Here is a 56,044-nt window from a genome sequence, read left to right on the forward strand (position 1 = left end):
AACTGCATCGGCGCAAGGTCACCCACACGGATGCCGGCGGCGCCGAGGGCCTTCTCAACCATGGCGGTGCAGTCCTGCGTGATGCCGATCTGGGCGTAGGCCGAGGCCAGGATGGCTGCATTGGTGCCTGCGGCCGCCTTTACGGGGGCCTTGGCGGGCGCCTTCGGTGCCGGCGCGGCGGCCTTGACGGTGATCTTCGGTGCGGCAGCAGCCGGTGCCGGCGCAGCCTTGGGGGCCGCGGCAGCGGCAGGTGCGGCAACCTTCTTCACCGCGGGCTTCACGACGACGGGTGCCGCCGCGGGAGCCGGGGCCGAGGTGACCGCGGGGCGCTCGAAGTCAATCTTGACGCTGGAGGCGGCGGTCAGCGGAACCTGGATCTGGTTGGCGGCCGCGGGGGCGGCAGCGGGAGCCTGTGCCTGCTGGGCCGGAACGTTCGCGGCGTTGGCTGCGACGGTGCCGGTGAAGGCGAGTCCGGATGCGGCAAGGATGACCGCAGCACGGCGGCCAGAATTAAAGCGGAACGACATGAAGAAGCCTCTCCCGATGCCTGCGAGGTGAGCTGTCGGATTCGGATGGGAGCACCCGGCCGCGGTCCTGAGCATGGCCAGGACTGCGCGGCTTCACCCCAAGGCCAGCTTCAAGCGCGGGCCGAAAAGTGGTTTCCCCGTCTCTGCCTGACATGGGTGTTCGATTGGTTCCTCGGGCTGCGGCAGAGTTAGGCAATCAGCGCGGGAGTGCCTCATCGGTGAAGGAGGCACGTTTTCCACCGTACGGGAGGCTTCCCCGCAATGTCACATTAAGGTAACGGCACCGTGTCGTTCATCCGCGGGTGATCCGCGTCAAATAAGGGATTTCAGGGCGCGTAACGTGATGAAGCTCACGCTCCAGCATTGAGTTTTCCGGCGAGTCGTTCCCGCATTTGGATGCTGGCCGAGTTAAGGCCGATCAGTTCCACCTCGCGCCCGTGCCGGCGGTATTTCTCCGTGACCGCATCCAGGACGGCGATGGTGGAGGCATCCCACAGATGCGAGGCGTGCAGGTCGATCACCACGCCGTCGATGTCCGGCTCGGCGTCGCGGGCGTAGTCGAACTGCGTGTAGAGGTCGTTGGAGGAGGCGAAGAAGAGTTCGCCGTCCACTGTGTAGGTGGCCACGGTGCGGCCGTTGAGCTCCATTTCCGTCCGCTCCACAGTGGCAAAGTGGGCCACCCGGCGGGCGAACATCGCCATCGCCGCCAGCACGCCGACGCCGACGCCGATTGCCAGGTTGTGCGTGACCACCACCGTGCCCACGGTGATGAGCATGACGGCGGTCTCCGACTTGGGCATGCGCTTGAGCGTCGCCGGTGCCACCGAATGCCAGTCAAAGGTGATGGCCGAAACGAAGATCATCACCGCCACCAGCGCCGCCATCGGGATGAGCCCCACGATGTCGCCGAGGGCGACCACCAGCACCAGCAGGAAGACGCCGGCGAGGAACGTGGACACCCGGCTGCGGGCTCCGGAACCCTTGACGTTGATCATCGTCTGCCCGATCACGGCGCAGCCGCCCATGCCGCCCAGGAATCCGGTGACGATGTTGGCCACGCCCTGGCCCCAGGATTCGCGGGTCTTGTTGGAGCGGGTGTCGGTGATGTCGTCCACGAGCTTGGCCGTCATCAGCGATTCCAGCAGTCCCACGAGTGCCATGGACAGCGCGTAGGGGGCGATGGTCTGGAAGGTTTCCCATGTGAGCGGCACGTTCGGGATGAACAGCGCGGGCAGGCTTTCCGGCAGCTGGCCCTTGTCCTGGACGGCGGGGACATCGATCCCGGCCGCCACGGCGAGGGCCGTCAGGAGGACGATGGCCACCAAAGGTGACGGCACCGCCGTCGTAATCCTGCGGAAGCCGACGACGATCAGCAGGCCCGCGGCCACCAGCGGATACACGGGCCAGGGAACGCCGATCAGTTCCGGCAGCTGGGCCATGAAAACGAGGATGGCCAGCGCGTTCACGAAGCCCACCATCACCGAACGCGGAATGAAACGCATGAGCCGGGTGACGCCCAGGACGGCCAGCAGGATCTGGAACACCCCGGCCAGGATCACCGCGGCGATCAGGTGGTCCAGCCCGTGGCTGCGCATCAGCGGTGCGATCACCAGGGCGACGGCGCCGGTTGCGGCCGAGATCATGGCGGGCCGGCCGCCGACGAACGAGATGGTGACCGCCATGGTGAAGGATGCGAACAGTCCGATCCGGGGGTCCACCCCGGCGATCACGGAGAACGCGATGGCTTCCGGAATGAGGGCAAGGGCCACCACCAGTCCGGCGAGGGCCTCGGTCTTGAGGCGCCGCGGGGAACGGAGCGTGGCCCGGACGGACTGGAGCTGTTCGGGCAACATGTAACTCTATTTCTTGGTCTGGCGGTAGCGCTCGATCTGCTTCAGCCGCCGCAGGAGGCTGTCGCGCCGCGGGTGGGGGACGGCGTCGGGCGCCTCAGCGGTGAGGTCGATGTGTTTGGTGCCGTACTGCCACAGCAGGAGGTCATCCAGCAGGCGGTCCGGGCCGGGGGAGTAGCGGTGATCCAGGGCCCTGCGGACCTCGGTGATCCGGTTGGCGCTGAGCAGGCCGGCAAGCTGCACGGTCTGCTTGAGTCCGTGGGCCGCCAGGAGTTCGGCCGCCCATCCCCAGTCATCGTCTACTTTACGGTCTACGTGCGGGAGCAGGGTGCGCCACACGTCCCGGATGCGGTTGGGGGTGAGCTGGGCCGCGCCCTCTCCGTCCAGGTCCCAGTAGCTGCGGACCTCCTCGTAGCGTTCGTGCAGGTCAGCGAAGGCGCTCTCCACCGTTTCCAGCATCGCGGCGGTGGCCGTGAACTGGCGGTCGAAGTGCGGTGTCCAGGCCCGCGGGTCCTCGGCCTTGAAGCGGATATCGTGCTCGATCTCACTCCAGGCGTGCGCGAAGACGGTGCGGATCTGGCATTCAAAGAAGTAGCTGCCGTTGGGCGGGAGGTCGGGGTTGAAGACCTGCTGGTAGTTCTTGACCACGTCGTTCTGGAGGGTGCGCAGGATCAGGTGCCGGCTGGAGTAGCCGTACGTTCCGGACTCGATGGAGCCGATGTCCTTTTCGCGGTCCCCGCGGCAGTCGAAGAGGTGCCGCTGGCGTTTGATCAGGTTGGCTACCAGGGCGTTCTCCGCCGGCAGCTTGGTGATGACCCGCACGCCCACCATGTCATTGAGCGTCCGGAACGGGTCCGGGAACTTCAGCAGCCGCGGGCCGCCGGCTTCCAGCGGTTCCTCGGTGCGGGAAATCTTCTCCCGGAAGGAATCGACCGTCTTGGTCCGGCCGGTGACGAACAGAGGGGTGACCTCGGTGTCCTTGAGCATGGTCCGCAGTATCTGCAGGACTTCCCGGGTGACAAGCTTCAGGGCAGGCCGGACACGCTCATACAGTTCCACGTTTTCCTGCACGGAGTCGCGCTGCGTGACGTCCAGGCGATCCCAGTTGCTTGCCATGGTTCCAAACTATCAAGGCCGCGCGACAGCAGCTCCGGTGACACCCCTGCCTCGGCAGCCCCTTCTGCCCCACGGAAGCGGCATCCATGTAGGCTCGGCACATGGCTGTTGTGTGCAGTCGTGAGCTGCAATCCGGATCCCGGGTGCGCTGGCGGCGGCAAGGAGGGGCCGGCGCCCCGTTCGAAGGATCCTAGGAGGATGCAGTGAAGCGGCAGAAGTACCACTACGGTGACCACCCCAGCCAGTGGGGCGAGCTCTTCCTGCCGGAAACACCTGCCGCACGCAACGGCAGGATGCCTGCCCCGCGCGGCATTGTTGTGGTGATCCACGGTGGCTACTGGCGCTCGCAGTACGGCGCCGAGCTGGGCGAGCCGCTGGCGAAGGACCTCGCGGCGCACGGCATCGTGGCCTGGAACCTGGAGTACCGGCGCGCCGGCAACGGTGGCGGCTGGCCGCGGACGTTCGAGGATGTCCTCGCCGGGATCGACAAGCTCCGTGAAGTGGCCGGCGAACATGACCTCGACCTGAACCGTGTGGTGGCGCTGGGGCACTCGGCCGGCGGCCACCTGGCCGTCTGGGCGGCCGGGCGGGACCGGCTTGCAGGACTCGGCGCGGCCGACGCCGACCGGCAGGTCGCCAGGAACCTCAACGGCGAGGCCGTTCACCTGACGGGCGTGGTCAGCCAGTCGGGGCTGCTCAACCTCGCGCAGGCGGAGTGGCTGGACCTCAGCAACGGCGCGGTCAGCAACTTCCTGGGCGGCTCCGCCGAGAGGTACCCCAAGCGCCATAAATACGCCGACCCGATGAGCGCCGTGCCGCTCACCATCCCGGTCTACGCGGTCCACGGCCTCGACGACGACACCGTGCCGGTGAGCCAGTCCGAGGCCTACGCCACCGCCGCCCGGGCGGCCGGCGCCCCGGTGCAGGTGGTCAAGGTCCCCGGCGACCACTTCGCGCTGATTGACCCGAAGGCGCCGTCGTACCGGAAGTGCCGCGAGCTGGTCCAGGAGCTGCTCCTGCTGTAGGCGGGGACCAGGCAGGGAACTTTCGGAGCGTCCGTTCGTTGTAGCTACGGGCTTAGCGGTATATATGCACTCCGGCGGTAAGTATGCTTATCATCAACCGCACATGCCGCAGACGCCACAACGGAGGAACCCCGCCTTGCCTGATCGCACGCCAAAGTGGACTCCGGTTGCCCCCGGCGCCGGCATAGAGGACGCTTGTACGTGGGGGCTGCGGTACTTTTGCTTGTTACGATCCCGGGTTTCACTAGGAGATACACGTGGGTGAACCCATAATGCGGTGGACAGCTTGATCCGGCTTCGAAAGCTGGCGCGCGCCGCGTCCGTCCTGACCACTCCCCTCGCGCCGGAGGATATCCTCGCGCTCTTTGACCCCGTGTTCTCTGCCCGGCAGCTGCGCGGCGTGGTCACCAAGGTTGTCCCCCAAACAGCTGATTCGGCCACCATCCATTTCCGGCCCGGCCGCGGCTGGAAGGCTCACAAAGCCGGCCAGTGGGCGCGGATCGGCGTGGAGCTCGACGGCGTCCGGCACTGGCGCTCCTACTCGCTCAGCGCCCCGGCGGGCGAGGACCCGGCCATCACCGTGAGCGACATGGGTGCCGTGTCCGGCGCCCTGGTCCGCAACACCCGGCCCGGCGACGTCCTGTTCCTTGCCCCGCCGCAGGGAGATTTTGTCCTCCCCGAACATCCGCGGCCGCTCCTGATGCTCACCGCCGGCAGCGGCATCTCCCCGGTGATGTCCATGGTCCGCACGCTCGTGCCGCACCGGCCCGACGCCGACGTGGTGCTGATCCATTCCTCCCGGACCCCGGAAGACAGTATTTTCCGCGAGGAACTCTCCGAGCTCGCTGACCAGTTTCCCAACTTCCGCGTCACGCACTGGTACACGGGCGAACGCGGCCGGATGGACTTCGGCCGGGCCGCCGGACTCGACGCACTGTGCCCCGACTGGCGCCGCCGGGCCGCCTACGCCTGCGGTCCGGAAGGTTTCCTCGACGACGCCGAAGCGCTGTGGGCAGCGGAGGCGGCCGCCCACCCCGGGACTGCCGGGTCCTCCGGCAAAGAGGCGGCCACAGGGCCCTTCGCCGCGGACCCCGTCAACCTCATCATCGAACGCTTCAACACCAGCCTGCTCGGGGGCGAGGGGCACGACGGCGGCCTGGTCACCTTTGAGGCCTCCGACCGTGAGGTGGAGGCCGACGGCGACACGCCCCTTCTCGACGTCGGCGAGGATGCCGGCGTCCTCATGCCCAGCGGCTGCCGCATGGGCATCTGCCACAGCTGCCTGCTGCCCCTGCGTGCAGGGCAGGTCCGGGACCTGCGCACCGGTGAAGTTCACGGTGAACCGGGCCAACTGATCCAGACGTGTGTTTCGGCAGCCGCCGGGCCCGTTAACCTCGACATCTGAGGAGCAACACCAGCATGACAGCTATATCCGATCGCACAGCCGCGAGCACCACGTCCGCCGAGAAGCCGGCGACCAAACCGCGGCCGGGGGCGCTGGCCGCCTCCGGCCGGCCGGCCGTGCGCCCGCCTGCCGCGGCGCACCTTTCCGACGAGCAGGTGGCAGAGCTCGGCCGCGAACTGGACGCCATCAGGGATGACATCCTCGCCAAGCGCGGCTCCTCCGACGCCGCGTATATCCGCCGGATGATCAAGATCCAGCGCGGCCTGGAGATCGGCGGCCGGGCAGCGCTGCTGGCCAGCAAGGACAAAAAGGCCTGGGTCCTTGGCACCAGCCTGCTCAGCCTCGCCAAGATCCTGGAAAACATGGAGATCGGCCACAACATCCTCCACGGCCAGTGGGACTGGATGCGGGATCCGGACATCCACTCCACCACGTGGGAGTGGGATTTCGTGACCCCGGCACGCTCCTGGCAGCACACCCACAACGACCTCCACCACCGCTGGACCAACGTGGTGGGCAAGGACAACGACGTCGGATACAACCTGCTGCGCATGGACGAGGACCAGCCGTGGACGCCGCGGGCGCTGGGGAACCCCCTCTACAACGCCATCCTGGCCCCGATCTTCGAATGGGGCATCGCCGTCTACGACCTCGAGCTCGTCGAATACAAGGAGGGCAAGAAGAGCAAGGAGGCCATGGCCCGGGACCTCAAGGCGCTCGGCGTCAAAGCCCTCAAGCAGTTCACCAAGGACTACGCCGCCACGCCGGCCGTGGCCATGCTGACCGGCTCCGGCAAACAGGCCCTGCTCGGAACGCTCACGGCCAACGCCGTGCGCAATGTCTGGGCCCACGCGGTCATCTTCTGCGGCCACTTCCCCGAAGGGACGGACACCTTCACGGAGGAAATGGTCGAGGGCGAGACCCGCGGCGACTGGTACGTCCGGCAGATGATCGGCTCGGCCAACATCTCCGGATCCAAGTTCATGCACATCATGACCGGTAACCTGTCCCACCAGATCGAGCACCACCTGTTCCCGGACCTGCCCTCCAACCGGTACGGGGAAGTGGCGCCGAAGGTGCAGGAAATCTGCCGCCGCTACGGCCTGCCGTACACCACCGGGCCACTGCTGAAGCAGGTTGGATCCTCCTGGGGAAAGGTCTTCAAGCTCGCGCTGCCGGGAAAGAAGGCATAGCGGCGTCCGGCAACTTCGTTGCCGCCCACCCGAGCGCCGGGCGGCGTTCTCTGGCAGAGTATGACCATGCTCACTGTTATCGGCGAGGGCCTCGTTGACGTGGTCCAGCGCAGCTCCGGAATCGAAGCCCATGTGGGCGGCAGCCCGCTCAACGTCGCGGTCGGGCTTGCCCGCCTGGGGCATCCGGTGCAGTTCATCGGGCGCTACGGCCGAGACGCCTACGGGGACTCGGTTGCCGCCCACCTGAGGTCCAGTTCGGTCATGCTGCCGCTGGCTCCGGATGGGCTCCCCACCAGCGTTGCCACCGCCCTGGTGGACGACGACGGCGCCGCCACCTACACGTTCGACCTCGCCTGGGAGCTTCCCGGCCTGGGCGAACGGCTGCCGTTCATGCTGCAGGGAAGCAGGCTGCTGCACACCGGCTCCATAGCCACCATGCTGGCGCCGGGTGCCACGGAGGTGCTGGCCGCCGTCGAACACGCCCACCCGGCGTCGACCATCAGTTTTGACCCCAACTGCCGTCCCAGCATCATCACGGATGTGGATTACGCCCGCCGGCAGGCGGAAAAGTTCGTGACCCTCTCGGACATCGTCAAGGCGTCCGACGAGGACCTCGCCTGGCTCTACCCCGGGGTGGACCCGCTGGAGTCCGCACGCCGCTGGCTGGCGCTGGGCGGCACGGAGGGGCCGGCCATGGTGGTGGTGACGCGCGGCGCGGCCGGGCCGTGGGGGATTACTGCCGCAGGAGAGGCCGAGTTTGCGGCGCCCCGCGTGGAAGTGGCGGACACCGTGGGCGCCGGCGATTCCTTTATGGCCGCACTGCTTTCAGGCGTGGTGGACCGCGGCCTGGATGGGGCCCAGAACCGCGCGGACCTGCGGGCGCTGCCGGCCGAGGGACTCGCCGCCCTCCTGGCCCACGCTTCGCGCGCCGCAGCCGTGACGGTGTCCCGTCCCGGCGCCAATCCGCCCACCCGGGCGGAGCTCAACCACATCGAAGCAGCAGCAGAGGAAGCCGAAGTTCCCACCACCTGAAGTTCCCACCACCTGAGGAGCAGCCATGACATCGCCGCGCCCGTTTTCCAACCTGCCGGACGTCCCCGCGTTCGGGCTCACCAGCCGGTCCTTCCAGGACGGCGAGACCCTGCCGCCGCCGCAGCGGAGCGGCAGGATGCACGCGGGCGGCGCCGACGAGTCACCGCAGCTGAGCTGGAGCGGGGCGCCGGACGGGACCAGGAGCTACGCCGTCACGGTGTTTGATCCCGACGCGCCCGGCGCCGGCGGGTTCTGGCACTGGGCCGTCCTCAACATCCCCTCCGACGTCACCTCGCTTGCGGAAGGTGCCGGAGCCGAGGGCGGCCCGCAGCTCCCGGCCGGGGCCGTGCAGCTGAAGAACGACGGCGGCTTCCGCGGCTATCTGGGGGCGGCCCCGCCGCCCGGGCACGGACGGCACCGGTATGTGGTCACCGTCTACGCGCTGGACGTCGAGGAGCTGCCGGGCGGGGCAAGCGCCAAGCCCGCGGGCCTGGGTTCCGAACTTGCCCGGCACCTGCTGGGCACTGCCACGCTGACCGGCGTTTACCAGCGCTAGCGGCGCCCGCCTCCGGAATAGCACTATTGACAGGACAAAGTCCTGCTCTTATTCTCACTTTATGGAGCGCTCCAAGTGCGCTCGGTCACACCTGAACGGGATCGAAGGAGATCACCAGTGAAGAAGTTTTTTTGGCGCCGCGCTGCGGTCGCCGCAGTTGCGGTCCCGATGCTGGCCCTGACGGCATGCTCCAGCCAGGGTGGAAGGACACCGGAAGCCAACAACGGAGGCGGCGGCCAGGCGGCATCAACGCCGCGCATGAAGATCGCCCTGATCACGCATGCTCCGGCGGGTGACACCTTCTGGGACACGGTCCGGAAGGGCGCCGAGGAGGCCGCCGCCAAGGACAACGTGGAGCTGCTCTACACGAACGATCCCGAGGCCGGCCGGCAGGCGCAGCTGATCCAGCAGGCGGTGGACCAAAAAGTCGACGGGATCGCAGTCACCCTGGCCACGCCCGGTGCGTTGAAGGATTCCCTCAAGAAGGCCTCTGACGCCGGAATCCCCATCGTGAGCCTGAACGCGGGCGAGTCCGTCTCCAAGGAACTCGGGGCCTTCACGCACTTCGGCTCCAACGAGGAGCTCGCAGGCCAGGCGGTGGGTGAAAAGCTGGCTGCAGAAGACTTCAGGCACCCCGTCTGCGTGATCCAGGCCCAGGGACACGTGGGGCTGGAAGCGCGCTGCGCGGGAGTGAAGTCCAAGGTTCCGGGAACGGAGATCCTGTACGTGAACGGCGCCGACATGACCTCCGTTGAGTCCACGGCCACGGCCAAGCTGCAGGCAGCCAAGGACGCTGACGTCATCATCGGGCTGGGGGCACCCATCACCCTGACCCTGCTGAAGTCCGTGGCCACCGCGGGCAGTTCGGCGAAGGTGGCCTCCTTTGACCTGAACAAGGACCTGGCCCAGAAGATCGCCGACGGCACCGTGCTGTTCACGGTGGACCAGCAGCCCTGGCTTCAGGGCTACGGTTCCGTCGATGCCCTGTGGCAGGTCAAGCGGGGTGGCTTCAAGCTTGGCGGCGGGCAGCCCGTGCTGACCGGCCCCACCATCGTTGACAAGTCCAATGCAGCCGACGTCGTGAAGTTCTCCGACCAGGGCATCCGGTAGGCCGGGCCGCCAAAGTTCAGTCGCTCGCGACCAGGTGCCATGGGGAAGCGGCGAGGTCTGCCACCGGCACGGTTACGGAGCCAGGGCCTCCGGGCGCACCCTCGAAGCGGGTCCCGGGGGCAAACCGCGCACTGTTGGAGGCGACGATCTTGCCGGTTTCCGTGACCAGCGCGACGTGTTCCTCGCGCCGCCCAAGGTTGAGCAGGAAGGTGCGCTCGATGGACTCCATCGAGAGGTCTGCGCCCGCCACCGCCACGGTCCGCTGCTCGTACAGCACGGGCCGTGACGCGGTGACGATCTTCATGTCAGCGCCGCCGAAGTCGATGTACGGGCCGATGAGTTCGGGCCGGCCGGACGTAAGCGGCCGCTCGTACCAGGTCATTTCTGTGTAGTCGTAGTAGTTGATGGAGGCCGGGTTGAGATTGTGGGGGATAAACACCAGCTTTCCCCCAACGAGGCTCCACCACTGGTGCCAGGCGTCGGCGTCGCTGAACAGGCCCCGGGCAACGGAGACGCCGGCGCTGTCCACCAGGCCGCCGTGCTGGAGGACGATGTCCTCAACGACGGGCCTCAGAGCTTCGAGTTTGCTTTTCGAGGTGCCCGGCTCACCCAGGATTTTCGTGGTGGCTTCGGCCAGCCGGTCAAGGTCGGCGAAGACACGCTCGAGGCTCTGCCCGAGGGCATGGGCCGTTGACTGCAGGACCTCCCCGACGGCCTTCACCGCTGGTCCGCCAGGTCCGAGGTGAGGATGGCCAGGCGCTGGTTGATGATGAGGGCACCTTCCCGTTCGAAGTGGGCGATGGCGTTGTTCTCCGCCGCCGCGGGGTCTCCCTGCTGGATGGCTTCGAGGAGTGCCTCGTGCTCCGCTACGGCTGTCGACTGCGCGTCAAGCCACGCCTGCCCCCAGGTCAGCGGGGACAGCTCGGCGTGGATCTGGATCAAAAGGGCGGTAAGGCGGCGGGACTGCGCTGCCACGCCCAGCCCAATGTGCAGGCGGGCATCCGCCTGCCGGAGCATGTGCGGCTCCGAGCTTGAGGCGAAGCGCTGGGCGAGTTTCCGCAGGCGCCGCACGTCCTGCTCATCGGAGCGCCTGGATGCGAGCCGGGCCGCCGAGCCCGCAGTCGCCGCGGCGAGGTCGATGAGGTCACGCAGGTCATCGCTCTTGTGCCGGCGCAGCTGCTGGGCGATCTCCGCTTCCCGCACCGGGAGTACTCCAGCGACGTAGCTTCCGCCGCCGCGGCCGCGGCGGGTGCCAAGGAGGCCCTTGCTTCGCAGCACGGCAAGGGACTGCCGCAGGGTCAGTGGTGAGACGCCCATGTGCTCGGCCATGACTGATTCCGGGGGAAGCCGCTCGCCGGGGTTGAGCAGTCCCATGCCGATGGCGCTTTCGAGCTGCAGGGTCACCTGTTCGGCGCGGCCGGAGATGTCCTGGTTCTGGGTCCGGACCTGGGCCGCCATTTCCAGGGCGCGGAGGGACACGGATCCGCCATCATCCCTCACTTCTTTCGCCATGGGGCCGGGCCGCTCCTCGTCGCGCGATCTCAACAGATAACAATAAGTTTTAGACTATCGACTTCTGCCGGTCCCCTCGACCGTCCTGCCCGAAAGCGGCAGCAGGCGTGCCGCCCGGGCGGGAACTCACGGATGAGAAGACAAAGCAGGAAGCCTGCCAGCTCGCGGCTGGCAGGCTTCCTGCTTCGGTGTCTGTTCCCGGGCTAGGGGCTGACGAGTGAGGCGGCCAGGGCTGCGTCTGCGTCCTTGAGGACTTTGGCGGCTACTTCGAGGCCTTCGATGCGGCCGAGTTCGACGTCCTCGTGCTCGATGTTGACGAGCATGTCGGGGTCCACCTCGTGGAGGGCCCGCAGGAACTCGGTCCAGTAGGCGGTGTCGTGGCCTTTGCCGAGGGCGACGAAGTCCCACGCGGCGGGCTTGGGCCATTCGTTGGCCCATTCGTCGCCGCCGAGGTTGGTGCGGTTCTCCTCGGGGGAGAGCCGGCGGAAGCGGTTGTCGAGGACGCCGTAGATTGCGGCGGTGTCCTTGTTGACGCGCACGTCCTTGGCGGCGGCGTGGAAGACCAGGGGTCCGAGTTCGCGGACGACGGCGACCGGGTCCATCTGCTGCCAGAACAGGTGGGACGCGTCCAGCTCAACGCCGACGTGGGTGGCGCCGGTCAGTTCGACGAGCTTGTACACGTCGGCGGGGTTGAAGACGAGGTTCTGCGGGTGCAGTTCCAGGGCGACCTTGACGCCGTGGTCGGCGGCGAGCCGGTCGGTTTCCTTCCAGAACTTCGCGGCGACGCCCCACTGGTAGTCCAGGACGTCCAGGGCCGCGGAGTTCCAGGCGTTGACGATCCAGTTCGGCACGGTGGCGCCGGGTTCCCCGCCGGGCAGCCCGGACATGGTGACCACCCGGTTTTGGCCGAGGCGGTGGGCGAGGCGGATGGAACGGCGGACGTCCTCGGCGTGCTTGTCGCCGATGAGAGGGTTTGGGTGCAGCGGGTTGCCGTTGCAGTTCAGCCCGGCGATGGAGACGCCGGTGCCCTCGAAGATGGCCAGGTAGTCGTCCCGGGCGGCGTCGCTTTCCAGGATCTGGTCGAAGGTGGGGACGTGCACCGCGGGCAGGAACCCGCCGGAGTTGATTTCGATGCCGGTCAGGCCCAGGCCGGCGACAACCTTCAGCGCTTCGGAGAGCGGGCGGTCGTGCAGGATCGCGTTGTAGACGCCGAGCTTCATAGCGAGATCTTCTTTCCGTTGTTCAGGGCCGATTCGGTGACCGCGGCGAGCAGTTCCATGTTGCGGACGCCCTCGTCGAAGGTGGCGCAGCGCGGCAGGGATTCCTCTTCGCTGAGCCCGGCGACCTCCTCGAGGAACGCGCGCGACTGGTAGGCGAAGGCGTCGTTCTGGCCGAAGCCGACCTCGGGGGCGTCCATGGCAAGGCCGCCGGCGATGTAGGGGTGGCCGGGGCCCAGGCTGACCTGGCGGTAGCCGCTCTCGTGGCCGGAGCCGTCATTGAGGAACAGCTGGATCTCGCCGGGACGGCGCTGGTCGAACTTGGCGGCGCCGTTCTCGCAGAAGACCTCGAAGTTGAGGCCGTTGGCGTGTCCGGCGGCGACGCGGGAGACCTCGAGGCTACCTGTGCCGTTTTCGAATTCGGCGGAGAAGGCTGCGTAGTCGTCGTTCTCCACGGCCTCAAAGGTGTCGCTGACGGCGGCGTGGTCGTGTCCGATGACGGCGCCCAGCGGCAGGGGCCGCTTGTCGATGGCCGTGCTGAGGCGGCCGCCGCTGACGGACTTGATGTCACCGCACAGGAACTCGGAGACGTAGGCGAGGTGGCTTCCGACGTCGGCCAGCGCGCCCGATCCGGGGCCGCCCTTGTAGCGCCAGCTCATGGGGGCCTCCGGGCTGAAGCCGTAATCCGTCCAGTAGCGGCCGCTGAAGTGCAGCACCCTGCCCAGGGTCCCGTTTCGGATGAGGTCGCGGATGTAGGCGATGCCGGGGGTGCGGCGGAAGGTGAATCCGATGCGCGCGATCGAGGAGGCGCTCCGGGCGGCGTCGGCCATGGCACGGGCGTCCTCGAGGGTGTCGCTCAGCGGCTTCTCGCACAGAACGTGCTTGCCGGCGGCGAGGAGGCCTTCCACCACTTCCCGGTGCAGCGAGTTGGCGATGACGACGCTGACCACATCGATGTCGTCAGCCTCGGCGATGGCCTGCCATGACGTGTCGTTGCGCTCGTAGCCGAAGCGACGGGCGGCGAGGAAGCCGAATTCCGGGTTGACGTCGCCGATGGAGACCAGTCGGACCGGCGGAAGGACGGGGTTGTACAGGGCGGTTGCGGTGCGGTAGGCGGCGGCGTGGGCCTTGCCGGCCATGCCCGCCCCGATGACGGCGACGCCGATGTCTTTGGGCATTGCTTTTCTCCTTTGAAACGGGCTCTGCGGGACCCTGCCGGTGTGATTTAGGGCAAGAATGGAGCGCTCCATAAACACGATAGAGGCGGGACTTTGTCCTGTCAATACTTCAAAACGCAGCGCATGGGCGACAATGGCAGGGTGACCCAGGAGACCGGCAAACGCCCGAACATCTATGACGTTGCCTCCGCGGCCGGGGTATCCAAATCCCTGGTCTCGTTGGTCCTGCGCGGCGCCCCTGGAGTTTCCGCCGCCCGCCGGACGGCCGTCGAGGAGGCGATCAAACAGCTGAACTACCGCCCCAGCCGGGCAGCAGCGACCCTGGCCGGCAACCGGTCCCGGACCATCGGCGTCGTTCTGGATGACTACCGGAACCCATGGTTCGTTGGCCTGCTGGGCGGGCTGCACGACGAGCTCGCGCCGCTCGGTTTCCGGGTGGCAGTGGCCGACCCGTCCTTCAACGCCCATCTGGACCGGACGCCGGTGGACGGCCTGATGTCACTGCGGGTGGACGGGATTGTGATTGCGACCGAACCCACCGAAGAGATGTTCGCCGCCGTCGATGTTCCTGCCGTGGTGGCGGGCAACCGCGACGTCGTGGTTCCGGGGGCGGACATTGTTGCCAATGACGATGAGGCCGGCGGCCGTCTGGCAGCCGCGCATCTGATCGGCCTGGGGCACACGGACATCGGGCATGTGACCGGCGGGGGCGGTGCTGCCCGGCTGCGGGCCCAGGGATTTGACGCCGAAATGCGCGAACGCGGGCTGCGGCCGTACACGGTACAGGGCCACGGCCAGACGATGGAGCCCGACGGCTACGAGGGCGGGCTGAAGCTACTGGACCAAAACCCGGCACTCACCGCGATTTTTGCTGCCAACGATGTGATGGCGATGGGGGTTGCCGCCGCTGCGCGGGACCGTGGCCGGCGCATCCCGGAGGATCTGTCCCTGATCGGCTACGACAATTCGCCCCTCGCCTCGGCGAATCTGCTCCGCCTGACCACCATCGACGGCCGCAACACCGAAGTGGGGGTGGGGGCCGCGAGGGCCCTGCTGGAGCGGATGGAGGATCCGGACGCTGCGGTCCGGACGAAGCTGGTGGACCCGGAGCTGGTGACCAGGGGGTCGACGGCGCCTCCAGCCTGAGCCGCGCAAACGGCGCCCCCGCCCACAAAGGCGAGGGGCGCCGTCGTCGTTGTGCTACAAGCTAGAGCGCGCCCTGCGCGCTGGTGCCCGCCGGGATCGCGGTCAGCCGGGTCACTTCCACCGGCTCCTTCAGGAGTCCCTCCAGTGAGGCATTCAGCCGCTTGACGGCGTCGCCGGCGCCGTGGGCGTCGAGGAGCTCGGTGCTTTCCCACTTTTCGATCATGACGATATGGCCGTTCGGGGCCTCGTGGATGGCGTACAGGATGCAGCCGGGCTCCTCGTGCACCTCCGCGATGGCTGGCAACAGAGCAGCCACGACGTCGTCGAAGGCGCCTTCCTTGGGTGTGAATATGGCGGTGACAACTACGGTCATGCTTGTACTTTTCCTTCCTCGGCCATTCCCAGTGACGGCACTTCAGGAGTCTATAAGGCGCGGGGCATCATTCCGCGAGGTGCTCGAGCAGCGCGTCGAGGATCTGCAGCTGGCCCTTCACCAGCTTGATCCGGGCCTCGGATTCACTGATCCACTCGGCACGGTCGATCTCGGGGAAATGCTGGACGCTTCCGGACCCTTTCGGCCACTCCAGGGGAAAGGTGTTGCTCAGGATCTTCTCCGGCTTGAAGGCGGACTCGGCCGCGAATGCCGTGATGAGCTTGCCCGAGGGCTGCCGGAAGGTTCCGAGCGGCACGTAGTCGGCAGCGGGTGCCGGAACCCCCATTTCCTCGGCGAACTCACGCTGGGCGGCGGCCAGCGGGTCCTCTTCTTCGAGATATTCGCCCTTGGGAATCGACCAGGCACGCTCATCCTTGCGCTCCCAGAAGGGCCCGCCCATGTGGGCGATCCACACTTCCAATTCCGAATTGCCGTTCCGCCGGTACAGCAGAAGGCCCGCGCTCCTGACCGTCATGTTGCCTCCTGCCCCTAAGGCTACTCCCGGGCACCTTGTCCCGCTTTCGCCGCGGGGGGACACTGGAAAAACGATGTGAAAGGAGTCTGCCGTGCGCAAGAGAACAGCATGGATTATCGGCGCGGCCGTCGCTGCGGCGGCCCTGGGAGGCGCCTCGGTGGCAGCGGCGTCGTCCATCAACCCGTTCGACGACGACACAACAGGCAACGGCGGCACTCAGCAGCCGCTGAGCCAGACCGACCGCGACAAGGCAGTCGACGCCGCGTTGGCGAAGGTCGGTTCCGGACAGGTGACCGAAGTGGAGCGGGGCGATGATCCCGGCTCCTCCTACGAAGTGGAGATCCGCAAGAGCGACGGGTCCGAAGTCGAAGTGAATATCAGTCCGGACTTCCAGGTGCTGAGCCAGAGCCCGGACGACAGCGACTGAGAGCAGTTCCTGGCCGAGGGGTTCACCTCGCGAGCCATTCGCCTGACTTCATGACGGCGGCCACTTCAAGGCCGCCGGTGAGCACCACCAGGTCCGCCTTCCGTCCGGTTTCCAGCCGGCCGACGTCGGACAGCCCCAGCATGTCCGCGGGGTTCTGGCTTGCGGCGCGGACCGCGTCGGCCAGCGGAATGCCTGCCTCCCGGACGGCGTGCCGCACCGCCGCATCCAGCGTGAGGACGCTGCCGGCGATGGTGCCGTCGCTGACCAGGCGGGCCTCGCCGCCGGATACCTTCACGTCCAGCCCGCCCAGCTGGTACCTGCCCTCCCGGGCGCAGGCCGCCGCCATGGCGTCGGTGACAAAGACCGCCCGCGCCGGGCTGGCGGCGATGAAGCGGACCAGCGACGGGTGGAGGTGGACGCCGTCGGCGATCACCTCGGCAAACACGGCGGGGTCCTCCAGCAGCGCCAGGGCCGGACCGGGCTCGCGGTGGTGCAGCGGCCGCATCGCGTTGAACACGTGCGTTCCGGCGGTGGCTCCCGCCGCGATTGCCTGCCGGGCCAGGTCGTAGCCGGCACCCGTGTGGCCGATGGCCGCGACAGCGCCGTAGCCGGTGACCTGCCGGACGGCGGCCAGACCGCCTTCCAGTTCAGGCGCGATGGTCACCATCCGGACGGTGCCCCGCCCGGCCAGCATCAGCCGGTCGACGGCGGCCGGTTCCGGTGCGAGCAGAAGCTCCTCCGCGTGGGCGCCCCGGTGGTCGGGACTGAGCCACGGCCCCTCCAGATGGATCCCGGCCAGGACGCCCTGCTCCACGAGGGACGCCAGCGCGGCTACCGCCTTCTCAAGCTCCGGCAGATGCGCGGTGACCAGGCTTGCCATCAGCGTGGTGGTGCCGTGCGAGCGGTGCACCGCGGCGATCCGGACCGCTGCGGCAGCGGGATCAGCGTCGTTGAAGCTGAAACCGCCGCCGCCGTGGATGTGGGCGTCCACAAAGCCGGGCGCGAGGGTGGCGTCCGGAAAGTCCGCGTCAGGTTCGCGGGCGGGCAGCCCGGGGCCGACGGCGGTGATCCGGACGCCGTCGGTTTCCACCCAGCCGGGCTCCAGCACGGTGTCCGGCAGGATGACCCGGGAAGCAGAAATCAGCGTCGGACTCACCAGGTTTCCGTGATCTTGTGCAGGCCGCGGGGAGCGTCAGGGTCCCGGTGGCGCGCCGCCGCCATCGCATGTGCCAGCCGCTGCAGGGGCATGATCTCCAGGACCGGCGAGAGCTGCTCGTGGACAGCCGGCAGCGGCACCACGTGGTTTCCGGGCCGGGCCGCGCCGGCGTCGCCCACCAGGCAGACGTCGGCGCCGCGTTCGGCCAGGCGGTCCAGCACCGGGTGCAGGGCCCGGCCGCCGGCGCCCGGCGAGGCGACGGCGATGACGGGCCGGTCGGCGTCGATCATTGCGAACGGCCCGTGCAGCAAGTCCGCGCCGGAGAAGGCGTGCGCCGCCAGGTAGGACGTTTCCATCAGTTTCAGTGCCGCCTCCCGTGCGGTGGGGTAGGAGAAGCCGCGCCCGGTGGTGATGATGTGGTTCACGAAGCGGTAGCGGCCTGCCACCTCCAGTATCTCGGGCCGGGCCAGGACATCGGCGGCGAGACGCGGCAGGTCCGCCGCTTCCGCGCCGTTCCCCCCGGCCCACGCGTCGAGGAGCAGCCACAGCGCCAGCAGCTGGGACGTGTAGCTCTTGGTGGCGGCCACGGCGCGTTCCGGCCCGGCCAGAATGTCCAGGTGGTGCCGGGCGGCGGTCGCCAGCGGCGAGGAGGGCGCGTTCGTGACGGCCACGGTGAGGGCACCGGCGCGGGCGGCTGCGGCGGTGGAGTCCACCAGGTCCGGGGAACCGCCGGACTGGCTCACCGCCAGCCACAGTACCCCGTCCATCTTCGGCTTAGCGCCGTACACGGTAAGGCTCGACGGCGACGCCAGCCCGGCGGGCAGCCCCAGCACCGTTTCGATGAGGTACTTCGCGTACAGGGCGGCGTGGTCGCTGGTGCCGCGGGCGGCCAGGAGGACGTACCGGATATCCGCTTCCCGAAGGACCCCGGCCAGGCGGGCGATGTCGGGACGGCCGTGCTCAAGCAGCCGGGCCAGCGCGTCCGGCTGTTCCAGGATTTCGGCGGCCATCAGGGCGCCGGGGACGGGGGTGATGTGCGGGGGTGTGGCGGTGATGGTGTCAATGGCGGTGTGCGGGGCGGTCATGGGTCTCCTTGGGGGATCAGAGGGGCATGGGGTGATGGGGCAGGGATAGGGATCAGGCGCGGGCCTGTACCGGTGGCTGCAGTGGTGTTACGGCGAGATGGCAGGCCAGCTCCACGGCGCCCCAGGCCGGGGCGCGGTCCAGCACGCGGACGTCGGTGAGGCCGCTGACTGCCAGCAGTTCACGCACCTTGGCGGCCAGTGCCGGCTGGTTCACCAGCATGCCGCCGGCCAGCAGGACCGGGGCCCCATCCGCAAGGGTGCCAAGCCTGCGGTTCACCGTCAGGGCCAGTCCGGCGAGGTGCCGTGCGGCGTCCTCGGCGATGGCTGCGCTCGCAGCGTCCGAGGCGGCCAGCGCGAACACGGTTCCGGCCAGCCCGGCCCAGTACCGGCGTTCCGGCCTGCGGTAGAACAGGTCCAGCAGGTCTGCGGGCTCCGCAGCTCCGGTTTCCGCCAGCAGCCGGGCGGTCAGGGGTCCGGCGGGGAGGCCGTGGTCGGGTTCCCCGAGCGCGTTGCGGACCGCGCTGCGGGTGACGGCATAGCCGCTGCCTTCGTCGCCCAGCAGGTAACCCCAGCCGCCGGCCCGTGCTTCCCTGCCGTCAGGGGCCTTCGCCCAGGCGGCGGAGCCGGTGCCGGAGATGAGGACGGTGCCTGCCGTGAGGCCGCCGGCCGCGAGGATGATGCGGGTGTCGTGGTCCACGTGGATCCGGGCTCCGGGGAACCGGCGGGAGAGCAGGCCGGTGAGCCGTTCGCGGGCCGCCGGCGTGTCCGCTCCCGCTGCGCCGGCAAACACAGTGTGGATGCCGTGCCCGGCAGGATCGGCGATGCCAAGCCGGGCTGCCAGGTCATCCAGTGCCGCGGCGGCCTCGCGTTCCCCGACGGAGGCGATGTTGGCGCTGCCCACCGAGCATTCGGCGAGGTAGCGGGAAACTGATGTCCCGCCGTCGTCCGTTCCAGCGTCCGCCAAAATGGCGTGGGTTTTGGAGCCGCCGATATCCAGGCCAAGGAGACGGTCGTGCCGCATCACTTGGCCGCCGGGGTGCTGCTGCCGGAGCTGCTGCCGGTGGCTTCCGGCCAGCGGGCGCCGTTTTCCCAGTAGTGGCGGATTTCCTCGAGGTTCCGGCCCTTGGTCTCGGGGGCCAGGCGGTGGACGAAGACGAAGCCGGCGATGGCCAGCGCCCCGAACACCGCGAAGGTGCCGGCACCGCCGAGCCGCTGCAGCATGGTCAGGAAGAAGGCCGCGACGATCACGTTGGCCACAAGGTCCGAGGTCAGCATGGCGCTGGCGCCCAGGGAACGCAGCCGGGCAGGGAAGGACTCGCCGGCGTAGACCCACACGAGGGCGCCGAACCCGAAGGTGAAGCCGACGGTAAACAGCAGGACCCCGAGGAAGCCCACTACGGTCAGGACTCCGCCGAAGTCGCGTCCGGCCATGAAGACGCCCACCAGGATGGCGTTGGCCACGATCATCATGCCGATGCCGCCGAGCAGGATGGGGCGCCGGCCCACCCGGTCAACCAGGGACAGCGATACGAACACGGCCACCAGGGAGGCCGCCTGGACGAGTGCGGGCAGCAGCAGGAGGGCGGCGTTGCCGGTGAAGCCCATGGCCTCGAAGATCCGGGGGCTGTAGTAGACCACGGCGTTGATGCCGGTGATCTGGATGAAGAAGCCAAGCCCGACGACGAACACGGTGGCCTTCAGGTAGGGGGAGCGGAGCATCTCGCGGAGGCCCCCGCCGCGCTCTTCGCTGATGGCGCGGCGCATGTCTGCGAGTTCGGCGTCGACGTCGGCATTCGGCTCGATCGAGCTGAGGGTGCGGCGGGCCTCTTCGGTGCGGCCGCGCATCATGTACCAGCGGGCGGTGTCCGGGAGGCGGAGGGTGACGGCGAGGACCGCGATGGCCGGAACCGCGGCAAGGCCCAGCATCAGCCGCCAGTTCTCGCTGGCGGACAGGACGTAGGCGGCCAGATAGCCGATGATGATGCCGATGACGGTGGCCACCTGGTACGCCACGAGCAGGGCGCCTCGCACCTTGGGCGGCGCAGACTCGGCCACGAAGACGGGTACCACCACCACGGAAATGCCGATGGTCAGGCCCAGGAGGAGCCGGGCCACGAGCAGCATGGGAACGTCGGCGGCGGCGGCGCTGAGCACCGCGAAGGCTGCGTAGGCTGCGGCCACGCCCACCATGCAGGCCTTGCGGCCCACCTTGTTGGCGAGCCAGCCGCCGAGCATGGCGCCTAGGACTTCACCGACGACGACGGCGGTGGTCACCAGCTCCTGTTGGCTGGTGGAGAGCTGGAACTCCTTGGTGATGAACAGCAGGGCGCCGGCGATATTGGACAGATCGTAGCCGTAGATTATGCCGATGGTGGCGGCGGTGCCGCCGACCAAAAGGCCGAGGCGGGGCGTCTGGCGCAGGTCTTGCAGGAACGACATCTTTGGGTCCTTGGAAGTGTGGGGGATGGGGTCCGCGGAATTGGTGTAAACCAATTTCCATTATTTTGGCCTAGACCAATTTTCGTGTCAATAGATACCATCGGATTCATGGATACCTCTGCCGCGGCTGCCCTCCCCAAGTACTACGTACTCAAGGAGCAGATCCTCGCCCTCATCGAGGACGCGGCGCCCGGAACTTTGATCCCCACCGAGCGTGCGCTCGCCGAGCAGTACGGGACGTCCCGCACCACCGTGCGGCAGGCCATCGGCGAGCTGGTGGCCGAGGGCCGCCTGGACCGGACGCAGGGGCGAGGGACGTATGTGGCGCCGCCGAAGGTGACGCACGTCCGCCAGCTGACGTCCTTTTCGGACGATGCCGCGAGCCAGGGGCTCACGGCTGCGGCGAGGATCGTGGACGTGAGCGTGCTTCCGGCGGACCCGGCCACGGCACGGCGCCTGGCGGTGGAACCGGGGGCGGATATCCACCGGGTGGAACGGATCAGGCTGGTGGACGGCGAGCCGCTCGCGCATGAGATCGCTTTCCTTGCCGGCCCGCTGCCGGACCTCGAACGGACCGTCGCGGAGCGCGGCTCCTTGTACACGGCCCTGCGTGAGGACTACGGCATCCGGATCGCCGAGGTGGAGGACACCGTGGAGACCAAGCTGGCCGGCCCGGCCGAGGTGCAGCTCCTCGACGTCGAGATGGGCGCCCCCATGCTGCTGGTGCACCGGCTCGGCTTCACGCCTGAGGGACGGCCCGTGGAGTGGACCGAGTCGGTCTTCAGGGGGGATCGGTTCCGCTTCGTCGCGCGCATGCACGTCTGAGCAGGCGTTTCTTCGGCGGGACATGCGCTTTGTTACGCCCAAATGCGGAAGATGAAGCACTGTTGCCTTGCACGACGGCGGGTGTCGCCGGCCATTGTGAAGCAAGTTACCGGGTGGTTGTGTAAGTCCATAATCACGACGGGGCGGCGTCACGCCCTCCCTGAATCGAGGGGGACATGATCACAGCTTTGGTTCACAGAATCCGGACGCAGTGCAGCGCGGAACTCAACGCCTTCAGCGGCCAAATGCAGGCGCTGGCGCGGCAGGACATCGGGGCCGGAGGCCTGGATGCGGCGGCCACCACCATGGCCCGCCGGCCGTGCCTGGCTTCCCCTGGAGTATCGGTGGACATTATCGGCTTCACCAGCCCCCGTTCCTCCAGCGGACAACCTTCGGTGCGGGTAGCCGTGTCCATGAGCATGCAGCCCGGCCAGATCGCCTCGGCGGTCCACTGGGAGGAGGCCCACGCCTGGGCCGGAGCCGTGGCCAGCGGCGGGTGGGCGGCGGCCGAATATGTCGGAAGCCAGGAGAGTCCGGGCGGAAGGGTCTTTCACTACTTTTTGAAAAGCGAGGACGACCCGGTCTCCATACCTGAGTACTCGGCAGAGTATTCAATTCCGACCTATTCGGCGGCAGCACAGTAGCAAGACAAGAGGATCCGGCGGGAAACGTTCCCGCCGGATCCTCTTGTGCGTGTCTTACCGATTACTCCTTGCCCACTTTACTCCTTGCCAAGTCCGGCAGCAGAGGTCTTTTCGCCGGTGACGGCATTCAGTGTGGAAAGGTCGAAGATGCCATTGATGTCGGCCTGCTTGGTGGTGCCCGCATCGACGCCGTCCTGCAGCAGCTTCTTGAAGGCACCGGCCAGCGGGTCCACCGAGAACACGATGTTTTCGAGCGAACGGTCGATGACGTCCTGTGACAGTGCCTTGCCGGCCACTTCCTTCAGGGCGGCGTTCACTTCCGTGGCCTTCTCAGCGGACGGGGTGTCGTTGAGCCACTTCACCGCTTCCACGTGGCCCTTGAGGAGGGCCTCCACGGTCTGCGGGTGCTCCGCGGCGAACTTCCTGTTCACGATCAGGATCGTGGTGGGGAACTCGCCCGGCTTGCCGGTCAGCGACCCGTCCCACAGGTCCTTCTCGTCCACCAGGACCTTCGCCCCGGCCTGGAGCACCAGGCGGGAGGCCCAAGGCTCGGGCAGCCACGCGCCGTCGAGCTTGCCGTTTTGGAACAGCTTCAGGGTCTGGGCGTTTTCGGTGGGGTTGATGGCAACGTCGCCGCCGCCGTCGGGGTTGGTCTTGTAGCCCTGCTTGCCCAGCCAGGCGCGCAGCGCCACGTCCTGGGTGCCGCCCAGCTGCGGGGAGGCCAGGGTCTTGCCTTTCAGGTCCGCCGCCGTCTTGATCTCCGGCCTGACCACCAGCTGCGCCCCGCCGGAGGCGGCGCCGGCGATGATGCTGACGGATTCGCCCTTGCTCTTGACGAAGGAGTTGATGGCCGGGTTAGGGCCAATGTACGTGGCGTCGATCGCGCCGGCGTTCAGGGCCTCGATCGCGGCCGGGCCGGCATTGAACACCTGCGTGCTCAGCTTGGTCTCGCCCAGTTCCTTCTCGATGAAGCCCTTCTGGACTCCGACCAGAGCGGTGGCGTGGGTGATGTTCCCGAAGTAGCCGAGCTTCAGCTCGGCGGCGGGGCTGGTGGCTGCGGCTGCAGTGGCAGTGTTCGGAGCAGAGCTGTTGGCGGCCGTGGTGGCGACGGCGGCACCTGCTCCCAGGACGGCCAGGATGCCGGCGGCGATGCCGATCTTGAGCCCGCTGGGGCGTTTGCGGCTGCTGGGCTGGCCCGCGGAGATCCGGGTGGAGCCCGGGTTCTGGTCTGCAGAAGACATGGTGTTTTTCCTTTGGATGATGGAGCGGAGGGGGATGGCGCTGAGCGTTGGACTGAGACTACGGAGGCCTCTCCGGGGGCCACAATGGCCGCCGACGCAGGCGTTCACCCGGCGTCGCAATCAGTCATCACCCGGGTCTTACTGCTTCACAGGGAGTCGCGGAACGTCAAAGATCGCGGGCTAAAAGCCGTCCGGTACGGACTTCAGCGTTTCCAGCACGGCAGGCAGCAGGTGCTGTTGCCGGCCCCACACCGGATCGAGGAGTTCGACGTACCAGGAGTCTGCCAGCAGGAGGGCCAGGGCTTCATTCGTTTCGCCCGCCCAGTCCTGGATCTGCTCGGATTCGACGGGAATTTCGCTGCTTCCCAAAACCGTGACCACTTCGCCATCGTGCAGTGTGACCGGAACCGAGGCCTGGCTGACCTCGCCGGGGGCATGGGCAATGGCGATGAGTTCCGTTTCCGCCGACAGCCGCAGCAGGCGGGCGGCCGACGCCGCGGAGCAGAAGCCGGTGACGTACTCGCGCTGGGCATGGCCGGCGTCGGGGCCGAGGCCCGGCTGGGATTCCTTCGTGAACAGTCCGTTGCGGTTGAGCTCAGCCAACTGGCCGGCAATGGGCAGGGTCTCGTCGTCAAAGCGCGGGGCGAGGGTTCCGGGCTGGTATTCGCTGGTCCCTTCGAGCCACCGCGCGGTGAGCTCACCGGCTGCGGGGAGGGTGGCCGCCTGCCGCCAGACTTCGCGGTCCGCAAGGAGCCGGCCGTAGCTGTCACGTTCGGTGGTGAATTGATCGCTCATACTCGATGCTAGGCCCGTTTCCGGGATGAACGGCAGGCTGAATGACGCCTCCGAACGCAGTGTTAATCGCGGTTACGCCGTGTATCTTCCGGTTTCCGGCGCTTTGACCGCCGCTTTTTTGCTGCCGGATAGTTGCTGCCACAACCTTCGCATCCACTACTTCCAGCCGATACTTCCAGGGGGCAACCATGGTCCGTCAGTCTCTCAAATCCCGCACGGGCGCACTCAAGCCGGGGGTAGGCCTGGCCCTCGCCGCCACCACACTGCTGGCACTATCTGCCTGCTCCGATCCCCGGGCCGCCGCGTCCGCGAACGCGACAGCCGCCACAAACACCACTACATCGTCAGGCGAACCTGCAGCCAAGACCTTTAACCTGACGCCCGAGCAGGACCGGTTCCCCGCCGGCGTGGACGAGAAGGCGGCGGCGCTGGTTCCGGAAGCCATCAAGAAGGACGGGAAGCTGACCGTGGCCGTCAGCCCGTTCGCCCCGCCGCTGGCGGTATACGCCACCGACAACAAAACGCCGGTGGGCAACGAAGTGGACATCGCCGTCGCACTGGCCCAGACGCTGGGACTGGAAGCCGAGATCGTTCCGACCGCCTGGGCCGACTGGCCCCTCGGCGTCGAATCGGGCAAGTACGAGGCTGTTCTCTCCAATGTCACCGTGACGGAAGAACGGAAGCTCAAATTCGACTTCGCCAGCTACCGCGACGACAAGCTGGGTTTCTACGCCAAGAGCTCCAGCGGCATTACCAAAATCGAGTCGGCGCCCGACGTCGCCGGAAAGCGCATCATCGTTGGCTCGGGCACCAACCAGGAGTCCATCCTGCTGCGCTGGGACGAGGAGAACAAGGCCAAGGGGCTGAAGCCGGTTGAGTTCCAGTACTACGACGACGACTCCGCCTCGAACCTAGCACTGCAGTCCGGCCGCGCGGACCTGACCTTCGGGCCGAACGCCACGGCCGCCTACAAGGCCGCGACCGACCAGAAGACCAAGCTGGTGGGCCTGGTGGACGGCGGCTGGCCGCTGAAGGCGAGCATCGCCGCCACCACCAGGAAGGGCAACGGCTTTGCCGCTGCTGCCCAGGCCGGGCTGAACCACCTGATTGAGGACGGCACTTACGGCAAGATCCTGGACCGCTGGGGCCTGTCATCGGAGGCCGTGGCCAAGTCGGAGCTGAACCCGGCGGGCCTGCCCAAGAGCTAATTCCCTCCATCGAGTGCTCCGCAACTGCCCTTTTCCGGGCTGAAAACGGCAGTTGTGGAGCAGCCGATGTCCTTAACCGCGAAGGTCCGTTGCTCCGAAAGCCGCATTGTTGAAAGGATGAGCGGCATGAGCAACCTGGAAACCTTCCCGGAGGAGATCGTCTGCACGGAGGGCGGCCATGCGGGAGCGATCGAATTCCTGGCTCCCCGGAGCGTTCCCTTGGGCGGACCGCGGGCCATGCCCGTCCGCCGGACGCTGCCCCAGAAGCAACGCAGCCTCATCGGTGCCTGGTGCTTCCTGGACCACTACGGCCCGGACCCCGTCCCGGAGTCGGGCGGCATGAAAGTCCCCCGCCATCCGCACACGGGCCTGGCGACGGTGAGCTGGCTGTTCAGCGGCACCGTGGCACACCGCGACTCGGCGGGGTACGCGGCGACCGTCCGCCCCGGGGAAGTCAACCTCATGATTGCCGGACGGGGGATCTCCCACCAGGAGTTCTCCACCCCGGACACCCGCATCCTCCACGGCGCCCAGCTTTGGTACGCCCTGCCCGAGGAAACCAGGAACATGGCCCCGACCTTCGAACACTACGCCCCGGAACCTGTGCGGGGAGACGGCAGCGCGTTGCGTGTTTTCCTCGGCTCACTCGCCGGGTCCTCCTCGCCCGTGACCACCTACACTCCGCCGCTGCTGGGTGCCGAAGCGGTCCTGCGTGCCGGAGGGCGGCTCGAACTGGACCTGGACCCGTCCTTTGAACACGGAATCCTGCTCGATGCGGGTGAAGCCTCCATCGACGGGACGGCCATGGCGGCGGACCACCTGCACTATCTGCAGCCAGGCCGGAGCAGGATTTCGCTGGAGGCCGGACAGGCGCCGGCCCGCATGCTGATCCTTGGCGGAGAGCCGCTCGGTGAACAGATCGTGATGTGGTGGAATTTTGTGGGCCGCACGCACGAGGAAGTGGTGGCCTACCGTGCGGCCTGGCAGGCAGAGATCGGCGCCGAACCTGCCGGCGCTCCCGCTGGCAACACATACCCGGACGGCGCGCCCTTCCCGCGCTTTGGGCCTTTTCCCGAGGGCCAACCCGCGCCACTGCCCGCCCCGGCTCTGCCGAACGCCCGGCTCCGGCCCCGCGGCTGACAGACGATCAACCCAGGAGGACCCTTGGAACAGCAAACAACCCTGACCGTCCGGAACGCCCCGGAGCGCCGCCGCTACGAGCTTCTCGACGGGGACACCGTCATCGGCAAAGCGCACTACCTGCCCTACGACGGAGCGCAGGGACCGGAGCGCATTTTCTACCATACGACCGTCAGCGAGGACTACGCCGGACAGGGCCTTGCGGCGCGTCTGGTTCAGGACGCGCTGGACGACACCCTGGATGCCGGCATTGCCGTCGTGCCCGTCTGCCCGTACGTCAAGCTCTGGCTGCGGAAGCACCCGGACTACCAGGAGCGCGCAAGCGCTGTCCGGCCCGAGCACCTGGCCGCCCTGGAGAACGCCAAGCGGTAGCGGCGGCCAGTCCGGCTTACGCGGACACTGCGTTCGGCTACTTTGCAGCGAGCCCGGTGCTGCCCCGGACGATCAGGTCGCAGGGAAAATTCACCCTGCGCGGCGGCTCGCCGGGTACATGGATGCGCTCGAGCAGCATCTTTGCACCCGCGCGGGCCATTTCGCGGCTGGGCTGGCGCACGGTGGTCAGGCTGAACGAATCCCACGCCGCCATGTCGACGTCGTCGTAGCCGATGACCCAGCAGCCCTCCGCCGTGATCCGGTTGGCCCGCAGGGCGTCGAGCGCGCCAAAGGCCATCAGGTCGTTGGCGCAGAAGACGGCTTGGGGCCGGTCCGCGCGGGCAAGCAGCCGGTTCATGGTCTGCGCGCTGACGTCGTGCGAGAACCCGCCATGGAAGCGGAAGTGCTCCGGCACGCCATGGCCCCGCTCCGCCATCCTGTCCAGGAAACCGCGGGCGCGCTCACGTGACGTGCTCGCGTTTTCGGCGCCCCCGATGAAGGCCACCCGGGTCCTGCCGTTGTCCAGGAGGTAGTCGGCGACGGCGGCGCCCCCTTCGGTGTTGCTGCTGGTGACCTGGTCGCAGTCCAGGCCCTCGACCACGCGGTTGATGAGCACGATCGGGCTCTTCTTCTCAATGGCTGCCTGCAGTTCGACCGAATCTTCGGTCGCCGTCGTGAAGATTACGCCGTCGACGGCGTGTTCCCGGATGGCCTTCAGGGCATCGTGGTGGCTGCCGCCCCCGGCATTCCAGATGACAACGCGGAAACCTGCGGTGTCCAGCTCCCGGCTAAGTTCGTCGAGGACCTCCGGGTAAAACGGGTTGGTCAGGTCCGCGACCACAACGCCGATGGTGTTGGTCCGCCTCGTTTTCATGGCCTGCGCGCCGGCGTGCGGCACATAGCCCAGCGTTTCCATGGCCGCTTGGACACGGGCGCGCGTTGCAGGGGACAGCTTGGCGGGGGAGGACATGACCCGGGATACGGTGGCCTGTGAAACGCCCGCCAGTTCGGCGACGTCGCGGCTGGTGACCATCGGGCGTTCTCCTTATTTGTTGGGGCAGTTTTCTAGTGTGCTGTTTCAGACTAGCCAATCCAAAGCCGGCACCGCCGGGCGCCCCGTCCTCTTGCGGGGCACCGGCGGTGGCGGCTGGCGGCCGGGGTCTGCTTACCGGCCGGTTGTGGGGTCGTGCTCGGCGCTCAGGCCGCGGCGCAGCCGGACCCGGGGTGCCGTCTCGGGGGACCAGAGCGCACCCACAATGGTGATGACCGACGTCGCGATCATGTACAGCGCCACGAGCCAGAACCGGTCAAACTCCGGGCCGATCAGGGCGGTGGCGATCAGCGGTGCGAAGCCGCCGGCGAAGACCGCGGCCACCTGCGGGCCGACAGAGGCGCCCGAGTAGCGCAGCTTGGGCTCGAACAGCTCGGTGAAGTAGGCCGGTTCCACGGAGTAGCAGAGGTCGCGTCCGACGTTGCAGGTCAGGATGAGGACCAGCAGGACCATGAGGAAGTCACCGGTCTGGACGCCCCAGAAGAACGGGAAGGCCATCAGGAGCATGGTCACCGCACCGGCGATCACCGTGTAGCGGCGGCCCCAGCGGTCCGAAACCCAGCCCCAGAACGGGATCGAGAAGATGCCGAGGCCGGCCATGATCATGGTTGCCAGCAGGATGCTGTTCTTTTCCAGCAGGATCGCCGGGCCGTAGGCCAGCAGGAAGGTGGTGTAGATGTAGTAGTTCGCGTTCTCCGCGAACCGCATCATGATGACCTTCAGGATGGTCAGCGGGCGGGTCTTGATGACCTTGACCACCGGCATCTTCTCGATTTCGCCCTTGCGCTTGATCTCCTCGAAAGCAGGGGACTCGTCCACGTTGCGGCGGATGTAGAAGGACAGCACCACCAGCAGGATGGACACCAGGAACGGGATGCGCCAGCCCCAGGCCATGAAGGCCTCGGGGGAGATGAGGCCGCCCATGATGAAGAATGCGCCGTTGGCCAGCAGGGTGCCGGCCGGAACGCCGATCTGCGGCCAGGAGCCGAAGAAGCCGCGGCGCTTGGCGGGGGCGTATTCGGTGGCCATGAGGGCGGCGCCGCCCCATTCACCGCCGACGCCGATGCCCTGGATGATCCGCAGCAGGACCAGCAGGATCGGTGCGGCAATGCCGATCTGGGAGTAATTGGGCAGGCAGCCGATCAGGAAGGTGCCAGCGCCCATCAGGCCGAGGGTGGCCATGAGCATTTTCTTGCGGCCCAGGCGGTCGCCGAAGTGGGCGAAAATCAGGCCGCCGACGGGGCGGGCGGCAAAACCGATCGCGTAGGTGCTGAAGGACAGCAGGATGCCGGCGAACGGGCTCACCTGCGGGAAGAACTGGCTGTTGAGAATGATTGCGGCGGCAACGCCATAGACGTAAAAGTCGTACCACTCGATGCAGCTGCCAAGCACTGAGGAGACCAGTGCTTTGCGGCGCATCTTCGGATCGATGGCCGGCGTTGCTGCCGTTGTCACGGGGGCGCTCATGTAGAGACTCCTTTGTCTTCGTCCGGACAGTGAGCCCAGCCACACCGGCTGGCTCGTGACTAGCAGTGTATACGTATGCAAAAAGCAGAAACAAGACCTTGTGCCGGAAAATGTATACGTATACACTCGATCATCATCCGGTCCTGCAGGGGCCGGCCCGGGCGCTTCATAGGTCGCCCATCGACGAAGATGGAAAGGCAATCCTGATGACCGTTACAACAGCACTTAGCACCGCCGTGGACTCCACCCTGCTGAAGGAGCCCGAGCGCAACAGCGTGTCCCGGGGCAGCACTCCCGAGGTGCGCGCCACCGTGGAAGCCGTCATTGCGGACATCCGTGAGCGCGGGGACGAGGCCGTCCGCGAATACTCGGCCAAGTTCGACAAGCACGCACCTGAATCCTTCCTGCTCAGCCAGGAGCAGCTCGACGAGATCATGGCCCGGGTTCCGGAGCAGGTCATCGAGGACATCAAGTTCGTCCAGCAGCAGGTCCGCGTGATGGCGCAGAAGCAGCTCGAGTCGCTCTCCGACTTCGAGATCGAGACCCTCCCCGGCGTTTTCCTCGGCCAGAAGAACGTTCCGATCCAGGCAGCCGGCGCCTACATCCCGGGCGGCAAGTACCCGCTCCTGGCCAGCGCCCACATGACCATCGTCACCGCCAAGGTGGCCGGCGTCGAGCGCGTCGCCGCCTGCACCCCGCTGATCCAGGGGGAGGTCCCGGACGCCACCGTGGCCGCCATGTACCTGGCCGGCGCCGACGAGATCTACCTGCTGGGCGGCATCCAGGCCGTGGCCGCGCTGGCCATCGGCACCGAGACCATCAAGCCGGTGAACATGCTGGCCGGCCCGGGCAACGCCTTCGTCGCCGAAGCCAAGCGCCAGCTCTTCGGCGAGGTCGGCATCGACCTCTTTGCCGGCCCCACGGAGGTCCTGATCGTGGCGGACGAGCACGCCGACCCGTTCATTGTCGCCGTCGACCTTCTTTCCCAGGCCGAGCACGGCCCTGACTCCCCGGCCGTCCTGATCACCACCAGCGAGGAGCTGGGACGCAAGGTCATGGAGCACATCGACACGATCCTGGTTGACATGCCCACCCGCGACTACGCCGCCGCGGCCTGGCGTGACTGGGGCGCCGTCCACGTGGTGGCCACCCTCGATGACGCCTACGCCCTGGCCGATGAGTACGCCTACGAGCACGTCCAGATCCTGACGCAGAACCCCCGCGAGGCCCTGGAGAAGATGCACGACTACGGCGCCCTGTTCCTCGGCGAGGGGACCTGCGTCTCCTACGGCGACAAGGTGATCGGCACCAACCACGTGCTGCCCACGCGCGGTGCGGCCCGCTACACCGGCGGCCTCTGGGTGGGGAAGTACCTGCGCACCGTCACCTACCAGGAAGTGACCAACACCGAGTCCAGCGCCTTCTTCGGCGAACTCTGCGGCCGAGCATCCAGGGTGGAGCGGTTTGAGGGCCACGCCCGGTCCGGCGACGTCCGCGCGGCGAAGTACCGCGGCACGTCCCTGCCCTGGTCGGACCACACCTTCGACAGCTAAAGAGGACCCCAGTGTCTAAAGAGGACGCAGTGCCGAAAGCGCCGAATTTCCGACTGGACGGCAAGAAGGCCCTGGTCACGGGGGCGGGCCGCGGGCTCGGCAAGGCCATCGCTGACGGCCTTGCCGGCTGCGGCGCCACCGTCTACGGAACCAGCCGCGACGCCGAAACCGCCAAGCAGATCAGCGAGCGGTACGGAACCGCGCCGCTGGCCGTGGACGTCACCGACACCAGGAACGTCGAGGGCTTCGTCGAATCACTCCAGCAGGCCAGCGGCGGCATTGACCTGCTGGTCAACAACGCCGGCGTCAACGTGCCCAAGCCCGCCCTGGAGCTCACGGAGGAGGACTGGGACACGGTCTTTGACACCAACCTCAAGGGCACCTTTTTCCTGACCACGGCTTTGGCACGGCGCTGGGTGGACGCCGGCACCCACGGCGCCATCGTCAACATCGCCTCCCAGGCGGGGATCGTCGGGATCGAAGAGCGCGCGGCCTACGGCACCAGCAAGGCGGGGATTATCCACCTGACCAAGATCCTGGCCCTGGAGTGGGCCGCCGCCGGAATCCGGGTCAACGCCGTCGCCCCGACCTTCGTCCGGACGGAACTGACGGCGTCCACGCTCAGCCGGCCGGACTGGGCCAGCGAACTGCTGTCCCGGATCCCGGCGGGCCGCTTCGGGGAACCCGAGGACATCGCCGGCGGGGTGGCGTTCCTGCTCAGCGACGCGGCGTCGCTCATCACCGGACACACGCTGACCGTCGACGGCGGCTACACCATCCGCTGACCCATCCATGGCGTCTTGAATAGGAGCAGCAACATGCAAATTACGCAGACCATCGCGGCCACGGCCGTGGTCGGTGCCGGCTACATGGGCGGCGGCATCGCCCAGGTCCTGGCCCTGCACGGCCACAAGGTGGCGCTGGGAGATGTCGACGGGGGGATCGCCGAACGCTCCCGCGTCCGGCTCGTGGACCAGGCCCGGGAGTTCGAAGCCCGGGGGCTGCTGCCTGCCGGCGCAGCCGAAACCATCGCGGGCAACCTCGTCGCTGCCGCCAGCATCGAGGAGGCTGTCTCGACGGCGGACTACATCGCCGAGGCCGTCCCGGAGGACCCGGTGATCAAGGCGGACATCCTGGGCCGCATCTCTACGGCAGCGCCCGCCGGGGCGGTCATCGCATCCAACACGTCCGCCATTCCGATCGGGGAACTGGCAGCGGCGGTCAGCAATCCCGAACGCTTCCTCGGCGTGCACTGGATGAACCCTGCCCCCTTCATTCCCGGGGTGGAGCTGATCCCCGGACCGCAGACCGCGCCCGGCGTGATGGACCTTGCCGAAGAGCTCATCCGGTCCCTTGGCAAGACTCCGGCCCGGGTGGCCGACACACCAGGATTCGTTGCCAACCGGCTGCAGTTCGCGCTGTACAAGGAAGCGGCCCGGATCGTTGAAGAGGGCGTGGCCGCCCCCTCCCAGATCGATGCGGTGGTCAGCAGCACCTTCGGGTTCCGGCTCGCCCTCTTCGGCCCCTTCGCAATCGGGGACATGGCCGGCCTGGACGTGTACGAGTCCTCGTACCGGACCCTGGAGAAGGCCTACGGCGAGCGGTTTGCCCCGCCCGCGGCGCTGACGTCCACCGTGGAGGAAGGCAACCTGGGGCTGAAAACCGGCCACGGGTTCCTGGACATCGATCCGGCCAGCCGGGAGGACCTCGTGGCTTACCGGGACAGCGCCTACGCCCGGCTCTCGCAGCTCCGGGCTGAGCTGGGGCAGGCGCCGGGGCTGTAACCCGGCCCCGCACTCGGGCTGTTGCCGTGCTACGGCAGCCGGCCCGGCCGCAGCACGTTCGGCGTTCCCGCCTGCGCGGACTCGAGCGGCACCGGGCTGACCAGCACCGCAGGCCCGCGGTGCAGCACGCCGTCGGAAAGAGCCCGGCAGCGCATGCCCCCGCGCCCGCGCATCGCGGCGTGCGCGCCGGGCGCCAGCATCCTGTCCATCCAGGCGCAAGGATGGGCGGGGCGCCCGCCCTTGAACCGCACCACACTGCCCCGGGACTCCAGCGCGAAGTCCTCTCCCAGCAGCGGGGCCAGGTGTGCGCCCCTGAGGATCACGTTGCGCCGGGTCAGCAACGGGTCAAAGGGACCGGCGTCGAGTTCGGCAGCCATGGCCTCGAGGGCCTCAACGGCGAACAGCGTGACCGCGGCGTCCATGTGCGCCGCCTTCCCGAAAAACCTGTCCCCGACAATTCCCTTGCCGGCGACGATCTCCACCCGTTCGGCGTCCGCCGTCGGGACTTCGGCCGCCCCGTCCCGCGCGCGGCCGAAGTACGCATGGCCAGGCGACACGAGCAGGTGCAGGACCTCAACGTCGTATCTGTAGGTTTCGGTCATGCAATAACGCTATACCCGCGGTTTCAGGCCGGCCTTTTGAGCAGGGTGCTGGCTTCCTGGCGGGTGGTTCCGGAGTCCTGGATGCCCTCGGCGATGTGGGCGAGTTCGGCGGGGATGTCGCGGCCTTTTTTGCGCATGGCGGTTGCCCAGAGCCGGCCGGCGCGGTAGGAGGAGCGGACCAGGGGGCCGGACATGACGCCGAGGAAGCCGATCTCTTCGGCTTCGTGCTGCAGGTCCACGAATTCCTGGGGTTTGACCCAGCGGTCCACGGGCAGGTGCCGCTCACTCGGGCGCAGGTATTGGGTGATGGTGATCAGGTCGCAGCCGGCCTGGTGCAGGTCACGCAGGGCCTCGGAGATCTCCTCGCGGGTTTCGCCCATGCCCAGGATGAGGTTGGATTTGGTGACCATGCCCAGGTTCCGGCCCTGGGTGATGACGTCCAGGGAGCGTTCGTAGCGGAACGCGGGGCGGATGCGCTTGAAGATCCGGGGCACGGTTTCGACGTTGTGCGCGAACACCTCCGGGGCAGAGTCGCAGATCGCGGCGATGTGGCCGGGGTTGCCGGAGAAGTCCGGGATGAGCAGTTCGACGCCGGTGCCGGGGTTGAGTTCGTGGATCTTGCGGACAGTTTCGGCGTAGAGCCAGACGCCTTCGTCCTCGAGGTCGTCGCGGGCGACGCCGGTGACGGTGGCGTACCGGAGCTGCATGGACTGCACGGAGCGGGCGACCTTGGTGGGTTCGAACCGGTCCACGGGGGAGGGTTTGCCGGTGTCGATCTGGCAGAAGTCGCAGCGGCGGGTGCATTCGGAGCCGCCGATGAGGAAGGTGGCTTCCTTGTCTTCCCAGCATTCAAAGATATTGGGGCAGCCGGCCTCTTCGCAGACGGTGTGCAGGCCTTCCTTCTTGACCAGGTTCTTCAGGCCGACGAATTCCGGGCCCATCTGGACCTTGGCCTTGATCCAGTCCGGTTTGCGTTCCACCGGGGTGGCCGCGTTGCGCTGCTCGATCCGCAGCATTTTCCGGCCTTCTGGTGCCAGTGTCATTGTTCTCTTTCCGTAAGTACTTGTCAGCAGGAGTACTGAATCAGCAGGCCACGACGTTGACGGCGAGTCCGCCCATCGCGGTTTCCTTGTATTTGGAGCTCATGTCCTTGCCGGTCTCGCGCATGGTCACGATGACCTCGTCCAGGGAGACCCGGTGCGAACCGTCACCCCACAGCGCCATCTTCGCCGCATTGATCGCTTTCGCCGCCGCGATCGCGTTCCGTTCAATGCACGGTACCTGGACCAGCCCGCCGATCGGATCACACGTCAGGCCCAGGTTGTGCTCCATCGCGATTTCGGCCGCGTTTTCCACCTGGGCCGGGGACCCGCCCATGACCTCGGCGAGCCCGGCGGCGGCCATCGACGACGCCGATCCGACCTCGCCCTGGCAGCCCACCTCGGCGCCGGAGATGGACGCCTGTTCCTTATAGAGCACCCCGACGGCGCCGGCGGCGAGCAGGAAACGGACCACCACGTCGTCGCGGTCCTCCTGTGTCGCGTTCTCCATGCCCGGCGCGAAGTGCAGCGCGTAGTACAGCACGGCCGGGATGATCCCGGCGGCGCCGTTTGTCGGGGCGGTGACTACGCGGCCGCCGGAGGCGTTCTCCTCGTTGACGGCGAGGGCAATCAGGTTCACCCACTCCTGCCAGTATTTGGGGTCGCGGTCCTTGTCTTCCTTCAGCAGGCGTTCGTGCCAGTCAGGGGCACGACGGCGGACCTTCAGTCCGCCGGGCAGCAGCCCCTCCCGCTTCAGACTCGCCGCCACGCAGCCCTCCATCACCGACCAGATATGCAGCAGGCCCTCCCGGACCTGCTCCTCGGACCGGGACGCGCACTCGTTGACCAGCATGATGTCCGCGATCGACAGGCCCTGGGCACGGCAGTGCTCCAGCAGCTCCGCGGCCGTCCGGAACGGCAGCGGCAGCTCCTGCTTCGACTCCTCCAGCTCTTGCTGTGCAGCGTCCTCCTCGCCCTCGCGGACAATGAACCCGCCACCGACCGAGAAGAACGTCGCCTTCTGCAGCTCACCGCCGTCGGCATCAAACACCGTGAACGTCATCCCGTTCGTGTGCCGCGGCAGCACCGTCAGCGGCCGCAGCACCATGTCCTCCACCCCGTACGGCAGCGGAACCGACCCCGCCAGGTTCAGGATGCCGGTCTCCGCGATCGAGGCCAGCCGCTCCTCCACCTCATCCGGCAGGATCAGCTCCGGGTGAAAGCCCTCCAGGCCGAGCAGCACCGCCGTCATGGTGCCATGCCCGTGCCCCGTCGCCGCGAGCGAACCGTAGAGATCCACCCGCAGCGACGCCACGTCCGCCAGCGTCCCGGCAGCCTTCAGCTCCTCCGCGAAAACGGCGGCAGCTCGCATCGGGCCAACCGTGTGCGAACTCGAGGGGCCAATTCCAATGGAAAACAGGTCAAAGACGCCAACAGCCATGGTCGGTTCCTAACTGGGATTGTTGTGATCGGTTCGGGCTGGGGAGGTTATGCGGAGGAGCAGGCGCTAGAGTTCGCCGCCGTTTGCTGCGGCGTATTCCTCGGCCGACATCAGCGGGCCCTCGTCGGTGACGGCCACCTTGAACAGCCAGCCGGCACCGTAGGGGTCGCTGTTGATGAGAGCCGGGTCCGCGACGACGCCGTCGTTGATCTCGGTGACCTCGCCGGTGACCGGGGCGTACAGGTCCGAGACGGACTTTGTGGACTCCACCTCGCCGCACGTTTCGCCGGCCGTGACGGTAGCGCCCACCTCGGGCAGGTCCACGTACACGATATCGCCCAGGGCGTCGGCGGCCACGGCGGAGATTCCGATGCCCACAGGCCCGGATCCGTCAACGGCAACCCATTCGTGCTCGGCGGAGTACTTCAGTTCAGCAACAACCTTTGCCATGTGTATGTCCTTTACGTTTGAAACTCGTTGTGGTCGGGGGGAGGGCCGGTCGGGCCCGTAGCGCGTTACTTTTGGCGCTTATAGAACGGCAATGCCACGACTTCGAAGCGCTCGGGCTTGCCGCGGAGGTCAACGTCCACCAGCGTGCCGACCTCGGAGTGCTCGACGTCGACGTAGGCCATGGCCACCGGGTAGCCGAGGGTGGGGGAGGGCTGGCCCGACGTGACCTCACCGATCAGGGTGCCGTCCTTGAGGACCGGGTAGTGGCCGCGCGCGGCGCGGCGGCCGGTGCCCTTGAGGCCCACGAGCTTCTGCCCGATGGTGGAACCGACGCCGGCTGCCTTGAGGTCGGCCAGCGCCGCCTTGCCCACGAAGTCGCTTTCCTTGGCCAGGGAAACCACCGGACCGAGTCCGGCCGCGTAGGCGTTGACCCGGAGGGAGAGCTCGTTGCCGTAAAGCGGCATGCCGGCCTCCAGGCGCAGCGAGTCGCGGGCGGCGAGGCCGGCGGGGACCAGCCCGTGCCCTTCGCCCGCCTCAAGCAGCGCTTCCCAGAGCCGGGGTGCCTCGGCGTTGGGGACGTAAATCTCGAAGCCATCCTCGCCGGTGTATCCGGTGCGGGCCAGCAGCAGGTTCTGCACGCTGCCGCCCACCGCAATCCCGACCTCAACGGCCGCGTAGTACTTCAGGTCAGTTACCAGGGAGTGCTGTTCTGCCGGAACGAGCTGCAGCAGGATCGCCTCCGCATTGGGACCCTGCACCGCGATCAGCGAAATCTCCGAAGAGGCATCCTCGACGGTGACGTCGAAGTTCGCTGCGCGCTCGGCGAGGGCGGCGGCCACTTTGGCTGCGTTGCCCGCATTGGGCACCACGAGGTACTTGTCCTCAGCCCGGCGGTAAGAGATCAGGTCGTCGATGATCCCGCCGTCGGCGTCGCAGATCAGCGAGTACTTGGCCTTGCCGTCGGCGATCGCGGACAGCTTGCCAGCCAGGGCATAGTCCAGGAACGCGGCCGCATCGGGGCCGGTGACCCAGACTTCACCCATGTGGGAGAGGTCGAACAGGCCGGCCGCGTTGCGCACCGCATGGTGTTCGGCCAGTTCCGATTCGTACTTCAGCGGCATCTGCCAGCCGCCGAAGTCGGTGAAGGATGCGCCGGCCTTCTTGTGCTGGTCGTAGAGGGCGGTGTAGTTCTCGGTCATTGGATAATCCTTAGTTCTCGAACTCGGAAAGGGGCGGGCAGGAGCACACAAGGTTGCGGTCACCGGCGGCGCCGTCGATCCGGCCCACCGGCGGGAAGTACTTGTCCTGCCGGAGCGAGGACACCGGGAATGCAGCCTGCTCGCGCGGGTACGAACGCTTCCAGTCGGAATTGACGACGGCGGCTGCCGTGTGGGGTGCGTTGCGAAGGGGCGAGTTTTCCAGGGTGAAGTCACCGTTGGCGACCTGCTGGATCTCGGCGTGGATGGTGATCATCGCCTCGATGAACCGGTCAATCTCGGCCAGGTCCTCGGACTCGGTGGGCTCCACCATCAGCGTGCCGGCCACCGGGAACGCCAGCGTGGGTGCGTGGAAGCCGAAGTCGATCAGGCGCTTGGCCACGTCCTCGGCGGTGACGCCCGTCTTGGCGGTGAGGCCGCGCAGGTCCAGGATGCACTCGTGCGCCACGAGCCCGCTGTCTCCGGTGTAAAGGACGGGGAAGTACTCGTCCAGCCGCGCCGCGACGTAGTTTGCCGCGAGGAGGGCCGACTTGGTGGCCTCGGTCAGGCCCTGGCCGCCCATGAGCTTCACGTAGGCCCAGGAGATCGGCAGGACACCGGCCGAGCCGAACCGGGACGCGCTGATCGCAACGCCGTGTCCGTCCACGGCACCCTCGGAAGAAGCCTTGGTGGCGTCGCCCGGCATGAACGGGGCGAGGTGGGCCTTGGCCGCGACGGGTCCGACGCCGGGTCCGCCGCCGCCGTGCGGGATGCAGAAGGTCTTGTGCAGGTTCAGGTGCGAGACATCCCCGCCGAACTTGCCTGGCTGCGCCAGACCGACGAGCGCGTTGAGGTTCGCGCCATCGACGTACACCTGGCCGCCGGCGGCATGGACGGCGTCGCATACTTCGCGGACGTCGCCGTCGTACACCCCGTGGGTGGAGGGGTAGGTGATCATGATCGCCGAGAGAACGTCCCGGTACTGCTCGATCTTGGTGTACAGGTCCGTGTGGTTGATCGTGCCGTCGGTGGCGGTGGCCACGACGACCACTTTCATGCCGGCCAGCACGGCCGAGGCCGCGTTGGTGCCGTGCGCGGAGGCGGGGATGAGGCAGACGTTGCGCTGGTGGTCGCCGCGGGAGCGGTGGTAGCTGCGGATCGCCAGCAGACCCGCCAGCTCACCCTGCGACCCGGCGTTGGGCTGGATGGAGACCTGGTCGTAGCCGGTGATCTCGGCGAGGTCGGCTTCCAAGCCGCCGATGAGTTCGCGCCAGCCCGCGGTCTGGGAGTCCGGTGCGAACGGGTGGATCGAGGCGAATTCCGGCCAGGAGATGGCTTCCATCTCGGCCGTTGCGTTCAGCTTCATGGTGCACGAGCCCAGCGGGATCATCGTCCGGTCCAGTGCCAGGTCGCGGTCGGAGAGCCTGCGGATGTAGCGCAGCAGCTGGGTTTCGGAGCGGTGCGTGTTGAACACCGGGTGCTGCAGGAAGTCCGAGGTGCGCAGCACGGCCTCAGGCAGTTCAAAGCCCGCCGCGTCCGCAACCGGACCCGCGCCGAAGGCGACGGCAACAGCGGAGAGTGTTGCCGCCGTCGTCGTCTCATCGATGGAGACGCCCACGGTGTCCGCGTCAATGAAGCGGAGGTTGATGCCGCGGGCCTCCGCGGCGGTGATGACCTTGGCGGCCTTGCCCGGAACGCGGACGGTGAGGGTGTCGAAGAAGGTTTCGCTGTCCAGTTCGCGGCCGGCAGTCTTCAGTGCCGTAGCCAAGACGCGGGCGTTGCGGTGGACGGTCTCGGCGATCGCCTTCAGTCCGTCGGGGCCGTGGTAGACGGCGTAGAAGGACGACACGATGGCCAGCAGTGCCTGCGCGGTGCAGATGTTGGACGTGGCCTTCTCGCGGCGGATGTGCTGCTCGCGGGTCTGCAGGGCAAGCCGGTACGCGGGAGCTCCGGCGTTGTCCTTGGAAACGCCGACGATGCGGCCGGGAAGGGTGCGCTCCATGCCGGTGCGGACGGCGATGTAGGCAGCGTGCGGGCCCCCGAAGAACAGCGGGACACCGAAGCGCTGGGCGGTGCCGACGGCGATGTCGGCCCCCTGCTCGCCGGGAGGCGTGATGAGGGTCAGGGCCAGCAGGTCCGCGGCCACGGTCACCAGCGCGCCGCGCTCCTTGGCGGCGGCGATCACACCGGAGTGGTCGAACACCCGGCCCGAAACGCCGGGCTGCTGGAGCACGACGCCGTTGATGTCGCCGTCGGGCAGTCCCTGGGCGAGGTCAGCGACCTCCACCTCGAAGCCAAGCGCCTCGGCGCGGCCCTTCACGATCGCGATGGTCTGGGGGAGGCAGTCCGCGTCCAGGACGGTCTTGCCCTCGTTCTTCTTGTTGGCGCGGCGCATCAGCAGCACGGCCTCGGCCACGGCGGTGGCTTCGTCCAGCAGGGAAGCGTTGGCGATAGGCAGCCCGGTCAGGTCCTGGACCATGGTCTGGAAGTTCAGCAGCGCCTCGAGCCGGCCCTGGGAGATCTCCGGCTGGTATGGCGTGTACGCGGTGTACCAGGCGGGGGCCTCGAGGATGTTGCGGCGGATCACCGGCGGCGTCACGGTGTCGTAGTAGCCCTGGCCGATCATCTGCACGGCGGTCTTGTTCTTGGCCGCAAGCCGGCGAAGCTCGGCCAGGACCTCAACTTCGCTGAGGGCCGCGGTGAGGCGCAGCGCGTTTTCCTGGCGGATGGAGGCCGGAACGGCGGCGTCAACCAGGCCGTCGACCGTGTCATAGCCAACGTGCTTGAGCATGGTGTCGATGTCGGCCTGGCGGCGGGCGCCGATATGCCGGTCAGCAAACGTTGACGGAAGCGATTGAATCGTCATGAGGAACTCCAGGTCTGGCCGGCCACGGGTGGCACGGCATGGATTTGGGTTCCTCCCCGCTCTGTATTGGACCTGAGAGATTCCGCGGACACGGGTGTCCGCTTGCACCGTCGGTGAGCCAAACAATGCTTGGCTGCTTTCCAGAGTTGCCTCGCCGCGGCGGTACTGGGGCCTGAGAGATTCCTGGGGAGGATTTGCTCCTACGGCGCCTGCCCGGTGCATGACTGGGAGGACTCTCCCGCCACGGTTCGAAAGGCTATGAAGATGTGGGTGATTCGGCTCACACAGTACAGCACTGGGCGGCGAATGCCAAAACGCGGTCGGGCCAAGCCTCCGCGGCGAGGACCGTGAAGGCCTCGGGGAGCCGGGTTTGACAATTCTTCGTGACCGAGACCACACTGAACCCGGTGGCTAGCGGGACTGGGCTGACCGGCACGGACCGGGCTTCCAGGGCAGGACCGCGGCCCTCGCTTCCATAACTGAAAATGCTTACGATCTGCGGCGGGAGAGCCCTGCCGGTACATCAGCGGGCGCCGTAGGAGCAAACCCTCCCCAGGAAACTCTCAGGCCCACGTACCGCCGCGGCGAGGCAACTCTGAAAAGCAGCCTGGCGTGCCCGGGCTCACCGAAGGTGCAAAGCGGTCAACCATGTCCGCGGAATCTCTCAGGTCCAGTACAGAGCGGGGAGGAACCCTGTCAGTGTGGCCATTTGGTGCCACTTGAACAATGGAGTTCCTTATGACGATTCACCCTCCTGCGTCCCCGGCCGGGGAAGCTCCGCGACTGGAACGGCAGCTGAGCAACCGCCACATCCAGCTGATTGCCATTGGCGGCGCCATCGGCACCGGCCTGTTCATGGGTTCCGGCAAAACCATTTCCGCGGCCGGGCCGTCGGTGATCTTCGTGTACATGATCATCGGCTTCATGCTGTTCTTCGTCATGCGGGCCATGGGCGAACTGCTGCTGAGCAACCTCAACTACAAATCCTTCAGCGATTTCGCCGCCGACCTGCTGGGCCCCTGGGCCGGCTTTTTCACCGGCTGGACCTACTGGTTCTGCTGGGTGATCACGGGAATTGCGGACGTCATCGCGATCGCAGGGTACTCCCGTGAACTCTGGCCGGGACTGCCGCTCTGGATCCCCGGCCTGGCCACCGTGGCCATCCTGCTGCTGCTGAACCTCACCACCGTCAAGGCCTTCGGCGAAACCGAATTCTGGTTCGCCCTCATCAAGATCATCGCCATCGCTGCCCTGATCATCGTGGGCATGTTCATGATCTTCACCGGTTTCCAGAGCGACTCCGGGCAGGCCAGCTTCACCAACCTGTGGAGCCACGGCGGCTTCTTCCCCAATGAATTCATGGGCTTCGTGGCCGGCTTCCAGATCGCCGTGTTCGCGTTCGTGGGCATCGAACTCGTGGGCACCACGGCCGCCGAGGCCAAGAACCCGGAGAGGAACCTGCCCAAGGCCATCAACTCCATTCCGGTGCGCGTGCTGCTCTTCTACGTGGGCGCCCTCATCATCCTGATGTCCGTCACGCCCTGGACCCAGTTCGCGGCCGGCCACAGCCCGTTCATCGCCATGTTCTCGCTGGCCGGCCTCGGGGCGGCTGCCACGGTGGTCAACCTCGTGGTCCTGTCCTCGGCAATGTCCTCGGCCAACTCCGGCATCTACTCCACCTCGCGCATGGTCTACGGCCTGGCCGAGGAAGGGGATGCGCCAGCCGTCTTCAGCAGCCTGTCCCGCCGGAAGGTACCCAACAACGCCCTGTTCCTGTCCTGCGTGCTGCTGCTCTCCGGTGTGGTGCTCATGTACGCCGGGCAGGACGTGGGCAAGGCGTTCGACATGGTCACCACCGTCTCTGCCGTCTGCTTCGTCTTCGTCTGGTCGATCATCCTCGCCAGCTACATCGCCTTCCGCCGCCGGCGCCCGCATCTGCACACCGCCTCCAAGTTCAAGATGCCTGGCGGCATTCCCATGGTGTGGGCGGTCTTCGCGTTCTTCGGCTTTGTGCTGTGGACCCTCACCACTCAACCTGACACGCTGGCCGCCCTGCTGGTCACACCGGTCTGGTTCGTCCTCCTCGGTGCTGCCTGGCTGGTGCTGCGCCGCCGGCCTGCCCACATTGCCCGCTACGAGGCCTTCCAGGACGAGCTGCGCGCCGAGGAAAACGCCGCCCGCGAGGTTGCGGACAGCCGGCAGCAGGAGAAAGAGAGCGTCCAGGGATGATCAGCACCGAGGAAAAGCGGACGGCGGCGGGCCCGACGGCGGCGGCCCAGTCCCGCGGGCCCGGAGCCGGAGAGTTTGTGCTCACCTTCTCCTGCCCGGATTCGCTGGGGATCGTCCAGTCGGTCGCGGATTTCCTGCTCAAGCAGGAGTGCTACATCGTGGACCTCAAGCAGTTCGGTGACCGGAGCGCGGGACACTTCTTCATGCGGGTGCACTTCGCCTCCACCGCCGCCCCGGGTGACACTGCCGCCGTCGACATCACCGCCGTCGAACAGCTCCGCGAACGCTTCGCGCCGCTGGCAGGGCAATGGGGCATGGACTGGCGCCTGGAGCGGCACGACCGCAAGCAGCGCATCCTGGTGATGGTGTCCAAATACGACCACTGCCTCAACGACCTGCTGGCCCGCGCCCGCAGCGGCGAACTTCCTGTGGAGATTGCAGCCGTGGTGTCCAACCACCCGGACCTGGAGGGGCTCGCGGCCTGGCACGGAATCCCGTTCCACCACGTCCCCGTGACAGCGGCCACCAAGCCCGAAGCGGAAGGCGCCCTGCTGGAACTCGTGGAGGCGCTCGACGTCGAACTGGTGGTCCTGGCCCGCTACATGCAGGTCCTCAGTGACTCGGCCACCGCCCGGCTCGCCGGCAGGGCCATCAACATCCACCACTCGTTCCTGCCCAGCTTCAAGGGCGCAAAGCCCTACCACCAGGCGCATGAGCGCGGGGTGAAGACGGTCGGCGCCACGGCGCACTACGTCAATTCAGAGCTTGACGAGGGGCCGATCATCGCGCAGCAGGTGATCGAGGTCGACCACACCTACACCCCCGCGGACCTGGTGTCCGTGGGCAAGGACGCGGAGTGCAAGGCCCTGACGAACGCTGTGCGTTGGCACGCCGAAGGAAGAATCATCCTGTCCGGGAACCGGACGGTCATCCTGCGGTGACAAACGTGCGATTCAACCACTTGCCGGTGCGTCTGGAGATCATTCCCACGGACGGCATCATCCGCGACGTCCAGGCGCACGTTCCTGCCGGATCCACGCTGACGGTGACCTGTTTGCCGCACCACGGGCCGGAGGCCACCGTGCGGGCCGCCGTGCAGCTGGGCGGGCTCGGCTACAACGTGATTCCCCACCTGGCCGCCCGGGGCCTCAGCAGCCGGACCCAGCTGGCGGGCCTGCTACGCGAGTGCGAGGCCGCGGGAATCACCGAGGTTTTCGCGATCGGTGGCGATGCCGTGGAAGCCGCCGGTCCCTATGGCAACAGCCTCCGGCTCATGGAGGACATTGCCGAACTGACCGGCGGAAGCGTGGCCATCGGCGTGGCCGGATATCCGGAAGGCCATCCGAAGCACAACGAACTGCACATGCTTGATGCGCTGCTCGAAAAGCAGCATCTGGCCTCGAGCGTGGTCACCCAGATGTGCTTTTCGGCCACCAGGATCGGCTGGTACGCCGAACTGCTCCGCCGCGAGGGCGTTGACCTTCCCATCTGGGCGGGAGTGGCCGGGGCCGTTCCCCGGGCCAAGCTGATCTCGCTGGCCACGAAGATCGGGGTTGGTCCGTCGCTGAAGTTCCTGAACCGCAAGGGACCGCTCGCGCGCCGGCTCCTGAACGCCGGGAGCTACTCATCCACGTCCCTGGTCTCGGAACTGGCTGCCACGGAACCTGCACTCGCGGGCATCCACCTCTACACCTTCAACAACGTCGAAACCCAGCCCCTGACGGCCTGGAACCTCCCGGCAGGAGCCAACGCCTCCTGAACCAAGCACTCCAACAGCGCGAACGTACACTTGTGGCCCCATTTCCGCGGTGAAATGGGGCCACAAGTGTACGTTCGCGCTTTGGCGGTCCAATCGTACACTGCCCTATCCTCGGGCCAACGCCCTGCGGGTACATTGGACAGGTGACCCCGTTGAAAAAGGCCGTGACCCCCGACGGGGCGGAGCTTGCCTGGACGGAGGAAGGCCGCGGCGAACCGCTGCTGCTTGTGGCGGGGCAGGCGACGGGAATGGCCGGCTGGGACCCGGTGGTGCCTGGCCTGGCCCGTTCGTTCCGGGTCATCCGTTTCGACCACCGTGGAATCGGCGCCAGCTCGGAAGGCGGCGCGGAAAACTACACCACGCGTGCCTTTGCGGCGGACGCCATGGCCGTTCTGGATGCGGCCGGCGTCCACAGGGCCCATGTTTATGGGCACTCGATGGGTGGCCGCGCTGCGCAGTGGATGGCAGTGGACTTCCCCGCCCGGGTGGCGTCGCTCGTCCTGGCCGCAACAAGTGCCGGCGACGCCAGGGGACCGGGCCGGAGCGCTGCCGCCACTGCCGCACTCACCAGCGGTGACCCCGCACGCATGGCGCCGCTGTTCGTCAGCCCCGCCTTTGTGGAGCAAAATCCCGGGGTTGTAGCCGCGTTCTTTCGGGTGCAGGCCTCCGCTGCGGTCAAGAGCAGGCACTTCAGGGCAAGCCGGCTGCATGACGCGTGGGATGTTCTTGCGCAAATCCAGGCCCCGGTCCTGATCATCCACGGCAGCGAGGATGCCCTGGCGCCTGCTGCGAACGCCGTCGCGATGGCGGAACGGATTCCGGGCGCGCAGCTGATAAAGGTCGACGGCGGCAGGCACGGACTGCACCTGGACGACGGCCGAGTGCAGACATGGATTGAGGATTTCCTGTCACTCGTGGCCACCTGACGAAGCCGGGTCCCCCTGAGTTTAAGCACCGATCGACTGCTCCACAGGTGCCGTTATGAGGTTCGAAAAGGGCACCTATGGAGCAATCGATGGGGTTGTTACAGGAGCAGTTCCCGGACGGTCAGCTGGAGCCGGATGGTGTCTGCCCCGTTGTTGACCGACCCGCCGTGGTCCGACCCCCGCTGTTCAACAACGCTGCCTTCAACAACCCGGTCTTCACCGCCACGGCCGCCGTCCACGAGCCTAGACTTCCAGACCGACGGCGGTGTTCCCCACAGCCGCGTCAGCCTGCCGGACGGGAGTCGCCAGCCCGAGGTTCTCGCGCAGCGTAGACCCGGCGTACCCGGTGGGGTAGACGCCGCGCTCCTGCAGCTCCGGGACGAGGCGGTTGACGATGTCGTCCAGGCCGGTGGGGATCAGCCACGGCGAGATGTTGAAGCCGTCCACTGCACCTGTGCGGGCATACTCCGCCAGGCGGTCCGCCACCTCGGTATAGGATCCCGTGAAGCTGGAGTCCCCGCGGCTCGTCCGGGCGGAGACGAACTGCCGGATGCTGAGGCCCTTGTCCTTGGCTTCAGCGCGCCACTGATCCGCCAGCTGCTTCGCGTTGGCGCCGTGGAAACCGCTGCCGCGAGTCTCGGAGGTCTCCTCCACCACGGGATCGATCTCCGGCAGCGGGCCGTCCGGATCGAATTCCTGCAGCTCGCGGCCCCAGAACTGTTCGAGGTAGGCGACGGCCTGTTCGGGCCCGATCTGCAGGCTCCGCACCCAGTTCTTCTTCTCGAGTGCCTCCTCCGGCGTGGCCGCAAGGATGAACTCGCTCGCGGGCATGATCTTGACGTCGTTTGCACAGCGGCCGGCATTGACCGTGCGCTGGACGATGTCGCGGCGGAAGCCCAGGGCGTCGTCGAGCTTCGGGTGCGCAGAGAAGATGACGTCGGCCTGCCGGGCCGCGAAGTCGCGGCCTTCTGGCGAGTCGCCGGCCTGGAACAGCACCGGACGGTACTGGGCGCTGCGCGGCAGCCGGGGAACGTAGTCCACCGTGTAGTGCTTGCCCTCGTGGTGCACGGGCCGGGCCGAACCCGGCGCGGCCCAGGCGGCAGCGGCAGGGCTCGAAGCGATGGCGCCGTCCGCCCAGGAGTCCCAGATCCGCTTGGCCGTGGTGACGAACGCTTCGGCGTGGACGTACCGGTCGGCGTGGTCCAGGTAGCCGCCGCGGCGGAAGTTCGCGCCGGTCCAGGCGTTGTCCGTGGTGACCACATTCCACGCCGCACGGCCGCCGGAGAGCAGATCCAGCGAGGCGAGCCGGTGGGCGAGATCCGCGGGGTCGTTGTAGGTGGTGTTCTGCGTGGCCACCAGCCCGATGCTGCTGGTCACGGAAGCCAGTGCGGCCAGCATGGTCTGTGCGTCCGGCCGGCCGGCGACGTCCAGGGCGTGCGGGCGGCCGAGGTGCTCCCGCAGCCGCAGTCCCTCGCCGAGGAAGAACGCGGCGAACAGGCCCCGCTCCGCGGTCTGGGCGATGCGGCGGAAAGATTCGAAGTCCGTCTGTGATCCCGATTCGGCCGACTTCCAGACGGTGCCTGAATTAACGCCCTGGAAGAAAACGCCCAGCTGCAGCTGGCCGGAGGGCACGAAGCCGTTGCCGATGTGTGTGTCTGTCATGGGTTTCTCCCTAGTGATCGGCCGCGGAGCTAGCGGATATGGTGGCAGCGGCATACCGGCTGGCAGGGCGCTGCAGGCCCAACAGGTCGCGGAACGTGGAGCCGGGCTGCGGGGTTGCCAACAGGCCCCGGCGGCGGAGGGCGGGAAGCACCAGCTGGGCCAGCTCCTCCAGGTCCACGTCCAGCACCGCAGGGTGCAGGCGCACGCCGTCGGCAGTTTCCAGAACGGATGCCAGCAGCCGCGTGAGTTCCGCCGCGCTGCCAACGAACCGTGCACGGCTGCTCTGCCACGGGCTGTGCGCATCCAGCTCGGCGAGCCGCCCGGCGGCGCTCTGCCCGCGGGCGTCGAGGACGACGTCGAGCTCCGCGATGATGGCTGCCCCGGGAGCGGCGGCACGGGCCTCGGCAGCCTCCCCGGCCAGCAGCTGCGGCGTAGGCGCTGAAACAAGCACGGCGTCCGCCGCCCCGGCTGACAGCTGGTCCGCATTCAACAGGCCCGCCGGTACAAGGACCGGCAACTGGCCCTGCAGCGGCCGGGGAATGATGGACGGCCCCTTGACGGAGTAGCCGGCCCCGGTTTCAAAGTCAACGCTCTTGAAATCAACATAGTGCAGCTTGTCGACGTCGATGTACCGCCCGGTGGCGACGTCCCGGATCACGGCGTCGTCCTCCCAGGAGTCCCAGAGCCGGCGGCTGACCTCGACGGAGTCGGCAGCCTCCCGGCCCAGCCCCTCGCCGGAAACATGGGACCGTCCAACAGCGGCAGCATCCGCAACCTTGTCCGATGCCGCCACCAGCCAGCCCGCCCGGCCGCCGGACACATAGTCCAGGCTGGCCAGCTGCGTCGAGATGTGGAACGGCTCCGTGTAGACGGTGTCCACCTCGGGGACCAGCACGATGGAGCCGGTGACGGGCCCGGCGAAGGCGGCCCGCTGCAGGGCGTTCAGCCGGCCGGGGATGTCGCGGCCACCGGCATCGGAAGAGGCGGCCGGCAGTGATCCGTCCGCGAATGTCGCCACGTGGAACCCGGCCGACTCGGCGGCCAGTACCGTGGCGCGGACCCGGGTCCCGTCGAGCAGTTCGGCGGGGGCATGCCGGGCCTTGCGCCAGGCAGCGGGGTGGGCGCCGTCGCCGTCGAGCTCCAGGGCGAGGAAGCCACGGGGTGCGGTGGTAAATGCGGCGCTCACTGGCCGGCCTGCCTTTCGTGGGGGATCTGTTCGCCTGCTTCGATCGCCACCCCAAGGCGGTTTTCGGCCGGCGGCAGCGGGCAGGTGGCGAGGTCGGTGTAGGCGCACGGCAGGTTCACCGCGCGGTTGAAATCCAGGATTACGCGGCCGTCCGCGTCGGGTGTACCCACCGTGAGCGAACGGTTCGCCCCGTAGGTGGTCTTGCCGGACGTGGCGTCAGTGAACAGCACGGACAGCGTGCCCGGCCCGTGGCCGTTGAAGGCCGTAAGCGTGAGGTCCTGGCCATCCAGTTCGAAACGGATCTCGCCGGGCGCTTCGTACACGTGCACGATGCCCTCGACGGCGGCCCCCACGGTGGTGGGCCGGGGCTCCTCGAACTGCACGTACGTACCCTCGACGGCGAAGCGTGCGTCCGGCGCGTAGGCCGGCGTGCCGCGGTACTCGTTGAGCAGCGGGTTCTCCGGGTGCCGGGGCCGCACGATGTACTCACCGCCGCGCTTGGCGAGTTCGACGACGGCGGGACCCGCCGTGAGGTTGATTCCCTCACGTTCGGCGATCGGATCGAAGACGACGGCGATCCCGCCCTCAGCGTTCGGCGCGCCGCTGTTCAGTTCCTTGCCGGCCCGCAGCAGGCTTTCGCCCGCCTCCAAAACGACAGTCACGGCGTCGTCCTTCACGCTCCAGATGCCGGGAACGCCTTCGAGCCGGGAGGGTTCGGCTCCGAGCCAGTGCAGGTGGGTGACGGCGAGGAAGCCGTGGGGATCGGCGCGGCGGCGCTCATGGGCGGCGTGCCACTGTTCCCATTCGGCGGTGAAGGCCGCTGTGCTGGAATCCGATTCAGTGCGCGTAGACGTGGGCAAGGTCGCTCCTGTGGTTGTCGTGGTCGGTGCTGACGGCGGCGGCTGCGTCCGGTTCGGTGGCTCCCGCGAAACCGGGCCGGCCCCCGAAGGGATCCGCGGATTCCCAGAGGGTGGTGGGGGCTGCGGCGCGGACGGCCGGGATCACCTCGAGCGCGAACCGCTCCAGGATCGCCAGCTGCTGCTCGAAGGGCAGCGTGGTGGGCAGCGAGACGGACTGCAGGTCGTGCCCGTACAGCTCGTGGTAGCTGAGGATCTTGTCGATCACCTGCTCCGGGCTGCCGACCAGGGCAGGGCCCTCCGCCACTGCGTGGTCGATGTCCCGGAACGGCGAGTTGTTCCCCGGCACGTTGCGCGCAGCCGTGAGGCCCTCGTATACCGGGCCGTACTGGCGCTTGGCCTCCTGCGTGGTGTCGGCGATAAACACGCCGCCGGCTCCGCTGCCCGAGCCCAGGTAGCGGTGCCGCGGGTCGTGGCCGTGGCGCTCATACTCCTCCACGTAGTGGTCGATGAGCACCTTGTAGTTTTCCCGCGGCTGGATGGCGTTGGCGGTGAACAGCGGATCGCCCCAGCGTGCAGCCAGCGCCGCCGAGGTCCTGGTTGTAGCAGACCCGTGCCAAATCCGGGGGGACCCCCCGAAGGGGCGGGGAGTAGTGGTGGTCGGGTCGGTGAGCGCGGGACGGAATCGGCCGGACCAGGTCACGTCCTCCTCGCGCCAGAGCCGGCGCAGCAGGGCGTACTTCTCCTCCAGCAGGTCCCACTGGTCCGCCAGGTCCAGGCCGAAGAGCGGGTACTGCAGCACCTCGTTGCCCTTGCCGATCACCAGTTCCAGCCGGCCGCGGCTGAGCTGGTCAATCGTGGCGTAATCCTCCGCGACGCGCACCGGATCCAGGACGGACAGGACAGTGACGCCGGTCTGCAGCCGGATCCGGGACGTGACCGCCGCGATGGCGGCGAGCACCGTGGTGGGGGAGGACGAGATGAACTCGCCGGCATGGCGCTCGCCCACGGAGAAGCTGTCATACCCGAGCTCCTCGGCGCGCTGGGCGGTCTGCACCACCTGGTTCAGCCGGTCGGCGGTGGAAACGATGTCCCCGGTGACCGGATTCTTCAGGTGCGGGATGATGTCGAGGACCTGGAACTTCACTTGGAAGTCCCCTGGGTGCCCGCAAAGTTGGCCTCGGTCACGGTCTTGGACTCCGGCAGGGCTTCCTCGGACAGCCCCCAGCGGTCCAGCACCTTGGCGTAGGAGCCGTCCTTGATGACGGAGTTCAGCGCCTCGGTGACCGCCGGTGCCAGGCCGTTGCCCTTGAGCGTGGTGGCGGCCACCAGGGTCTCGGACGGCCAGCCGGCGTTGACCTTGCCCACCACCTTGAGGTCGTCGCGCGTGTTCTCCCGGTAGACCGTGGAGGGGTAGGGCGCGATATTCAGGTCCGTCCGGCCGGACGACAGGGCCAGGATGGTGTCGGCGTCGGAGGAGTAGTACTGCAGGCTGGCGGGTTCCTTGCCCTTGGCCTCGAGCTCCTTGTTCCACGCCAGCAGGATCTTCTCCTGGTTGGTGCCGGAGCCCACGGAGACCTTCAGGCCGGAGATGTCGTCCGCGCCCTGGATGTTGTAGGACGAGGACTTCTTCGCTTCGAAGCCCATGTAGGCGGCGCGGTAGGTGGCGAAGTCGAACAGCTTCACACGTTCCTTGTTGATGCCCACGTTGGAGAACACGGCCTCGAAGTCGCCGGACTGGGTTTTCAGGGGCCAGTTCTCCCACGAGGTGACCTGGATGTCCAGCTCCAGTCCCAGCTTGTCGGCCACCAGCTGCGCAAGGTCAATCTCCGAGCCAATGGGCGTCTTGTCGTCCGTGGCGTGGAAGGACAGCGGGATGGAGCCGGCCGTGGTGGCCACCGTGAGCTTGCCGTCGTTGCCGATCAGTGCAGGCACCTTGGCCGCCAGTGCCGCGTCCTTTTCGGCGCGGATCCGCTGTTGGTCGGGGGAGGTGTTGTAGACGACGCCGTTGCGGGCCGCCGTCGTCGCCGCACCTGCCGCGGAACCGCCGGAGGCGGCGGCGCCGGGATCGGAGCAGGCGGACAGTGCCGCGGTGCCCAGCAGAGTGCCGAGAAGGACGACGGCGGGCAGCGGACGTGAAGAGAAGAGTGCCATGGGAGTTCCTTAGATGTTGAAGGCGGGCTCGATCACCTTGGAGAAGAAACTCCGGGTGCGTTCTTCCTGCGGGTTGGTGAAAATGTCCTGGGGTTTGCCCTGTTCGACGATCTGGCCCTGGTCCATGAACACCACGGTGTCCGCCACGTCGCGGGCAAAGCCCATCTCGTGCGTGACGATGACCAGGGTGGTGCCGGAATTTGCCAGCTCGCGGATCACGTCCAGGACCTCGTTGACCAGTTCGGGGTCGAGGGCCGAGGTGGGCTCGTCGAAGAGCAGGATTTTCGGGTCCAGGGCCAGTGCGCGGGCAATGGCGACGCGCTGCTGCTGGCCGCCGGAGAGCTGGCGCGGGTAGGCGCCGGCACGGTCCCGCAGGCCCACGCGGTCCAGGAGTTCGAGGCCGCGCTCGCGGGCCTCCGCCTGTGAGCGGCCGGCTTTTCCGGGACGCGGTGCCACGACGGGCGCCTCGGCAACGTTCTCCAGTGCCGTGAGGTGCGGGAACAGGTTGAAGTTCTGGAACACCATGCCGATCTCGGTGCGCTGCTTCAGGATCTCCTTCTCGGGTAGCTCGTGCAGTTTGTTGCCTTTGACCCGGTAGCCCACCAGCTGGCCGTCGATGGCGATGAATCCGGCATCGACCTTTTCGAGGTGGTTGATGGTCCGCAGCAGGGTGGACTTCCCGGAACCGGAAGGTCCCACGATGACGGCCACGCCGCCCGGCTGCACGGTGAGGGAAATGCCCTTCAGCACCTCGGTGGCGCCGAAGGACTTCCTGACCTTGGTGATCTCCACCAGTCCGCGGGTGGCCGCGGGGGCCTCAAGAGTTGTGCTCATCGGGATCATTTCCTTCCGGCGGTGTTGACCGGTGCGTGGGTGGCGAAGAACTTTCGGGCCTTCTGCAGCGGCGTGAGGGGCAGGGTGCGCACGGCTCCCTTGGAGTAGTGGCGTTCGATGTAGTACTGGAAGACGCTGAGCACGGAGGTGATCACCACGTACCAGAGCGTGGCCACCAGCAGCAGCGGCAGGACCTGCTGCGTGCGGTTGTAGATGACCTGGACCGTGTAGAAGAGCTCCGAGTAAGCCAGGACGTAGACGATTGACGTGCCCTTGACCAAGCCGATGATCTCGTTGAAGGCCGTGGGCAGGATGGCGCGCATGGCCTGGGGCAGCACAATCCGGGTGGAGCGGCGCCAGGCGGGAATGCCGAGGGCCGCGGCAGCCTCGAGCTGGCCCTGGTCCACGGACAGGATGCCGCCGCGGATGATCTCCGCCGAGTACGCAGCCTGGTTCAGCGTCAGGCCAAGCACGGCCGCCGCGAACTGGCTGATCAGGGTGGTGGTCTGCACCTCGAAGAAGCGGATGTCCGTGAACGGGATGCCCAGGCTGATCTTCTCGTAGAGGTAGCCCAGGTTGTACCAGAGGAGCATCTGGACCAGGAGCGGCGTGGACCGGAAGATCCACGAGAACGTCCAGGACACGGAGACCAGCAGCGGCGATGCGGACAGCCGCATGAGGGCGAGGATGAAGCCGAGAATAAAGCCCAGCGCGCCGGAGATGGCAGTGAGCTTGAGGGTTTCCACCAGGCCGTTTACCACGGACTGGGCGGTAAACCACTGGGCCACCACGCCCCACTCCCAGCGCGGGTTCGTGGCCAGCGACCACACCACGGCGGCCACGCCGAGTGCCACCACCGCGGTGCCCACCCACCGCCACGGGCGGCGGGCGGGGACCAGGCGGTAGTCGGCATAGTCGACGACGGCGCGGGTTTCGGGGGCAGGCGGTTCTCCCGCGGAGCCCGAAGCGACGGCGGCCGGGGTTTCGGAGACGGCCGGCGGCTCAGGTGCGGCCGGTGTCTCCGTGGAGGACTGGGACGTCCTGGTTGCTGCTGAACTCATGCGCCATCTCGCTTCTTCCGGGTGGTCTTCGGGGGTAGTTGGCTGCAAATCTAGGTCGGCCCGGAAGGTCCGGCAAAGCGCTCCGTTGCATTCGTTCACGCCGCTTAGCGGGGCGTCACAAGACGATTTCTTGCTCTCATTTACGCCCAATGACGCGGGGTGAACGGCCGTGACAGGGCCCTCGACCGGGGGTTTCTCCAGACCCTAGATTGAGGGCTCACAGCCCTTTTCGACGGGCCCCTTCCAACCAGGAGTTTCCGATGCCAGCGCAGCACCCATCCGTGGTCTTCATTGGCGGCGGTCCGCGCACGGCCGGCATCCTCGAACGGCTCGCGGCCAACAGGCCGGAATTGGCGGCAGGTCCCCTGCACATCCATATCGTGGAGCCGCACGAGCCGGGTTCCGGCAGGATCTGGCGCTACGACCAGAACCCCGGCCTGATGCTGAATTCCACGGCGGCCGACGTCACCATGTTCACCGACTCCTCCGTGGTCTGCGAGGGGCCGGCCATCGACGGACCGGGACTCGCGGCCTGGGCTGCCGGCATTCTGGACGGATCCATCACCGACGTGCCGGCACTGCCGACGCACCTGAGGGAACAGCTGCACTCGCTGACAGGCGCCACCTTCCCTACCCGGCAACTGCAGAGCAAGTACCTGGAGTGGTTCTTCCGGCGTGCTGTCCGCGCCCTCGGCAGCGACGCCCGTGTCACAGTCCACCGCGACACCGCCGTCAACGTCGAACCGATCAGCGCAGAACCAGACAACGCTGGAATTTCCGACGGCGGGGGGTACAGCGTGCGGCTGGCCTGCGGCGCCGCCCTGCACGCCGACGTCGTGATTACCGCGCTGGGGCACACCGACGCCGAGCCGGATGCCCGCTCGGCCGCCTGGTCCGCGTTCGCGGCCGCGCACGGCGGGTTCCATGCGGCACCCAGCTACACCACCGACGTCGACTATTCCCCGATCGCCGCCGGCCAGGACGTCATCGTCGCCGGCATGGGGCTGGCGTTTGTGGATTTGCTGGTGCTGCTCACCGAAGGCCGCGGCGGCCGTTTCGAGGAGACGTCCGACGGCGGGCTGCGCTACGTTCCGTCCGGAGCCGAACCCCGGCTGTGGGCCGGGTCGCGCAGGGGCGTGCCGTTTCACTCCAAGATCTCCGTGGCCCTGCGCGGCGAACCGGTGGCAGCGCCCAGGTTCTTTACGGCCGACGCCGTGGGCGCGCTACTGGCGGAGCATGCCGAACTGGACTTCCGCAGCCACCTCTGGCCCCTGATCGCAAAGGACGCCGGCTACGGCTACTACCGGGAATTGTTCACCGGCAGCCCGGAGCGGGTGGCGCTGGGCTGGGACGACTTTGCCGCGCGGTTCGCCGTGCTGGACTGGTACAGCAGTGCCCGCCAGGAGCTGGTTGCCGCGGCGGTTCCGGACCCGGCGCTGCACCTGGACCTGGAACGGCTGGACAAGCCGTTCGGCGGGCAGCTCTTTGCCGGCCACGATGAGGTCCAGGCAGCGGTGGCCGGCTACATCGAGCATGACCTCGAACTGCGGACAGGACCCGATCATCCCGAAACGCTGGCGCTGTTCATGGCCCTGCTGAAGGTGTACATGGAGTTGGGCAGGATCGTCCCGCCCGAACGGCTGAACGCCCGTTCGCAGGAGGAAGTGCACGGTTGGTGGCACGGGTTCTTCAGCTTCGTGGATTCCGGTCCGCCGCCCCGCCGCCTCCGTGAAATGCTGGCCCTCCACCGCGCCGGGCTGCTGCAGTTCCTGGGACCGGGACTGGCGGTTGCCGCAGACGATGCCACCGGCGAGTTCGTGGCGAGGTCGGCGCAGTCACCGGTGAGCGTGCGGGCCAGGGCCTTCATCGAGGCCCGGCTTCCCGGTCCCGCTGTGGCGCGCTCCGCGAATCCGCTGCTGCGCTCGCTGTACGGCACTGGCCTGGGGGCCGAGCAGCACCTGCTCACGTCCGACGGCCCGCACTCCACCGGCCGGCTCCTGATCACCTCGGGCCACCGGATCGTGGGCCGCGGGGGAGAACCGCGGAGCCGCCTGTTCGGCATCGGCCCCGGCACCTCCGGCTGGGGAGCGGGCGCGTTCGCACGGCCCAACACCAACGCCGCGCCGTTCCGGGAGAACGACGCCCTGGCCCGAAGGATCCTCACAGCAGTGTCAGGCTCTCCGCTAACCGTCCTCGAACTGCCCATGCACGATCCGCGGGTCCGTCCGCTCCTGGATGAGCTTGCCGTCGAGTACGACTCCCGCTACGGGGACCTGTTCGGCCGGGACGGGGCAGCGGAGGAACTGAACAGGTACCCGGCCGAGGAATTCGAGGCGCCGCACGGCGCCCTGCTGATCATCCAGGAGGACGGCGAGTCCGTGGCCGGCGGGGCCTTCCGCCGGTATGACGCGGATACCGCCGAGTTCAAGCGGATCTGGACGCACTCGGCGCACCGGCGGCGGGGCCTGGCCCGGCGGGTGCTGGCGGAGCTGGAGCGGCTGGCAGCGGAGCGCGGGTACGGCAGCGTCTACCTCACCACGGGCCCGCGCCAGCCGGAGGCCAAGCACCTGTACCTGAACACCGGGTACACGGCGCAGTTCGACCTTGCCGCCGACCCTGAGACCATCGGGCCGCTGGCGTTCACGAAGGATCTGTGGTCGTGAAGGACCTGGTTCAGGTCCGGGGTGAGGAACCGAGGTTTACGGGGTCCTCATCTGTGAGGTAGGCCAATTCGGAGTGGGCGGCGATGTCGATGCCGCGGAGTTCGTCGGCTTCGTGGATGCGCAGGCCCATGGCCATGTCAACCACCTTGGCGATCA

53 protein-coding genes, 1 pseudogene and 3 riboswitches (2 of these 57 only partly in view) are annotated in these 56,044 nt (G+C 67.6%); of the genes and pseudogenes, 22 read left to right on the top strand and 32 right to left on the bottom strand.

All coding sequences use genetic code 11. The features are described 5' to 3' along the window. The 3 genes from ACFTR6_RS11375 to ACFTR6_RS11385 all read right to left on the bottom strand — a co-directional run. A protein-coding gene (locus ACFTR6_RS11375) for an NlpC/P60 family protein (RefSeq protein WP_377958000.1) crosses the window boundary here: on the bottom strand, positions 1-527 show its 5' portion. 190 nt of this gene lie to the left of the window's left edge; 527 of the gene's 717 nt are visible here — the first part of the coding sequence; it begins with the start codon at positions 525-527; the stop codon falls past the left edge of the window. A 3-nt stretch (positions 528-530) separates the two neighbouring features. Continuing rightward, positions 531-732, bottom strand: a riboswitch (cyclic di-AMP (ydaO/yuaA leader). Positions 733-877: 145 nt separating this feature from the next. Beyond that, positions 878-2,380 carry a SulP family inorganic anion transporter gene (locus ACFTR6_RS11380; protein WP_377958001.1) on the bottom strand — a complete coding sequence of 501 codons (1,503 nt, stop codon included), beginning with the start codon at positions 2,378-2,380 and terminating at the stop codon, positions 878-880. Positions 2,381-2,386: 6 nt separating this feature from the next. After that, complete coding sequence (locus tag ACFTR6_RS11385) at positions 2,387-3,493, bottom strand: GTP pyrophosphokinase family protein (protein WP_076799288.1); 1,107 nt, start codon at positions 3,491-3,493, stop codon at positions 2,387-2,389. A gap of 203 nt (positions 3,494-3,696) precedes the next feature. Between ACFTR6_RS11385 and ACFTR6_RS11390 the strand changes: the two genes are divergently transcribed. The 6 genes from ACFTR6_RS11390 (at position 3,697) to ACFTR6_RS11415 (ending at position 9,814) form a co-directional block, all read left to right on the top strand. Continuing rightward, a complete protein-coding gene (locus tag ACFTR6_RS11390) occupies positions 3,697-4,518 on the top strand; it encodes an alpha/beta hydrolase (RefSeq protein ID WP_076799287.1) in 822 nt (273 codons plus the stop codon). Positions 4,519-4,804: 286 nt separating this feature from the next. Then, on the top strand, positions 4,805-5,923 hold the full coding sequence (locus ACFTR6_RS11395; protein WP_377958085.1) for a ferredoxin reductase: 1,119 nt from the start codon (positions 4,805-4,807) through the stop codon (positions 5,921-5,923). Between the two features lie 14 nt (positions 5,924-5,937). Continuing rightward, positions 5,938-7,116, top strand: coding sequence for a fatty acid desaturase family protein (locus ACFTR6_RS11400; RefSeq protein ID WP_377958002.1), 1,179 nt, complete (start codon positions 5,938-5,940; stop codon positions 7,114-7,116). A gap of 66 nt (positions 7,117-7,182) precedes the next feature. Then, a complete protein-coding gene (locus ACFTR6_RS11405; RefSeq protein WP_377958003.1) occupies positions 7,183-8,148 on the top strand; it encodes a carbohydrate kinase in 966 nt (321 codons plus the stop codon). Positions 8,149-8,173: 25 nt separating this feature from the next. Then, a complete protein-coding gene (locus tag ACFTR6_RS11410; RefSeq protein WP_087873194.1) occupies positions 8,174-8,704 on the top strand; it encodes a YbhB/YbcL family Raf kinase inhibitor-like protein in 531 nt (176 codons plus the stop codon). Between the two features lie 117 nt (positions 8,705-8,821). After that, a complete protein-coding gene (locus ACFTR6_RS11415; RefSeq protein ID WP_087873195.1) occupies positions 8,822-9,814 on the top strand; it encodes a substrate-binding domain-containing protein in 993 nt (330 codons plus the stop codon). 16 nt (positions 9,815-9,830) lie between these two features. On the opposite strand, the gene ACFTR6_RS11420 is transcribed toward ACFTR6_RS11415, so the two are convergent. The 4 genes from ACFTR6_RS11420 to ACFTR6_RS11435 all read right to left on the bottom strand — a co-directional run bounded on the left by ACFTR6_RS11420 (position 9,831) and on the right by ACFTR6_RS11435 (position 13,721). After that, entirely contained in the window at positions 9,831-10,535 is a 705-nt protein-coding gene (locus ACFTR6_RS11420; RefSeq protein ID WP_377958004.1) for a cache domain-containing protein, read from the bottom strand. Next, positions 10,532-11,326 (bottom strand): FadR/GntR family transcriptional regulator, encoded by a 795-nt coding sequence (locus ACFTR6_RS11425; protein ID WP_087873197.1) that lies wholly within the window; start codon positions 11,324-11,326, stop codon positions 10,532-10,534. Before ACFTR6_RS11425 ends, ACFTR6_RS11420 begins: the two co-directional genes overlap by 4 nt. A gap of 203 nt (positions 11,327-11,529) precedes the next feature. After that, positions 11,530-12,546, bottom strand: a complete 1,017-nt coding sequence (locus ACFTR6_RS11430; RefSeq protein ID WP_377958005.1) for a sugar phosphate isomerase/epimerase family protein — start codon at positions 12,544-12,546, stop codon at positions 11,530-11,532. Then, positions 12,543-13,721 (bottom strand): Gfo/Idh/MocA family protein, encoded by a 1,179-nt coding sequence (locus ACFTR6_RS11435; protein ID WP_377958006.1) that lies wholly within the window; start codon positions 13,719-13,721, stop codon positions 12,543-12,545. Before ACFTR6_RS11435 ends, ACFTR6_RS11430 begins: the two co-directional genes overlap by 4 nt. Positions 13,722-13,862: 141 nt before the next feature. On the opposite strand from ACFTR6_RS11435, the gene ACFTR6_RS11440 reads away from it, so the two are divergent. Continuing rightward, positions 13,863-14,867 carry a LacI family DNA-binding transcriptional regulator gene (locus ACFTR6_RS11440; protein ID WP_377958007.1) on the top strand — a complete coding sequence of 335 codons (1,005 nt, stop codon included), beginning with the start codon at positions 13,863-13,865 and terminating at the stop codon, positions 14,865-14,867. 61 nt (positions 14,868-14,928) lie between these two features. On the opposite strand, the gene ACFTR6_RS11445 is transcribed toward ACFTR6_RS11440, so the two are convergent. Then, complete coding sequence (locus tag ACFTR6_RS11445; protein WP_377958008.1) at positions 14,929-15,240, bottom strand: putative quinol monooxygenase; 312 nt, start codon at positions 15,238-15,240, stop codon at positions 14,929-14,931. Between the two features lie 67 nt (positions 15,241-15,307). Further along, a complete protein-coding gene (locus tag ACFTR6_RS11450) occupies positions 15,308-15,775 on the bottom strand; it encodes an NUDIX domain-containing protein (RefSeq protein ID WP_377958009.1) in 468 nt (155 codons plus the stop codon). A gap of 91 nt (positions 15,776-15,866) precedes the next feature. Here ACFTR6_RS11450 and ACFTR6_RS11455 point away from each other — a divergent pair, with 91 nt between their 5' ends. Then, on the top strand, positions 15,867-16,202 hold the full coding sequence (locus ACFTR6_RS11455; RefSeq protein ID WP_087873200.1) for a PepSY domain-containing protein: 336 nt from the start codon (positions 15,867-15,869) through the stop codon (positions 16,200-16,202). 22 nt (positions 16,203-16,224) lie between these two features. Here ACFTR6_RS11455 and nagA read toward each other — a convergent pair whose 3' ends face one another. From nagA to ACFTR6_RS11475, 4 genes are read right to left on the bottom strand one after another with little or no spacing between them, the layout of a single operon-like run. Beyond that, on the bottom strand, positions 16,225-17,358 hold the full coding sequence (gene nagA, locus ACFTR6_RS11460) for an N-acetylglucosamine-6-phosphate deacetylase (RefSeq protein WP_377958010.1): 1,134 nt from the start codon (positions 17,356-17,358) through the stop codon (positions 16,225-16,227). Further along, entirely contained in the window at positions 17,355-18,443 is a 1,089-nt protein-coding gene (locus tag ACFTR6_RS11465; protein ID WP_377958011.1) for an SIS domain-containing protein, read from the bottom strand. Before ACFTR6_RS11465 ends, nagA begins: the two co-directional genes overlap by 4 nt. Positions 18,444-18,495: 52 nt before the next feature. After that, positions 18,496-19,464: an N-acetylglucosamine kinase gene (locus tag ACFTR6_RS11470; protein WP_377958012.1), complete on the bottom strand. Its 969-nt coding sequence runs from the start codon at positions 19,462-19,464 to the stop codon at positions 18,496-18,498. Continuing rightward, positions 19,464-20,882, bottom strand: coding sequence for a sugar porter family MFS transporter (locus ACFTR6_RS11475; RefSeq protein WP_377958013.1), 1,419 nt, complete (start codon positions 20,880-20,882; stop codon positions 19,464-19,466). Before ACFTR6_RS11475 ends, ACFTR6_RS11470 begins: the two co-directional genes overlap by 1 nt. Before the next feature lie 108 nt (positions 20,883-20,990). Here ACFTR6_RS11475 and ACFTR6_RS11480 point away from each other — a divergent pair, with 108 nt between their 5' ends. Together ACFTR6_RS11480 and ACFTR6_RS11485 are read left to right on the top strand one after the other, a co-directional pair. Further along, positions 20,991-21,707 carry a GntR family transcriptional regulator gene (locus ACFTR6_RS11480; protein WP_377958014.1) on the top strand — a complete coding sequence of 239 codons (717 nt, stop codon included), beginning with the start codon at positions 20,991-20,993 and terminating at the stop codon, positions 21,705-21,707. Between the two features lie 176 nt (positions 21,708-21,883). Further along, a complete protein-coding gene (locus ACFTR6_RS11485; protein ID WP_377958015.1) occupies positions 21,884-22,351 on the top strand; it encodes a hypothetical protein in 468 nt (155 codons plus the stop codon). A 77-nt stretch (positions 22,352-22,428) separates the two neighbouring features. Here the strand turns inward: ACFTR6_RS11485 and ACFTR6_RS11490 are convergent, their stop codons facing one another. Both ACFTR6_RS11490 and ACFTR6_RS11495 read right to left on the bottom strand, forming a co-directional pair. Next, positions 22,429-23,592 carry an ABC transporter substrate-binding protein gene (locus tag ACFTR6_RS11490; RefSeq protein ID WP_377958016.1) on the bottom strand — a complete coding sequence of 388 codons (1,164 nt, stop codon included), beginning with the start codon at positions 23,590-23,592 and terminating at the stop codon, positions 22,429-22,431. 180 nt (positions 23,593-23,772) lie between these two features. After that, complete coding sequence (locus ACFTR6_RS11495) at positions 23,773-24,387, bottom strand: DUF6919 domain-containing protein (protein WP_377958017.1); 615 nt, start codon at positions 24,385-24,387, stop codon at positions 23,773-23,775. Between the two features lie 188 nt (positions 24,388-24,575). On the opposite strand from ACFTR6_RS11495, the gene ACFTR6_RS11500 reads away from it, so the two are divergent. The 3 genes from ACFTR6_RS11500 (at position 24,576) to ACFTR6_RS11510 (ending at position 27,107) form a co-directional block, all read left to right on the top strand. Beyond that, entirely contained in the window at positions 24,576-25,595 is a 1,020-nt protein-coding gene (locus tag ACFTR6_RS11500; protein ID WP_377958018.1) for an ABC transporter substrate-binding protein, read from the top strand. A 126-nt stretch (positions 25,596-25,721) separates the two neighbouring features. Beyond that, positions 25,722-26,735 carry a pirin family protein gene (locus ACFTR6_RS11505; RefSeq protein ID WP_377958019.1) on the top strand — a complete coding sequence of 338 codons (1,014 nt, stop codon included), beginning with the start codon at positions 25,722-25,724 and terminating at the stop codon, positions 26,733-26,735. Between the two features lie 24 nt (positions 26,736-26,759). Beyond that, entirely contained in the window at positions 26,760-27,107 is a 348-nt protein-coding gene (locus ACFTR6_RS11510) for a GNAT family N-acetyltransferase (RefSeq protein WP_377958020.1), read from the top strand. Positions 27,108-27,144: 37 nt separating this feature from the next. Here ACFTR6_RS11510 and ACFTR6_RS11515 read toward each other — a convergent pair whose 3' ends face one another. After that, complete coding sequence (locus tag ACFTR6_RS11515; RefSeq protein ID WP_377958021.1) at positions 27,145-28,140, bottom strand: LacI family DNA-binding transcriptional regulator; 996 nt, start codon at positions 28,138-28,140, stop codon at positions 27,145-27,147. 132 nt (positions 28,141-28,272) lie between these two features. Further along, entirely contained in the window at positions 28,273-29,625 is a 1,353-nt protein-coding gene (locus tag ACFTR6_RS11520) for an MFS transporter (protein WP_377958022.1), read from the bottom strand. A gap of 206 nt (positions 29,626-29,831) precedes the next feature. Between ACFTR6_RS11520 and hisD the strand changes: the two genes are divergently transcribed. Genes hisD through ACFTR6_RS11535 form a run of 3 tightly spaced genes read left to right on the top strand, consistent with a single transcriptional unit; the run spans position 29,832 to position 32,962 of the window. After that, a complete protein-coding gene (gene hisD / locus ACFTR6_RS11525) occupies positions 29,832-31,178 on the top strand; it encodes a histidinol dehydrogenase (RefSeq protein WP_377958023.1) in 1,347 nt (448 codons plus the stop codon). Between the two features lie 11 nt (positions 31,179-31,189). Continuing rightward, positions 31,190-31,963, top strand: a complete 774-nt coding sequence (locus tag ACFTR6_RS11530) for an SDR family NAD(P)-dependent oxidoreductase (protein ID WP_377958024.1) — start codon at positions 31,190-31,192, stop codon at positions 31,961-31,963. Between the two features lie 33 nt (positions 31,964-31,996). Then, positions 31,997-32,962: a 3-hydroxyacyl-CoA dehydrogenase family protein gene (locus tag ACFTR6_RS11535; RefSeq protein ID WP_087873214.1), complete on the top strand. Its 966-nt coding sequence runs from the start codon at positions 31,997-31,999 to the stop codon at positions 32,960-32,962. Positions 32,963-32,991: 29 nt separating this feature from the next. Here the strand turns inward: ACFTR6_RS11535 and ACFTR6_RS11540 are convergent, their stop codons facing one another. The 6 genes from ACFTR6_RS11540 to gcvP all read right to left on the bottom strand — a co-directional run bounded on the left by ACFTR6_RS11540 (position 32,992) and on the right by gcvP (position 40,557). After that, positions 32,992-33,564: an MOSC domain-containing protein gene (locus tag ACFTR6_RS11540; protein WP_377958025.1), complete on the bottom strand. Its 573-nt coding sequence runs from the start codon at positions 33,562-33,564 to the stop codon at positions 32,992-32,994. Positions 33,565-33,587: 23 nt separating this feature from the next. After that, positions 33,588-34,607 (bottom strand): lipoyl synthase, encoded by a 1,020-nt coding sequence (gene lipA, locus ACFTR6_RS11545; RefSeq protein WP_377958026.1) that lies wholly within the window; start codon positions 34,605-34,607, stop codon positions 33,588-33,590. Positions 34,608-34,647: 40 nt separating this feature from the next. Next, entirely contained in the window at positions 34,648-36,045 is a 1,398-nt protein-coding gene (locus tag ACFTR6_RS11550; protein ID WP_076799261.1) for an L-serine ammonia-lyase, read from the bottom strand. Positions 36,046-36,111: 66 nt separating this feature from the next. Next, positions 36,112-36,495 (bottom strand): glycine cleavage system protein GcvH, encoded by a 384-nt coding sequence (gene gcvH / locus ACFTR6_RS11555; RefSeq protein WP_076799260.1) that lies wholly within the window; start codon positions 36,493-36,495, stop codon positions 36,112-36,114. A gap of 65 nt (positions 36,496-36,560) precedes the next feature. Next, a complete protein-coding gene (gene gcvT / locus ACFTR6_RS11560) occupies positions 36,561-37,694 on the bottom strand; it encodes a glycine cleavage system aminomethyltransferase GcvT (RefSeq protein WP_377958027.1) in 1,134 nt (377 codons plus the stop codon). Between the two features lie 10 nt (positions 37,695-37,704). After that, on the bottom strand, positions 37,705-40,557 hold the full coding sequence (gene gcvP / locus ACFTR6_RS11565) for an aminomethyl-transferring glycine dehydrogenase (protein WP_377958028.1): 2,853 nt from the start codon (positions 40,555-40,557) through the stop codon (positions 37,705-37,707). A 150-nt stretch (positions 40,558-40,707) separates the two neighbouring features. Next, positions 40,708-40,808: riboswitch (glycine riboswitch) on the bottom strand. 241 nt (positions 40,809-41,049) lie between these two features. Further along, positions 41,050-41,146, top strand: a riboswitch (glycine riboswitch). 149 nt (positions 41,147-41,295) lie between these two features. Between gcvP and cycA the strand changes: the two genes are divergently transcribed. The 4 genes from cycA to ACFTR6_RS11585 all read left to right on the top strand — a co-directional run bounded on the left by cycA (position 41,296) and on the right by ACFTR6_RS11585 (position 45,471). Continuing rightward, positions 41,296-42,786, top strand: coding sequence for a D-serine/D-alanine/glycine transporter (gene cycA / locus ACFTR6_RS11570; protein ID WP_377958029.1), 1,491 nt, complete (start codon positions 41,296-41,298; stop codon positions 42,784-42,786). Next, the gene (gene purU / locus ACFTR6_RS11575) at positions 42,783-43,727 is read left to right on the top strand and encodes a formyltetrahydrofolate deformylase (protein WP_377958030.1); all 945 of its coding nucleotides are present in this window, start codon (positions 42,783-42,785) and stop codon (positions 43,725-43,727) included. Before cycA ends, purU begins: the two co-directional genes overlap by 4 nt. Before the next feature lie 5 nt (positions 43,728-43,732). Then, on the top strand, positions 43,733-44,545 hold the full coding sequence (locus ACFTR6_RS11580) for a methylenetetrahydrofolate reductase (RefSeq protein WP_377958031.1): 813 nt from the start codon (positions 43,733-43,735) through the stop codon (positions 44,543-44,545). Between the two features lie 143 nt (positions 44,546-44,688). Next, positions 44,689-45,471 carry an alpha/beta fold hydrolase gene (locus ACFTR6_RS11585; RefSeq protein ID WP_377958032.1) on the top strand — a complete coding sequence of 261 codons (783 nt, stop codon included), beginning with the start codon at positions 44,689-44,691 and terminating at the stop codon, positions 45,469-45,471. Between the two features lie 98 nt (positions 45,472-45,569). On the opposite strand, the gene ACFTR6_RS11590 is transcribed toward ACFTR6_RS11585, so the two are convergent. From ACFTR6_RS11590 to ACFTR6_RS11625, 8 genes are read right to left on the bottom strand one after another with little or no spacing between them, the layout of a single operon-like run. Beyond that, entirely contained in the window at positions 45,570-45,710 is a 141-nt protein-coding gene (locus tag ACFTR6_RS11590) for a hypothetical protein (RefSeq protein WP_172411710.1), read from the bottom strand. Positions 45,711-45,714: 4 nt separating this feature from the next. Beyond that, complete coding sequence (locus tag ACFTR6_RS11595) at positions 45,715-47,133, bottom strand: NtaA/DmoA family FMN-dependent monooxygenase (protein ID WP_377958033.1); 1,419 nt, start codon at positions 47,131-47,133, stop codon at positions 45,715-45,717. Between the two features lie 10 nt (positions 47,134-47,143). Next, complete coding sequence (locus ACFTR6_RS11600) at positions 47,144-48,319, bottom strand: LLM class flavin-dependent oxidoreductase (RefSeq protein ID WP_377958034.1); 1,176 nt, start codon at positions 48,317-48,319, stop codon at positions 47,144-47,146. Further along, complete coding sequence (locus ACFTR6_RS11605) at positions 48,316-49,179, bottom strand: DUF1684 domain-containing protein (RefSeq protein WP_377958035.1); 864 nt, start codon at positions 49,177-49,179, stop codon at positions 48,316-48,318. The genes ACFTR6_RS11600 and ACFTR6_RS11605 overlap by 4 nt, the downstream gene beginning before the upstream one ends. Continuing rightward, a complete protein-coding gene (locus ACFTR6_RS11610; protein WP_377958036.1) occupies positions 49,157-50,323 on the bottom strand; it encodes an LLM class flavin-dependent oxidoreductase in 1,167 nt (388 codons plus the stop codon). The genes ACFTR6_RS11605 and ACFTR6_RS11610 overlap by 23 nt, the downstream gene beginning before the upstream one ends. After that, complete coding sequence (locus tag ACFTR6_RS11615) at positions 50,320-51,330, bottom strand: ABC transporter substrate-binding protein (protein ID WP_377958037.1); 1,011 nt, start codon at positions 51,328-51,330, stop codon at positions 50,320-50,322. The genes ACFTR6_RS11610 and ACFTR6_RS11615 overlap by 4 nt, the downstream gene beginning before the upstream one ends. A gap of 9 nt (positions 51,331-51,339) precedes the next feature. After that, entirely contained in the window at positions 51,340-52,164 is an 825-nt protein-coding gene (locus ACFTR6_RS11620; protein WP_377958038.1) for an amino acid ABC transporter ATP-binding protein, read from the bottom strand. 5 nt (positions 52,165-52,169) lie between these two features. Further along, positions 52,170-53,225, bottom strand: coding sequence for an amino acid ABC transporter permease (locus tag ACFTR6_RS11625; RefSeq protein WP_172804269.1), 1,056 nt, complete (start codon positions 53,223-53,225; stop codon positions 52,170-52,172). A 260-nt stretch (positions 53,226-53,485) separates the two neighbouring features. On the opposite strand from ACFTR6_RS11625, the pseudogene ACFTR6_RS11630 reads away from it, so the two are divergent. Further along, positions 53,486-55,402: pseudogene (locus ACFTR6_RS11630) on the top strand (FAD/NAD(P)-binding protein); the annotation flags it as partial. Between the two features lie 27 nt (positions 55,403-55,429). Further along, the gene (locus ACFTR6_RS11635) at positions 55,430-55,888 is read left to right on the top strand and encodes a GNAT family N-acetyltransferase (RefSeq protein WP_377958086.1); all 459 of its coding nucleotides are present in this window, start codon (positions 55,430-55,432) and stop codon (positions 55,886-55,888) included. Positions 55,889-55,898: 10 nt separating this feature from the next. Here ACFTR6_RS11635 and ACFTR6_RS11640 read toward each other — a convergent pair whose 3' ends face one another. Further along, positions 55,899-56,044, bottom strand: the end of a protein-coding gene (locus ACFTR6_RS11640) for an ammonium transporter (RefSeq protein WP_076799248.1). 1,144 nt of this gene lie beyond the right edge of the window; the window shows 146 of its 1,290 coding nt (coding positions 1,145-1,290); its start codon lies beyond the right edge, outside the window; the stop codon is at positions 55,899-55,901.

Origin of the sequence: Arthrobacter sp. NPDC057009 (assembly GCF_042673905.1) — a bacterium.
Lineage (GTDB): Bacteria > Actinomycetota > Actinomycetes > Actinomycetales > Micrococcaceae > Arthrobacter.

Excerpts from the sequence above, each read along its gene's own strand:
- ACFTR6_RS11380 (WP_377958001.1), bottom strand. The coding sequence starts at position 2,380 with ATGTTGCCCGAACAGCTCCAGTCCGTCCGGGCCACGCTCCGTTCCCCG.
- ACFTR6_RS11385 (WP_076799288.1), bottom strand. The coding sequence starts at position 3,493 with ATGGCAAGCAACTGGGATCGCCTGGACGTCACGCAGCGCGACTCCGTG.
- ACFTR6_RS11400 (WP_377958002.1), top strand. The coding sequence starts at position 5,938 with ATGACAGCTATATCCGATCGCACAGCCGCGAGCACCACGTCCGCCGAG.
- ACFTR6_RS11405 (WP_377958003.1), top strand. The coding sequence starts at position 7,183 with ATGCTCACTGTTATCGGCGAGGGCCTCGTTGACGTGGTCCAGCGCAGC.
- ACFTR6_RS11410 (WP_087873194.1), top strand. The coding sequence starts at position 8,174 with ATGACATCGCCGCGCCCGTTTTCCAACCTGCCGGACGTCCCCGCGTTC.
- ACFTR6_RS11425 (WP_087873197.1), bottom strand. The coding sequence starts at position 11,326 with ATGGCGAAAGAAGTGAGGGATGATGGCGGATCCGTGTCCCTCCGCGCC.
- ACFTR6_RS11430 (WP_377958005.1), bottom strand. The coding sequence starts at position 12,546 with ATGAAGCTCGGCGTCTACAACGCGATCCTGCACGACCGCCCGCTCTCC.
- ACFTR6_RS11435 (WP_377958006.1), bottom strand. The coding sequence starts at position 13,721 with ATGCCCAAAGACATCGGCGTCGCCGTCATCGGGGCGGGCATGGCCGGC.
- ACFTR6_RS11445 (WP_377958008.1), bottom strand. The coding sequence starts at position 15,240 with ATGACCGTAGTTGTCACCGCCATATTCACACCCAAGGAAGGCGCCTTC.
- ACFTR6_RS11450 (WP_377958009.1), bottom strand. The coding sequence starts at position 15,775 with ATGACGGTCAGGAGCGCGGGCCTTCTGCTGTACCGGCGGAACGGCAAT.
- ACFTR6_RS11465 (WP_377958011.1), bottom strand. The coding sequence starts at position 18,443 with ATGACCGCCCCGCACACCGCCATTGACACCATCACCGCCACACCCCCG.
- ACFTR6_RS11470 (WP_377958012.1), bottom strand. The coding sequence starts at position 19,464 with ATGCGGCACGACCGTCTCCTTGGCCTGGATATCGGCGGCTCCAAAACC.
- ACFTR6_RS11475 (WP_377958013.1), bottom strand. The coding sequence starts at position 20,882 with ATGTCGTTCCTGCAAGACCTGCGCCAGACGCCCCGCCTCGGCCTTTTG.
- ACFTR6_RS11480 (WP_377958014.1), top strand. The coding sequence starts at position 20,991 with ATGGATACCTCTGCCGCGGCTGCCCTCCCCAAGTACTACGTACTCAAG.
- ACFTR6_RS11485 (WP_377958015.1), top strand. The coding sequence starts at position 21,884 with ATGATCACAGCTTTGGTTCACAGAATCCGGACGCAGTGCAGCGCGGAA.
- ACFTR6_RS11490 (WP_377958016.1), bottom strand. The coding sequence starts at position 23,592 with ATGTCTTCTGCAGACCAGAACCCGGGCTCCACCCGGATCTCCGCGGGC.
- ACFTR6_RS11495 (WP_377958017.1), bottom strand. The coding sequence starts at position 24,387 with ATGAGCGATCAATTCACCACCGAACGTGACAGCTACGGCCGGCTCCTT.
- ACFTR6_RS11500 (WP_377958018.1), top strand. The coding sequence starts at position 24,576 with ATGGTCCGTCAGTCTCTCAAATCCCGCACGGGCGCACTCAAGCCGGGG.
- ACFTR6_RS11505 (WP_377958019.1), top strand. The coding sequence starts at position 25,722 with ATGAGCAACCTGGAAACCTTCCCGGAGGAGATCGTCTGCACGGAGGGC.
- ACFTR6_RS11515 (WP_377958021.1), bottom strand. The coding sequence starts at position 28,140 with ATGGTCACCAGCCGCGACGTCGCCGAACTGGCGGGCGTTTCACAGGCC.
- ACFTR6_RS11520 (WP_377958022.1), bottom strand. The coding sequence starts at position 29,625 with ATGAGCGCCCCCGTGACAACGGCAGCAACGCCGGCCATCGATCCGAAG.
- hisD (WP_377958023.1), top strand. The coding sequence starts at position 29,832 with ATGACCGTTACAACAGCACTTAGCACCGCCGTGGACTCCACCCTGCTG.
- ACFTR6_RS11535 (WP_087873214.1), top strand. The coding sequence starts at position 31,997 with ATGCAAATTACGCAGACCATCGCGGCCACGGCCGTGGTCGGTGCCGGC.
- ACFTR6_RS11540 (WP_377958025.1), bottom strand. The coding sequence starts at position 33,564 with ATGACCGAAACCTACAGATACGACGTTGAGGTCCTGCACCTGCTCGTG.
- lipA (WP_377958026.1), bottom strand. The coding sequence starts at position 34,607 with ATGACACTGGCACCAGAAGGCCGGAAAATGCTGCGGATCGAGCAGCGC.
- ACFTR6_RS11550 (WP_076799261.1), bottom strand. The coding sequence starts at position 36,045 with ATGGCTGTTGGCGTCTTTGACCTGTTTTCCATTGGAATTGGCCCCTCG.
- gcvH (WP_076799260.1), bottom strand. The coding sequence starts at position 36,495 with ATGGCAAAGGTTGTTGCTGAACTGAAGTACTCCGCCGAGCACGAATGG.
- gcvT (WP_377958027.1), bottom strand. The coding sequence starts at position 37,694 with ATGACCGAGAACTACACCGCCCTCTACGACCAGCACAAGAAGGCCGGC.
- gcvP (WP_377958028.1), bottom strand. The coding sequence starts at position 40,557 with ATGACGATTCAATCGCTTCCGTCAACGTTTGCTGACCGGCATATCGGC.
- cycA (WP_377958029.1), top strand. The coding sequence starts at position 41,296 with ATGACGATTCACCCTCCTGCGTCCCCGGCCGGGGAAGCTCCGCGACTG.
- purU (WP_377958030.1), top strand. The coding sequence starts at position 42,783 with ATGATCAGCACCGAGGAAAAGCGGACGGCGGCGGGCCCGACGGCGGCG.
- ACFTR6_RS11595 (WP_377958033.1), bottom strand. The coding sequence starts at position 47,133 with ATGACAGACACACACATCGGCAACGGCTTCGTGCCCTCCGGCCAGCTG.
- ACFTR6_RS11615 (WP_377958037.1), bottom strand. The coding sequence starts at position 51,330 with ATGGCACTCTTCTCTTCACGTCCGCTGCCCGCCGTCGTCCTTCTCGGC.
- ACFTR6_RS11620 (WP_377958038.1), bottom strand. The coding sequence starts at position 52,164 with ATGAGCACAACTCTTGAGGCCCCCGCGGCCACCCGCGGACTGGTGGAG.
- ACFTR6_RS11625 (WP_172804269.1), bottom strand. The coding sequence starts at position 53,225 with ATGAGTTCAGCAGCAACCAGGACGTCCCAGTCCTCCACGGAGACACCG.
- ACFTR6_RS11635 (WP_377958086.1), top strand. The coding sequence starts at position 55,430 with ATGCACGATCCGCGGGTCCGTCCGCTCCTGGATGAGCTTGCCGTCGAG.